The 48,458-nt window shown below is 60.6% G+C and carries 39 protein-coding genes and 1 pseudogene; 19 read left to right on the plus strand and 21 right to left on the minus strand.

Features of this window, described 5'->3' with window-relative positions; genetic code table 11:
* Positions 1-624 (plus strand): annotated as a pseudogene (locus tag NX84_RS13030) (hypothetical protein); the annotation flags it as partial.
* A gap of 214 nt (positions 625-838) precedes the next feature.
* Positions 839-1,753: a class F sortase gene (locus tag NX84_RS11705; protein ID WP_039676794.1), complete on the plus strand. Its 915-nt coding sequence runs from the start codon at positions 839-841 to the stop codon at positions 1,751-1,753.
* Between the two features lie 30 nt (positions 1,754-1,783).
* Here the strand turns inward: NX84_RS11705 and NX84_RS11710 are convergent, their stop codons facing one another.
* The gene (locus NX84_RS11710; protein ID WP_039676796.1) at positions 1,784-2,611 is read right to left on the minus strand and encodes a PRD domain-containing protein; all 828 of its coding nucleotides are present in this window, start codon (positions 2,609-2,611) and stop codon (positions 1,784-1,786) included.
* Between the two features lie 137 nt (positions 2,612-2,748).
* Entirely contained in the window at positions 2,749-4,866 is a 2,118-nt protein-coding gene (locus tag NX84_RS11715) for a glucose PTS transporter subunit IIA (protein WP_039676799.1), read from the minus strand.
* A 338-nt stretch (positions 4,867-5,204) separates the two neighbouring features.
* On the opposite strand from NX84_RS11715, the gene pta reads away from it, so the two are divergent.
* Positions 5,205-6,569 carry a phosphate acetyltransferase gene (gene pta / locus NX84_RS11720; RefSeq protein WP_039676801.1) on the plus strand — a complete coding sequence of 455 codons (1,365 nt, stop codon included), beginning with the start codon at positions 5,205-5,207 and terminating at the stop codon, positions 6,567-6,569.
* The gene (locus NX84_RS11725) at positions 6,570-7,790 is read left to right on the plus strand and encodes an acetate kinase (RefSeq protein WP_039676802.1); all 1,221 of its coding nucleotides are present in this window, start codon (positions 6,570-6,572) and stop codon (positions 7,788-7,790) included. It abuts the gene before it with no gap.
* An 89-nt stretch (positions 7,791-7,879) separates the two neighbouring features.
* Here the strand turns inward: NX84_RS11725 and NX84_RS11730 are convergent, their stop codons facing one another.
* From NX84_RS11730 to NX84_RS11740, 3 genes are read right to left on the minus strand one after another with little or no spacing between them, the layout of a single operon-like run.
* A complete protein-coding gene (locus tag NX84_RS11730; protein WP_039676803.1) occupies positions 7,880-10,516 on the minus strand; it encodes a serine/threonine protein kinase in 2,637 nt (878 codons plus the stop codon).
* Positions 10,513-11,559 (minus strand): glutamate ABC transporter substrate-binding protein, encoded by a 1,047-nt coding sequence (locus NX84_RS11735; RefSeq protein WP_039676804.1) that lies wholly within the window; start codon positions 11,557-11,559, stop codon positions 10,513-10,515. The genes NX84_RS11730 and NX84_RS11735 overlap by 4 nt, the downstream gene beginning before the upstream one ends.
* Positions 11,559-12,983: a hypothetical protein gene (locus NX84_RS11740; protein WP_039676805.1), complete on the minus strand. Its 1,425-nt coding sequence runs from the start codon at positions 12,981-12,983 to the stop codon at positions 11,559-11,561. The genes NX84_RS11735 and NX84_RS11740 overlap by 1 nt, the downstream gene beginning before the upstream one ends.
* A gap of 48 nt (positions 12,984-13,031) precedes the next feature.
* Here NX84_RS11740 and NX84_RS11745 point away from each other — a divergent pair, with 48 nt between their 5' ends.
* The 6 genes from NX84_RS11745 to NX84_RS11770 all read left to right on the plus strand — a co-directional run bounded on the left by NX84_RS11745 (position 13,032) and on the right by NX84_RS11770 (position 18,350).
* On the plus strand, positions 13,032-13,520 hold the full coding sequence (locus tag NX84_RS11745) for an NUDIX domain-containing protein (RefSeq protein ID WP_039676807.1): 489 nt from the start codon (positions 13,032-13,034) through the stop codon (positions 13,518-13,520).
* Between the two features lie 39 nt (positions 13,521-13,559).
* A complete protein-coding gene (locus NX84_RS11750) occupies positions 13,560-14,498 on the plus strand; it encodes an ABC transporter ATP-binding protein (RefSeq protein WP_039676811.1) in 939 nt (312 codons plus the stop codon).
* Positions 14,488-15,252 carry an ABC transporter permease gene (locus NX84_RS11755; RefSeq protein ID WP_039676812.1) on the plus strand — a complete coding sequence of 255 codons (765 nt, stop codon included), beginning with the start codon at positions 14,488-14,490 and terminating at the stop codon, positions 15,250-15,252. Before NX84_RS11750 ends, NX84_RS11755 begins: the two co-directional genes overlap by 11 nt.
* Complete coding sequence (locus NX84_RS11760) at positions 15,249-16,430, plus strand: multidrug effflux MFS transporter (protein WP_039676815.1); 1,182 nt, start codon at positions 15,249-15,251, stop codon at positions 16,428-16,430. The genes NX84_RS11755 and NX84_RS11760 overlap by 4 nt, the downstream gene beginning before the upstream one ends.
* Before the next feature lie 109 nt (positions 16,431-16,539).
* Complete coding sequence (locus NX84_RS11765) at positions 16,540-17,889, plus strand: AAA family ATPase (protein ID WP_039676855.1); 1,350 nt, start codon at positions 16,540-16,542, stop codon at positions 17,887-17,889.
* Positions 17,889-18,350: a hypothetical protein gene (locus tag NX84_RS11770; protein ID WP_039676816.1), complete on the plus strand. Its 462-nt coding sequence runs from the start codon at positions 17,889-17,891 to the stop codon at positions 18,348-18,350. The genes NX84_RS11765 and NX84_RS11770 overlap by 1 nt, the downstream gene beginning before the upstream one ends.
* A 35-nt stretch (positions 18,351-18,385) precedes the next feature.
* Here the strand turns inward: NX84_RS11770 and cls are convergent, their stop codons facing one another.
* Genes cls through NX84_RS11790 form a run of 4 tightly spaced genes read right to left on the minus strand, consistent with a single transcriptional unit; the run spans position 18,386 to position 22,292 of the window.
* Entirely contained in the window at positions 18,386-19,849 is a 1,464-nt protein-coding gene (gene cls / locus NX84_RS11775) for a cardiolipin synthase (protein ID WP_039676818.1), read from the minus strand.
* Positions 19,850-19,864: 15 nt separating this feature from the next.
* Positions 19,865-20,674: an exodeoxyribonuclease III gene (locus tag NX84_RS11780; RefSeq protein WP_039676820.1), complete on the minus strand. Its 810-nt coding sequence runs from the start codon at positions 20,672-20,674 to the stop codon at positions 19,865-19,867.
* Positions 20,675-20,679: 5 nt separating this feature from the next.
* The gene (locus tag NX84_RS11785) at positions 20,680-21,678 is read right to left on the minus strand and encodes an N-acetylglutamate synthase, CG3035 family (protein WP_039676823.1); all 999 of its coding nucleotides are present in this window, start codon (positions 21,676-21,678) and stop codon (positions 20,680-20,682) included.
* A complete protein-coding gene (locus NX84_RS11790; protein WP_039676856.1) occupies positions 21,678-22,292 on the minus strand; it encodes a peptide deformylase in 615 nt (204 codons plus the stop codon). The genes NX84_RS11785 and NX84_RS11790 overlap by 1 nt, the downstream gene beginning before the upstream one ends.
* A 16-nt stretch (positions 22,293-22,308) precedes the next feature.
* Between NX84_RS11790 and NX84_RS11795 the strand changes: the two genes are divergently transcribed.
* The 3 genes from NX84_RS11795 to NX84_RS11805 are packed head-to-tail and all read left to right on the plus strand — an operon-like array spanning position 22,309 to position 24,561.
* Positions 22,309-22,560, plus strand: a complete 252-nt coding sequence (locus tag NX84_RS11795; RefSeq protein WP_039676825.1) for a DUF3263 domain-containing protein — start codon at positions 22,309-22,311, stop codon at positions 22,558-22,560.
* 57 nt (positions 22,561-22,617) lie between these two features.
* Positions 22,618-23,367: a LytR C-terminal domain-containing protein gene (locus NX84_RS11800; protein WP_039676826.1), complete on the plus strand. Its 750-nt coding sequence runs from the start codon at positions 22,618-22,620 to the stop codon at positions 23,365-23,367.
* A 48-nt stretch (positions 23,368-23,415) separates the two neighbouring features.
* Positions 23,416-24,561 carry a glutamate--cysteine ligase gene (locus NX84_RS11805; RefSeq protein WP_039676828.1) on the plus strand — a complete coding sequence of 382 codons (1,146 nt, stop codon included), beginning with the start codon at positions 23,416-23,418 and terminating at the stop codon, positions 24,559-24,561.
* Between the two features lie 530 nt (positions 24,562-25,091).
* Here NX84_RS11805 and NX84_RS11810 read toward each other — a convergent pair.
* From NX84_RS11810 to NX84_RS11845, 8 genes are all read right to left on the minus strand, one after another.
* Positions 25,092-26,330: a glycosyltransferase 87 family protein gene (locus NX84_RS11810; RefSeq protein ID WP_039676829.1), complete on the minus strand. Its 1,239-nt coding sequence runs from the start codon at positions 26,328-26,330 to the stop codon at positions 25,092-25,094.
* A gap of 83 nt (positions 26,331-26,413) precedes the next feature.
* Positions 26,414-26,794, minus strand: a complete 381-nt coding sequence (locus NX84_RS11815; RefSeq protein WP_039676830.1) for a monovalent cation/H(+) antiporter subunit G — start codon at positions 26,792-26,794, stop codon at positions 26,414-26,416.
* Positions 26,791-27,063 (minus strand): monovalent cation/H+ antiporter complex subunit F, encoded by a 273-nt coding sequence (locus tag NX84_RS11820; RefSeq protein ID WP_039676832.1) that lies wholly within the window; start codon positions 27,061-27,063, stop codon positions 26,791-26,793. The genes NX84_RS11815 and NX84_RS11820 overlap by 4 nt, the downstream gene beginning before the upstream one ends.
* Positions 27,063-27,581 (minus strand): Na+/H+ antiporter subunit E, encoded by a 519-nt coding sequence (locus tag NX84_RS11825; RefSeq protein WP_039676834.1) that lies wholly within the window; start codon positions 27,579-27,581, stop codon positions 27,063-27,065. The genes NX84_RS11820 and NX84_RS11825 overlap by 1 nt, the downstream gene beginning before the upstream one ends.
* Positions 27,578-29,374 carry a Na+/H+ antiporter subunit D gene (locus tag NX84_RS11830; RefSeq protein WP_039676837.1) on the minus strand — a complete coding sequence of 599 codons (1,797 nt, stop codon included), beginning with the start codon at positions 29,372-29,374 and terminating at the stop codon, positions 27,578-27,580. The genes NX84_RS11825 and NX84_RS11830 overlap by 4 nt, the downstream gene beginning before the upstream one ends.
* Entirely contained in the window at positions 29,367-29,867 is a 501-nt protein-coding gene (locus tag NX84_RS11835; RefSeq protein WP_039676839.1) for a Na(+)/H(+) antiporter subunit C, read from the minus strand. Before NX84_RS11835 ends, NX84_RS11830 begins: the two co-directional genes overlap by 8 nt.
* Positions 29,867-32,764 carry a Na+/H+ antiporter subunit A gene (locus tag NX84_RS11840; RefSeq protein WP_039676840.1) on the minus strand — a complete coding sequence of 966 codons (2,898 nt, stop codon included), beginning with the start codon at positions 32,762-32,764 and terminating at the stop codon, positions 29,867-29,869. The genes NX84_RS11835 and NX84_RS11840 overlap by 1 nt, the downstream gene beginning before the upstream one ends.
* Positions 32,765-32,890: 126 nt before the next feature.
* Positions 32,891-34,258, minus strand: a complete 1,368-nt coding sequence (locus NX84_RS11845) for a dipeptidase (protein ID WP_039676842.1) — start codon at positions 34,256-34,258, stop codon at positions 32,891-32,893.
* Between the two features lie 96 nt (positions 34,259-34,354).
* On the opposite strand from NX84_RS11845, the gene NX84_RS11850 reads away from it, so the two are divergent.
* The 5 genes from NX84_RS11850 to NX84_RS11870 all read left to right on the plus strand — a co-directional run bounded on the left by NX84_RS11850 (position 34,355) and on the right by NX84_RS11870 (position 41,995).
* Positions 34,355-36,325 (plus strand): OPT family oligopeptide transporter, encoded by a 1,971-nt coding sequence (locus NX84_RS11850; RefSeq protein ID WP_039676844.1) that lies wholly within the window; start codon positions 34,355-34,357, stop codon positions 36,323-36,325.
* A 257-nt stretch (positions 36,326-36,582) separates the two neighbouring features.
* The gene (groL, locus tag NX84_RS11855) at positions 36,583-38,229 is read left to right on the plus strand and encodes a chaperonin GroEL (RefSeq protein ID WP_039676846.1); all 1,647 of its coding nucleotides are present in this window, start codon (positions 36,583-36,585) and stop codon (positions 38,227-38,229) included.
* Between the two features lie 494 nt (positions 38,230-38,723).
* Entirely contained in the window at positions 38,724-38,906 is a 183-nt protein-coding gene (locus NX84_RS11860) for a PorH family porin (RefSeq protein WP_039676848.1), read from the plus strand.
* Positions 38,907-39,273: 367 nt separating this feature from the next.
* Positions 39,274-40,173 (plus strand): polyphosphate kinase 2, encoded by a 900-nt coding sequence (gene ppk2, locus NX84_RS11865; protein WP_039676858.1) that lies wholly within the window; start codon positions 39,274-39,276, stop codon positions 40,171-40,173.
* A gap of 169 nt (positions 40,174-40,342) precedes the next feature.
* The gene (locus NX84_RS11870) at positions 40,343-41,995 is read left to right on the plus strand and encodes a metallophosphoesterase family protein (RefSeq protein WP_039676860.1); all 1,653 of its coding nucleotides are present in this window, start codon (positions 40,343-40,345) and stop codon (positions 41,993-41,995) included.
* Positions 41,996-42,002: 7 nt separating this feature from the next.
* On the opposite strand, the gene NX84_RS11875 is transcribed toward NX84_RS11870, so the two are convergent.
* The 4 genes from NX84_RS11875 to NX84_RS11890 all read right to left on the minus strand — a co-directional run bounded on the left by NX84_RS11875 (position 42,003) and on the right by NX84_RS11890 (position 47,427).
* Positions 42,003-45,947, minus strand: coding sequence for a Pls/PosA family non-ribosomal peptide synthetase (locus tag NX84_RS11875; RefSeq protein ID WP_039676850.1), 3,945 nt, complete (start codon positions 45,945-45,947; stop codon positions 42,003-42,005).
* On the minus strand, positions 45,948-46,424 hold the full coding sequence (locus tag NX84_RS11880; protein WP_039676851.1) for a MarR family winged helix-turn-helix transcriptional regulator: 477 nt from the start codon (positions 46,422-46,424) through the stop codon (positions 45,948-45,950).
* Positions 46,425-46,485: 61 nt separating this feature from the next.
* On the minus strand, positions 46,486-46,815 hold the full coding sequence (locus tag NX84_RS11885) for a type II toxin-antitoxin system HicB family antitoxin (protein WP_039676852.1): 330 nt from the start codon (positions 46,813-46,815) through the stop codon (positions 46,486-46,488).
* 312 nt (positions 46,816-47,127) lie between these two features.
* On the minus strand, positions 47,128-47,427 hold the full coding sequence (locus tag NX84_RS11890) for a rhodanese-like domain-containing protein (protein ID WP_039676853.1): 300 nt from the start codon (positions 47,425-47,427) through the stop codon (positions 47,128-47,130).
* A 94-nt stretch (positions 47,428-47,521) separates the two neighbouring features.
* On the opposite strand from NX84_RS11890, the gene NX84_RS11895 reads away from it, so the two are divergent.
* Positions 47,522-48,334 (plus strand): endonuclease domain-containing protein, encoded by an 813-nt coding sequence (locus NX84_RS11895; RefSeq protein ID WP_039676854.1) that lies wholly within the window; start codon positions 47,522-47,524, stop codon positions 48,332-48,334.
* The last annotated feature ends 124 nt before the right edge of the window (positions 48,335-48,458 follow it).

The raw sequence follows: 48,458 nt of genomic DNA on the forward strand, positions 1-48,458 counted from the left end.
ACTCCGAATAAGCCGGGCGAATCTACCACTCCGGGTAAGCCGGGTGAGGAGACGACCCCGAACCAGCCGGGTGAGGAGACCACTCCGAACCAGCCGGGTGAGGAGACGACCCCGAACAACCCAGGCGAGGAGACCACTCCGAACGAGCCGGGCGAGGAGACCACCCCGAATAAGCCGGGTGACGAGCCGTCTGAGTCCACGACCGAGACCCCGGATAAGGGCGACGGTAATGACAAGGACGACAACGATGGCAGCTCGAAGAAGTCTGACCTGCCGTGGTGGCTGCTGCTCATCCCGGGTCTGGGCCTCATCAAGCTCATCATCGACGGTGGCAACGGTGGCAATGGTGGCGACCACGATGGTGGCAAGGGCACCTCTGAGGTCATCGAGGACAACGGCCGTGGCGGTGACCATGGTGAGTCCACCGGCGACAACGCTGGTGAGCCGTCCGAGCAGACTGGTGAAAACACCGGTCGCGATGACCGCGAGATCACGGTCCTGGACGCTACCCCGCCGGAGGACGCTGGCATGCCGCTGCCGTCCAACGCTGAGCGTGTCGAGATCAAGCACGTACCGTCGGGTGCGACCAAGCTTGAGCCTGGCATGAAGGACTTCATCAAGTAGTCCGCCTCATCCGCCAGTCCCTAGCCCAGATGGGCTGGGATTGGTAGGGGCAGAACTTGTGTAGGGCAGTCCCCTCCAGGGTTCATAGTGAACGCTGGAGGGGATTTGTCATCTATTGTTTAATTAGAAAAATTATTACTGAAGTGTGTTAGAAGCGCGCTGTCAGCTGCTTGGTGCGGTTGACTGCAGGTGTTAATAGAGGAGTTAGGAAGTTATGGCTGATTCGGAAGAGCTAAACGGTACCCCGGAGTACCCCGCGCAGGGCTCTGGTGCGGAATCGGAAACCGCGTCGACATCGTCGTCGGCGGCGGTGCCATCTGGTGGTGCGCACAGAAAGCCGGAAGACGGTGAGAAGAAGGGCGGTAAGAAAGCACTCTGGGCCATTTTGGCGCTGATTGCTATTGTTCTGGTGATCGTCCAGTTGGTGGTGTATTTCGGCCGCAATGGTGACGATGATGCCGCTGGTGATGCGGGGGAGTCGTCGACGGTTGCCTCGGCCACCGAGGAAGCCGCGCCAACGACGAATAATGATCCCTTTGTGGATGATTCTGGCGAGCAGGACCAAGAGATTGATGCTGCCCCGGGTGAATTCCGTGATTTCGGTGCGATGTCTCTGGGCATCAACGAGGAGTTTGCAGCGGTGGATCCGATTCAGGTCACTGATACCGGAATGCTCATTCCGCCACGCGATGTGTCGAGGTTGGGTTGGTACTCGGCCTCGGCAGTACCGGGTGAGCCTGGCCCGGTGGGATCCAGTGTGATTACCGGCCACATTAACTACCAGGGCCAGGGAACTGGCTTCGCAGAGAAGTTCACCACGCTGGAGCAGGGACAGGAGTTCGCCGTGTTCATTGACGGCGAAGAGCGCAGATTCCGCGTGACGGAGGCACCATATCGTTTGCCTAAGGGCTCTGGTTTCCCGGACGTTATCAATGACACGGACGGCGAGAACCGTCTGGTGCTGATTACCTGTGGCGGAAAATTTGTTGGTGGTCAGTTGGGTTATGAGGACAACATCATTACTGTTGCAGAACCAGTAGCAGCGCCTGCCGAAGAGGGCGCTGAAGCACCGGCTGAGGCGCCGGTTGAAGCACCAGCTGAGGCACCCGCTGAAGTCCCGGCGGCTTAGCTGTCGTAGCCGTCTAAGCCGGTGAATGGCCTAGACGGAGGCCTCCTTCAAGCGCGCAATGTGCAGTGCTAAATAGGAGACCTCATCGGGGGTTAGCGTGTCGTCGAGGCGGAGCTCAATGAGGTTGGAGACAATCTGGGCGGTCTCGCCGGCATCGGGGTACCGGGCAGAAATAGCGGTGGCGACTTGGCGGTCGTCGGAATCGAGCTGCTTGTGCTCCGCCATGCGCACGAAGAGATAACGCAGGTGCGTAATGAAGCGCGCGACGGAGATATCCTCGCTATTGAGCTCAGTGCCGTTGTGGGAGCCAATGACTGCCAGGATCTGCTGGATAAGGCCCGTCATGCGGTATGTACCCGACAAGTCGCCGACGGCGAAGCCGGCGTTAACCAGATGGAGAGTAATCGCAACGGCTTCATCGTGGTCTAGTGGCTTCTGGAGGCCATCGTTAATGGCGGTAAGAAGCTGTTGGGCGAGGGTGAAGTCCTCGGCATAAAGGTGGCGGACTTCTGCCTCTAGGGGGTAGGAAACGGTATGACCGCGGGAGACTGCGCCGTGGATGTGATCTGCTAGTGCAACGACGAGCGTGAGCTTGCTGCGCAGTGCTTCCGGCATGTCGACTGAATGCATAGCGTCAATGACGAGTTGCACGTATTCGCCGGGAATACCGGCAACCATCGCGGCGAGGTGATCCGGGTCGCGACCGGAATCCGGAACAAAGACCTTGACGACCTTGTCTGGGTCCACCGGGGTGCCGGGCTGGGCTTGGAAGCCAATGCCGCGGCCGGTGACGATGACCTCCTCCTCACCACGCCGTGCGAGCACGACGTTGTTGTTGAACACGCGCAAGAGTTGCACAAGGCACCTTTCTGTAGTGTGAGGAAGGCTGAAAAAGCCTGCGACTGGTCCGTGGAATGGACTTGGTCCGGATATGACAAAGCCGGCCACGATGGTGGAACATCGAGCCAGCTTAGTCAGGGTTTGTCTGAAGTGTCCTAGCGGGTGGTGGTGATAACGGTATCGCCCGCAGTGGCGTGCTTCAGGCCAGCTGGGGTCACGGCAGCCAGAGCCTTGGTGTTGGTGACAGCCAGAACGATGGTGGTGTCGTAGCCGGCCTCACGGACCTTGTCGAAGTCAACGGTAGCCAGCAGCTCACCCTTCTTCACGGTGTCGCCCTTCTTGACAGCCGGGGTGAAACCCTCGCCCTTCATCTTCACGGTGTTGACACCGATGTGGACGAGAACCTCCACGCCGTCCTCGGTCTTGATGCCGTAGGCGTGGCCGGACTTCATAGCGCTCACCACGGTGCCGGATACGGGGGAGTAGACGTCGTTGTTCTCAGGGAGGATGCCCACGCCGTCACCGAGCGTGCCGGCGGAGAAGACGGGGTCGTCGATGTCAGACATCGGGACGACTTCACCGGCGGCCGGGGAGGCAATGTCGGTGGTGGTGCCAGCGGCTGGCTCAGCAGCCCGAGCCGAGGCGTCTGCCTTGGTGGCGGTTGCAGTGGCAGCGCCAGCACCGGCGCCAGCAGCAGCGGTGCCTGCAGTGTGTGCGGGGGCGTCGCCAAGCACGGCGTCATCCGTATTGACGGTGCCGTTGGCCTCACCGCGCTCGGCGGCCTCGCGTGCGGCCTTGGCCTCAGCGCGCTCCTCCGGGGTGCGGTAGTCGGTAAAGAAGATGAGCAGGAAGGCGACGGTGAAGGCCACGGCGATGGAGATGGCGTACTTAGCCATCGGGGTAAAGACCGGGATGGTCAGGACGGAGGTAAAGACGAAGGCATTCGTCGTGATGCCGTTCGTGCCCAGCGTCAGCAGCGCCACGGTGAGACCACCGGCGAAGCAGCCCACGAGCATGCGCGGGTAAATCCTCTTGTAGCGCAAGTGAATACCGTAGAGGGAAGGCTCAGAAATACCACCCAGCAGACCGGCCAGGAGAGCAGAAGCGGAGGTCTGGCGCATCACGGTGTCGCGATCACGGATGGACAGAGCCAGAACGCCCGCGGTGGCGCCGAAGCAGGCGAAGTTCCATGCGCCCATCGGGCCCTGGATGAAGTCGTAGCCCAAGGTCTGGATGTTGACCAGCATGAGGGCGTTGAGCGGCCAGTGCAGGCCCAGCGGGACGAGGAACGGGTAGAGCATTGGGATGGCCAGGGCGAAGACGAACGGGACGTGGTCGTTCATCCAGGACAGACCCGCGCCAATGCCGTTACCGGCCCACACACCGAATGGGCCAATGATGAAGGCGGTCAACGGGATGACGAAGAGCAGGGTCAGGAACGGGACGAAGACCATGTGGACCGCGGACGGGATGATCTTCTGGAAGCCCTTGTAGAACAATGCCGCGACGGCCGCCATGATGAGCGGGACGAAGACGTTTCCGCCGTAGTCCTGCAACTGCATGGTCATGCCGAAGATGGGGATGGAGCACTGCTCGGCACCGAGAGTGTCGTTAGTGACGCACTGGACCGCGGGGTTTTCCGAAAGGTTGAGGAACTCCGGGGTAAAGAGCGCTGCCATGACAGTGGCTGGGACCCACGGGTCGATGCGGAGCTTCTTACCGGCGTTGTAGGCCACCATGACCGGCAGGAAGAAGAAGACGGAGCGCCACATGGCGTCCACGAAGAACCAGGAAGCCGGCTTATCCGGGGAACGGAAATCCACGACTTCGAAAGCATCGAGTACCGACGCGAAGGCGATGATGAGGGAAGCACCCAGCAGCACGCCCAGAATCGGGCGGAAGGAGTCAGAGAGGTATTCGAAGAAGGCGTCCATCCACGGCAGCTTGCCCTTGGACTTGGCGCGGGCGGCGGCCTTGACGTCATCGTTGGACTGGCCGCTGGACTGGCTACGGTTCTTCATCTGAGGAAGAGCCTTGATCTGGTCATAGACCGTGGCTACGTCGCCACCAATGACTACCTGGTAATTGCGGCCGCCCTGCGGCACGGCACCCATGACCTTGGGGATGGCTTCGAGTGCTTGTTTATCTGCCTTGGAGGCATCAGCCAGCTCAAAGCGCAGGCGCGTAGCGCAGTGCGTAAGAGAGGTGATGTTCTCCGCTCCGCCGATGCCATCCAGGATGGCCTCGGCTGCCGAGCGAGTTTGGGTCGACATGAGAATCCTTTCGCAAGTTAAGGGCCTGTGAAAACCACAAAAGACCTAGGCCATAATGGTTCATAGCGAACCATCCCCACGCGGCTACGAGTGGGGAGCCTAGGTCTTGCCCGAAGTAACAATCCTGATTAGGAGACTACTCCGAGCACCTCACGGGGGACAAGTCTTTGTGTAATAGCACACTTTCTTCTAATGGGTGTGCTGTTGTGCAGGGTAGATGCGTTGAGGGTGTTGGCGGGGTGCGGCGAGGACGGTCATGTTCCCGTACTGTGAAAGTGTCACTGTGTGCCCTGTGTGTGAGCGGGGGTACACGCCTTCCCTGTAGAGAAAGGTTTCATATGCCCATCACGTCCTCACGTAAATCCGCATTCATCAGCGTCATCGGGCGCGGCTTCGATGACTTGGGCGTTGAGTCTGTGGCGCAGGAACTCGGCGCCACCTTCGCCAAAGTCGATGACTTGGGTACAGAGCTCAGCCAAGTCCTCGAAAACGCCCCGGAGGGCGACCTAGTTCTCCAGGGCACTGGCGTCATGGATTTCGACGCCAAGGCTGCTGCTGCCCTGGGCCTGCCGTTCGTGCTCATCTCCAATGCCCCTGCCCGTACCGCTGAGCTGGCACTTGATCACGCGCGCTCGGTCGGTGCCACTGTCGTGGGTGCGCTGACTGATGTCTCCTCTGTTCCCGGTGCGATTTCTTCGCTGGATGACATCGAGCCCTATATGTCTGCGGAGCTTTTCCAGAAGCAGCTTCTAGACCAGGCTCGTGAGGTTGGCGCCCACATCGTCCTGCCGGAAGGTGAGGACGACCGCATTCTTGAAGCTGCCGGTGAGCTCATCAAGGGCAAGGTGGCGAAGCTGACGATTTTGGGTGATGGGAACGTCGAGAAGCGTGCCCAGGAACTCGGGATTGACCTGTCCGGCGTGGACATCATCAACCACCTGGAGTCCCCGCTGGCAGAGGAATTCGCCGCGGACTTTGCGGAGCTGCGTAAGAAGAAGGGCGTGACGCTGGAGCAGGCGCGCGAGACCATGAAAGACGTCTCTTATTTCGCCACGATGATGGTGCACAAGGGCCTGGCTGATGGCATGGTCTCCGGTGCGGCACACACCACCGCACACACCATCAAGCCTTCCTTCCAGATCATTAAGACCAAGCCAGAGGCCTCTGTAGTTTCCTCCATCTTCCTCATGGTCATGCCGGGACGCCTGTGGGCCTTCGGTGACTGCGCCGTGAACCCGAACCCGACGCCGGAACAGCTCGGTGAGATTGCCATCGTCTCGGCTCAGACCGCCGCACAGTTCGGTCTTGATCCACGCGTGGCGCTGCTGTCCTACTCCACCGGTACTTCTGGTGCTGGCCCGGACGTCGAAAAGGTGGTGCAGGCAGTCGAGGTGGCCAAGGGTATCGATTCCTCCGTGGCCGTGGACGGTCCGTTGCAGTTTGATGCTGCCTGTGACCCAGGTGTGGCTGCCAAGAAGGCGCCGGAGTCCCCGGTGGCTGGTCAGGCTACGGTCTTTGTTTTCCCGGACCTGGAGGCAGGCAACATTGGCTACAAGACCGCACAGCGCACCGGTGGTGCCCTTGCTGTGGGCCCGATTCTGCAGGGCCTTAACAAGCCGGTCAACGACCTGTCCCGTGGTGCGACTGTTCCCGACATCATCAACACGGTAGCTATCACCGCTATTCAGGCAGGGGTGAAGTAAATGGCCTACGTACTCGTTCTGAACTCCGGTTCCTCCTCCGTCAAGTTCCAGCTGGTTGATCCGAATAGCTCGGCTACTGATACTCCGTTGGTGTCCGGCCTGGTTGAGCAGGTTGGTGAGCCGCAGGGAGCCGTCACCGTGAAGACCGGTGGCGAGGAGTACAAGGAAGAGCTGGAGATTCCTACCCACTCCTTCGGCCTCGACCGCGCTTTCAGCATCATGCACGAGCACGGCGTGGGTCCCACGGACGTGGAGGTCATCGCAGTTGGCCACCGTGTTGTCCATGGCGGCCGCCTGTTCAGTGAGCCGCAGCTCATCGTGGACCAGATCGAGTCCATGATTGAGGACCTTATCCCGCTCGCCCCGCTGCACAACCCAGCCAACTTGGACGGCATCCGTGTGGCCCGTAAGCTGCTGCCGGATATTCCGCACGTGGCGGTCTTCGATACGGCCTTCTTCAACGGCATGCCGCCGGCTGCAGCGCTCTACGCCATCAACAATGATGTGGCCTCGCAGTACGACATCCGCCGCTACGGCTTCCACGGCACCTCCCACGAGTTCGTGTCACAGCAGGTGCCGAAGCTGCTCGGCCGCGACCCGGAGCATACCCACCAGATCACGTTGCACTTGGGCAATGGTGCATCTGCCGCGGCTATTCGCAACGGCCGCCCGATTGATACCTCGATGGGTCTGACCCCGCTGGCTGGTTTGGCCATGGGCACTCGTTCCGGTGACATCGACCCGGGTATCATTTTCCACCTTTCGCGTCAGGCGGGTATGTCCATCGATGAGATTGACAACCTGCTCAACAAGCAGTCCGGTGTGAAGGGCATTGCGGGCGTTAATGACTTCCGCGTGCTGCGTGAGCGCATTAACAACGAGGACCAGGATGCGTGGCTGGCCTACAACATCTACATCCACCAGCTGCGCCGTTTCATTGGTTCCTACATGATTGCGCTCGGCCGCGTGGATGCCATCACCTTCACCGCCGGTGTGGGCGAAAACGACACCGAGGTTCGCCAGGATTCGCTGTACAACCTTGACATGTACGGCATTGACTTCGATAAGGAAGCGAACTTGGTGCGCTCCAAGGAGCCGCGCATGATTTCGACGGCTGAGTCGCAGGTCAAGGTCTTCGTTGTTCCGACGAACGAGGAACTGGCGATTGCCCAGAAGTCCGCGGGCATTGCGGCCATGGCCCGGGAGGCTGGCCTCTACTAGATCTCTATTAGTTCCCTATTCGAACAGCCTTCACTGCGGCCCGCCGTTGGCGGGCCGTTTGTGGATCTTTTGGCTGGGGTAAGGCAGGGCTAGAAGAGGGTCACTGGACGGACCTTGTTGGCGAGGTCCACCAGCGCGTAGCGGTGGCGGGAAAAGGGGGCCTGACGGGCCAGCGCGCGCAGGGTATCGGCGAGGCCATAGCGCAGGCCGCGTTGGGTAAAGGGGAACTCGAAGAGGTCGTTGGGGGAAGCTGCGGCATCGAGGTCGGCGTCACGTAGGAAGGTGAGGGCGGCCGAGATGACGGCGATCTTGATTTGTAGGAAGCGTGGCTCGTTCTGCGGAATCTCCTCCAAGCGGCGGGCGGCGCGGCGGATGCGGGACTCGGACAGGTCGTGGACGATGAGCTGCAAAATCGTGGTAAGGCGCGCCATGCGGTGGTGGCGCGAGGCGTTCGGCACTTTATCCAGTGTGGCCACGGCCAGCTCCACTTGATGTTCGGCACGCAGCTGGCGGGCCAGGCCGAAGGCAGAGGAGACCGTCGTGGGGTTGGTAGCCCACACGATGCCGTAGAGACGCATCGAGTTGAATCGCAGATGAGCAGGATCGTCGGTGACGTGGTCCCAGATACCGGGTTGGTCCTCAAAAGCCTCATTCGGGAGATCCGCCAACGAGGTGGTGAGGTTGGCGCAGGCGCGGGCCACGGAGGCATCGATAAGCGCTGCTTCTGAATATCCTAACTGTTGGAGAATCAGTTCATTGACTGCGCCAATGGCCAGCTTAGGCGCGGCTTCACCAGGCAGGATGTCGAGAACGTAGGCGAAATGGGCTTGGGCATCGCGGTACTTATCCAGGAGCAGTTCCGCCACGCCGGAGTACCAATGGAAGCGCCAATCGTTGTCGAGGCGGTCTTTGATGGAGGCCAGCCATTCGCGGGCCTGGCCGATGTAGCCGAGGTCAATCATGGCGCGCACCACGCCGAGGGGGATTTCCGCGGACTCCTCGTACTCAGGAGTTTGCATGGCCTGGCGGAGGGTTTCTAGGGCTTCCTGTGGCTCGGTGTAGGAAGAACCCTGGAGGAGGGAGGCACCGACGTCGGAACGGATGATGAGCGGGGCAGGAAGTGCGGAGACGACCTCGGGGGCGGTGATGCGGACGGTGCGGTCGATGCCGTCGATAAGCTGGTCCGTGCGGAAGACCAAGTGCTTGGTGCCGAAGGTCGTACGTTGTGGGGAAAAGACCGAGTGCTGGGCCGGGTGCTGGATGCCATCGCGGAGAGCAATGACCTCGCGCAGCACGCCGAAGAGCTGATCACGCAGCTCAGACACGGAACGGAAACGCTTGTCCGGATCCGGGTCCGTGGCGCGCAGCAACAGGCGGTAGAAGGAGAGGTAGCGGCGCAGGAGCGGCTCCTCGGTGGGGGAGGGAAGGCCCGGCTTGTACACGCCATCTTCCACCGGAAGCTTGAGCACCAAGCAGGCGAGAGTGCGGCCGATGGTGTAAATATCGCTGGCTACCGACGGGCCCTTGGTGGCAATCTCCGGGGCCTGGAAACCTTGCGTGCCGTAGATGTGGCCAAAGGCGCCGATGCCGGAGACAGCGCCCAGGTCAATGAGTTTGACCTGGTCCTCGGTGACGATGATGTTGGAGGGCTTGAGGTCGTTGTAGACCACCCCGCGGGCGTGCAGGTAATCCAAGGCAGGGAGGATCTCCAGGATGTAGGCAATCGCCGTGTCGACCGGGAAGACGTCATCCTCCTGGTGGTTGCGGCGGTTCTTGAGGGAGGGGCCGCCGACGTATTCCATGACGATGAAGCCGCCGGGCACGCGGGCATCATCGATGAAGTTAAAAATCTTGACGATATTCGGGTGGGTAATATCCGCCAGGAACTCGCGCTCCGATTCCGCCGTGGCGGTTTGCTCGGCGGAGTTCTCGGCCTGCATGCCCTTGAGCACGACGATGCGTCCGGAGACAAAGTGGTCGTTGGCCAGGTAAATCCAGCCCAGGCCGCCGTGCGCGAGGACGCCGAGGATTTCGTACTGCTCAGCCACCATGTCCCCGGGCTTCAGCTGCGGCGGTGCAATGCGTGGTGAATCTTCGGGGTCAATAAGGGCATCCTGCGGGTTGCCGGGTACCACGAAGGGCAGCGTGGCCATGCCGTCGGCTACCTCGCGGTCGGTGCGCTTGGTGGTGCGGCGCTGGCGGAAGGTGTCAATAGCGCGGCGGCGCGATGCGTGGGAGGGATCTTCGGCCTTGCGGCGGTCACGCAGCTGGCCCAGTTCCTCGATGAGGGCGGCGATGTTATCGGAATCAACGATTTCGCCGTTGCCTGGTGTGGTCTTGCCTTGTTTGGGGTCGCCTGGCTGAACGCCGCGAGATACCTGGCTGGTCGGAGTGTCGCCCGAGCCAGACTGGGAAGACGAAGGGAAAACAAGGTTGCCGTCCTCGTCCTCGTCTTCGTCGTCAGCGAAAGGATCGTAGGGCACGGCGGCGGTGGCATCGTGTGCGTCGGTGAGGTTGCTGTGGGGGCTTTGCGCGCCGTCGGTGCTGGTGAAGCCTGAGCTGTTCCCTTCGGCCTCTTCTCCGTCTTCGTCGTCGGCGAAGGGATCGAAGGGGACGGCTTCCGTCGCGTCATTGATGTCGTTGTGGGCAGCCGTGGGCTGAGGGTCCGGATCGTGGTCCTCAGGGGTGAGGTGGTCGAGCTCATCCTCGGTGAAACGGTGGCTCATGGGCGTGCCTCCTTTGCGGATGCGTCCTCGGTGGCGGGCGGAGTTTCGTTGAGGTACTTCGGCTCGGGGAGCGTGGGGCGCTCCATGTAGTCGCCCAACCAGGAGTAGAAGAGCTTCAGCCACGTGCCGTCCGAGCGGATGCGCTCCAGAGTGGAATTGACCTGCCGGATAAGTGGGCGGGAATCATAGGACGCATCGGGCTTGCGCACGGCCACGCCATAGCTCTGGGTCTCCAAGGCATCGCCGACGATTTCTGTGTAGGAGTCTTGGGCCAGCATGCCGGAGAGCAATGCATCATCGACCACGATGCCGTCGGTTTGACCAAGCTGCAAGGACATGAGGCAATCGCCCCAGGCGCGGGTCTCCAAAATATCGGCTTTCGGCGCGTGCTTGCGGATGGCATTGACCATGGTCGAGCCCTTCGCCGCGCACAGAGTGAGACCGGCGGTATCCGCCACGGAATGAATACCGGAGTTCTTGAGCACGAGCAAGCGGGCATCCGTTTTCATATAGGGGATGGAGAAGGCGACTTCGCGCTGGCGCTGCGGGCTAATCGTCATTGTGCGAATGACCATGTCCACCTGGCGGTCATTGAGGGCCTTGGCGCGGTCGGAGGCTTCCACGAAGCGGAAATCCACCTTGGAGGGATCCCCGAAAATGTCGCGGGCGATTTCGCGAGCGATGTCCACCTCAAAGCCGCGAAGTTCACTAGTGGCGGTGTCGCGGTAGCTCAGCAGGTTATTCGAACGGTCCACGCCCACGATGAGACGGCCGCGTTTGATGATCTCCGGCACGCGTTCCTTGGGCGTTTTATCGTCCGGACGGTAGGAGCCATAAGGCTCGGCCTCGCTCTCCGTGTCGGCTTCGCCCGCGCCGGCAGGCTCGATAATGGCATCTTCCGGCAGTGGTGGGCCGGGCGTGGAATGGGTATCTGCGCTCGTGGACAGTACCGGTGTGGGGGCAGTGGTGTGGGTTGATTCGCAGGCACTGAGGCTGAGGGAGAGGGTAACCAACGGGATCGTCGCAAAGCACAGGCGTTTCATTAGAGGTACTCCTGCAGACGTGGACGAATGCCCAGCCACACCGCGATGATGGCGCCGAACGTGGCCAGTGAGACACCGGTGGACACCAAGGTCATGGCGTTGAGGCCCTGCATGAGGTACTCGCGCATGGATTCGCGGGCTTCGTCGATAAGGAGCGCCAGCGAATTGTCCACGGCGTTGAAGGCACTCGCGGCGGTCGGTTCCCCATCCGGGTCGATGGCTGTGGCTTGATACACAGCGGTGTCGTAGTTACCCGTGGAGAGGCTGTCCATGAAGGCCTCGTGGGTGACGGCCCAGTCTTCCACTGCTCGCTGCGCTTGGGGGATAAGAGCGGGGTTCGAGTCCTCGCCCAGCGCTTGCTCATAATCTCGCAGCGCATGGTTGACGGAATAGACCGTGGAATTGAAGTGCACGGACATATCTTCCTGGGAGGAACGCAGGACCAGCGCGAGAGTCTCAGAGGTGCGCATCTGCTGGGCTTCGATCCGGGAGGCGGTGAGGGAATCCCAGGGGCGCGAGACTGTCTCGAATCCCTGGTGGCCCGAGGCCCACGTGGCAAAGTTCGCAGCGGAAGCCCACACGAGGGCGATGAAGAGCAGGCTCGTGGCCAGCACGAACCCGCGGTTTAGGCGGCGACGGGTGAGGCGCCACAGCCACCACTGCGCCAAGCCCAAGAAGATGAGCGCGGCCACAAGGCCGGAGAGCGGTACCCACTGCGGGCGGGTGAGGCGCTGCTGCTGATGGGTGACCTTTTCCGAGGTTAGGGTGAAGAGCTCCGCGGCGGCAGGCAGAATGCGCGTACGCATGAGTGCTGAGGCATTCGACATGTACGAGTTCGCCACGGCGTTGCCCGCGCGGTGGTTGACACGAGCTTTCTCCACGAGGGCGGTGTAGACGGGCAGCTCACGCTGGATGAAGGTGACGAGCTCGCGCACGCGTTCATCATCGGCCGAGGAGCCCACGACGGATTGGGTTGCGGCTACCGCGGCGGCGTCGATGGCCTCGTTGTAGCGCTCGCGGTTGCCTACCGGCTCCACGCCGGCTTGGACGAAGCCGGTGGTGGCCACCGTATCCGCTAGGGAAAGGTTGGTGTAGAGGTGGTGGGCCGCATTCGACATGGGCTCCGTGGAGGTCAGCAGGGCATCGAGATCATCGTGGCGCGCAGCCGACGAGGAGGACATGGAAAACCCTGCTGCGGCTAGGGCCACAGTGAGGATGAGCGTGAGGGTGAATAGTTTGCCCGGGGTCGTGGCGGCGAAGCTGTAGAGGCGCCGGACCAGGCGCGCCGGGCCGGCGAAGGAGCTCATGGCCAGCTGTGTGGGGCGGCTAAACGCGGGCGCGGCAGGTTCAGTGACATCATCGAGCCAATGATCGCCCCACGATTCGGGGGAGTGCTCGCGCAGTTCGGTGGCCGGGCCGGTCATTCCCTTAGGATAGCGCCCTTGACCTCAAAGTGGGTATAGATTGGAGGCATGTGTGCACACGTAAACCCAGAAATTTCCGGCGACGGATGGGCCGAAGGTCCGGGCGGGGTTCCCGTGTGGGGCAAATTCGGGGCAGCGGGACTTTTCCTCGTAGCGGGCAACGAGGTGCTGCTGCAGCATCGCGCCACGTGGACCAACAACGGTGGGACGTGGGGAATCCCGGGCGGAGCGCGCGATAAGCCGGAAACTGCCGAACAGGCTGCGCTGCGTGAGACCGAGGAGGAAACGGGCGTGGCTGCGGCGGACGTGGAGGTCCTCGAATCCATCGTCACCGCGGGACCCTTCGCTGGTGGGTGGACCTACACCACGGTGTTGGCGCGTACGGTGACAGGCCAGCGCTTGCACACTATTCCCAATGAAGAATCCGCCGAGCTGCGGTGGGTACCGTTCGACCAGGTAGAAGCGTTGGAGCTGATTCCGCCTTTCCGGGAGGCGCTACCACAGCTGGTGGCACGCTATGGCGAATTGAGCAGCTAAAACAGGCATGTGGCAGGAAGCTGTGGCACGCTGTAGGTCATGATTGAAGTAGCCGGACTGACAAAACAGTATAAGTCTGTTCGCGCCGTGGATGACCTCACCTTTCAAGTAGAGCCGGGCCAGGTAACCGGCTTCTTGGGGCCAAACGGTGCCGGAAAGTCAACGACCATGCGGATGATCCTGGGCCTTGACCGCCCCACAGCGGGTACGGCCTTGGTGCATGGCAAGCACTATCGTGAGCTCAAGCACCCGTTGCGGGAGGTGGGCGCGCTTCTCGACGCTAAAGCGGTCCACGCCAACCGCTCCGCCGCTAACCACTTGAAGTGGATGGCACAGTCCAACGGTATCCCGACCTCCCGCGTGGATGAGGTGCTGGGGCTCGTGGGGCTTTCCAATGTCGCCGGTAAGAAAGCCGGCGGCTTCTCCCTAGGTATGGGCCAGCGCCTTGGCTTGGCCGCGGCATTGTTGGGCGACCCAGGTGTGTTGATCCTGGATGAGCCGGTTAACGGCTTGGACCCGGAAGGTATACGCTGGGTGCGCTCCCTCGTCCGCGCGCTTGCTGCGGAAGGCCGCACGGTGCTTATTTCTTCTCACCTCCTGTCGGAGATGGCGCAAACTGCGGATCACCTTGTGGTCATTGGGCGTGGGCGGTTGATGGCGAACCAGCGCACCTATGACTTTGTCAAGGACAACTCTTCCGCCTCAGTTATTGTGCGATCGGAACACCTGCGTGAATTCGGCTTTGCGCTGAAAGAGGCCGGGGTGGCGTTCTCTACGTCTACTGATGAGGAGCAGCGCCCAACTCTGGTTATCCCGAATCAGACCACTGACTTCGTGGGCCAGCTGGCCTACTCCACTGGAGTGCCGCTGACCGAGCTCACGTTGCACCGCGCCTCCCTTGAGGAGGCCTTTATGAAGATGACCACGGATGCGGTGCAGTATCAGGCCCAGAAGGAGGTCACCACCAATGTTTCTTAATACGCTGCATGCTGAGTGGACCAAGCTGCGCACAACGAAGTCCTTCTGGTGGACCACTGGTCTGATTTTCGTCATCATCACGGGCTGGACCTTGCTCAACTCGCTTAATGCGGGTGTGGCTGTACTGGGCATTAGCCCGCTGCAGCCGAATGCGCTGGCGGCGATTCTCCTGGTGCTGATCGTGCCGATTCTCATGATTCAGGGCGCGATGGTGATTACCACTGAGTACCGTCACAAGACCCAAACCGTGACGTTCATGGCCAATCCCAACCGCTGGACGGTGGCTCTGGCCAAGCTGCTTCTGTATGGAGCTATCGCAGCGCTCATCTTGTTTTTCGGTGCGGTCTACATCTTTGTCTTGGCTGATATGACCACCAACGAATCCGCTGCAGAGGCTTTCCAGCCTTTCTCGGATGAACGCGCTCAGCGCCTGCTGTGGGCCTTGCCCGTCGCTGGCTTCGGCGCGGTCATGTTTGTCCAGGGCTTGGGATGGTTGCTACGCCATACCGCGGGTACCGTCGCGATTTCGCTCATCCTCTACATGGGCATTGAGAACACCGTGCGCTTCCTGCCGGTAGTCGGTGACAAGATGATTCACTTCATGCCTTTTACTGCCTTTACCAACTGGACCATGGACGTGGTGGAGGACTCCGCGCCCTGGGATAGCGTCGGCATGAATGCGGTCGTCTTCTTCGGCTGGGCTTTGCTCCTGTGGATCCTCGGCATTGTGGCTGTGGAGCGCCGCGACGCGTGATCCCCTTTTCCCTCCTTGCAACCTTGGCGCTGTTGTCCGCAACAGCGCCTTTTGCGACGGACATGTACCTGCCGGTCATGCCGGCGATTGTGGCTGACCTCGGCACGACCCGTTCCATGGTGCAGCTGACCATCTCAGGTTTCTTCATCGGAATGGGAGTGGGCCAGCTGCTTATGGGGCCGCTGTCTGATGCCATCGGGCGCAAACCACTGTTGTTGAGTGGTGCAGCGTTAGCCCTAGCTGCCTCGGTGCTGGCAGCCCTTGCTCCCAGCGCCATCATCCTTGTGATCGCTCGCGTGCTCCAGGGCCTCGGCGGCGGTGCCTGCGTGGTGCTCGCGCGTGCTATTGTGCCCGACCTCGTCCACGGTGCCGCCGCGGCGAAAGCCTATTCGTTGCTCATGGCTCTGCAAGGAATTGCCCCGGCGGTGGCCCCGGTCTTGGGCGGTATGCTGGCGGAGCCGCTGGGCTGGCGCGGCATCTTCTGGGTTCTTGCCGGCCTTCATGCGCTGCAGCTGATTCTGGCTTGGGCCATTGTTCCCGAGACCGTGACGGCCCGTCCGCGTTCCGGTGCTGCGCGGTCAAGCTTGGCGCGCACGGTTGCAGGCAACTACTGGGCAGTGATCACCAACGTCCGGATTTGGGCCTACCTTGTCACCATGGCCTTCGGCTTCTGCTCGATGTTCTGCTACATCTCCGCCTCGGCCTTTGTCCTCCAGGACCAGTGGGGCTTTACGCCCCTGACGTATTCGCTGATTTTCGGTGTGAATGCCGTGGGGCTCTTTGTTGCCACGCTGGTGAACTCGCGCGCAATGGATTCCGTCTCCCCGGCCTTCATGCTGCGCATTGGTGTCGGCGGCATCGTGGTGTGCGCGTTGCTGTTGCTGCTCACAGTAATGGTGGGCGCGCCGGTGTGGCTATCCCTCATCGTGCTCTTCGCCTGCATCGCGCCGACGGGTTTCATCATGGGCAACGCCACCGCCTTGGCTACCGGGCTGATGCGCTCCCGCGCCGGCAGCGTGTCCGCCATTATGGGCTTTGGCCAATCCCTGCTGGCCAGCGTGGTCAGCCCCCTTATGGGTTTGGGATCTAATCCGGCGCAGACCATGGCGCTTGGCATGGTAGCTTGCGGATTTGTGTCTCTGTTTGGGCTTTGTACTTCCTCTCGTCTAGCTGGTTGACTTCTGGCGTGGCGAGACTGATTTTGGTGGCGGAAAGTGTCCGCGCTCCGCATTACGAGAGTCACCTTGAGGACCATGATTGCCAGCGCAAATGTGTATCATGAGCGGCATGTCCACTCCCCGCCTTGCCGAGCTGCGACTGCGCAGGTTTAAATCGTTTCACGATGCCGTACTCACACTACATCCGGTGACTTTTCTTACAGGTCTAAACAGCTCCGGCAAGTCGAACGCCTTAGATGGGCTTGAGGTTTTGTCGCGGTTATCGTCGGGCTCGGAGCTCGGCGATGCTCTTGATGGACGTATGACGCACGCAGGACCAATCAGAGGAGGCTCCCGTGGCTGTGCACCACACGGCGAAGATAGTTTTGAACTGGGCTGCACTGTCGAAGCTGGAAAAGATATCTTTCGCTATGACGTAGAAATACAGGTGCTTCCGGAACTGCGAGTGCTTAAGGAAAGCCTGGTGGGGCCAGGGTACTCCGTAAAAAATGGGGTCAGAACTGAAGAAGCAGAACTTTTTAAGACCCAACCTGCGGAAGATAAGCTCGCTGGGATTTATACGGAGATTTTCAATGGAAAGCGTGGCGCAAATCCAGCAACACTTATGCGGGACTCCCGTCTAATTCTTGGGCAGGTAAAGGCAGTTCTTGCAGGGAAAAACCGTGCGGAGAATTCGGTGCTGAAGGGCGCATCGATTGTGAGTACTGCACTTCGATCTGTGTTTCACCTCGACCCGGTGCCAAGTCTTATGCGCAACTACGTTGCGAAGAAAAACGCTCAGCTCAAACGCAGCGGCGAAAACCTGTCGGCGGTACTTTGGCAATTACGAAAGGATTCGCCTGAAACCTTCCGCGATTTAGGGCAGTTGGCTGCACACGTTACCGGAGTGGACTCTACTTTGGATTTTATTGACACTCAGCTGGACGAAGTGATGCTTACTCTTGTCGAGCACTTTGCGGATGGAAGGCATGAAAGCACACCCGCACGTGAAATGAGCGATGGGCTTCTTCGTTTCCTGGCGATCGCGACAGCTTTAAAAACAGCTCCCAGGGATTTGGATATCGAGCAGCCTCTTTCGCGCGGGGATGATGTGGAAAGCGCCGTAGCGCAAATCGTCGTCGAGGAAATGGAGAACGGTCTCCACCCGTCACAGGCGCAAAGAGTTATGCACATGCTTAACGAATCAGCACACAAGCATGACTCTCAAGTTCTTGTAACAACTCATAGCCCCGCGATTTTGGATCAGATTTCTGGTGAAACTAACGGTCAGGTTGCGGTGTGTTATCGAGATGAGCAAACCGGGAATAGTGAACTTTCACCATTGGTGGAACTACCGGATTTCGTGGACTCTATTTCGAAACACAGTCTGGGAGCTGCTGTAACTGCCGGCGAATTGGTCGATGACACCGATACGAAGGCTAGCTTTGACAACCTGAATAAGCTTTTTGGGATTGGCTGATGCGCGTTTACTTCATTGACACTTCGGTTCTGGATAATCTGCTTGAGATTCCGAAAAAGAGCCAGGATCGAGAACAAGTGAAAAACGACTTTTCGAAGCGTCAGTCCGAAAACTCTAGGTTTATCTTGCCTATCACTGCTGTCATCGAAACTGGAAATCATATTGCGCAGCTTTCGGATGGTCAGGTAAGGCGCGCTATTGCGGAAAAGTTTTCGCAGATGCTCGAGTTGACCGCGCAACGGCAAGCCCCGTGGATACTGCATGACTTTCAGTGGAACAAGGAATTTATAACTGAGTTAATTTCACAACATCGAGCTGGCCAAACGATGGTGGAATTGATGATGCAGCAGGTCGGTGGTGGGGACCTTTGCATTTTGACAGAAAGGGAGCTGTACAGGCGCGCTACCGGAATAACCGCAGAAGTGTGGACGTATGACACCATGCTCGCCAGTAGTACCTAAGGCGAGTGTGTGAGCACTGGGCACGTGATCGCACGCTATTGCAGCGCCGAGGTCAGGCGCATGACGTTGTCGACGTAGCGGCGCAGCAGCCCGCGCTTGTTCCACTCCTCGAGGGTCAGCTCGTGGCAGACCTTCTTGTAGTTGGTGGCCAACTGGGTGAAGTCATCGATGAGATCGCCCTTGGCCACGAGCATGGTGGATTCATAGTTCAGGCCGAAGGAGCGCATGTCCATGTTGGAGGAGCCGAACATACACAGTGGATCGCGCCCTGGGAGGTTGGGGTCCGCCAGGATGAACTTGGAGTGCAGCACGAAAGGTTCAGGGAACTGGAAAATCCGCACGCCTGCCTCCAACAGGGCCTGGTAGTAGGAGGATTGTGCGTGGTTGACCATGAACTGGTCGGCCTTCGCTGAGACGAGGAGCTCGACCTCCACATCGCGGTAGCAGGCGGTGGTCACGGCTTCGAGGAGGGATTCATCCGGGATGAAATACGGCGAGCACAAAATCAGCTTGTCCTTGGCGTGGTGCACCACGGAGTTGAACATGCGCAGGTTGGGTTCCGTCGTGTAGCCAGGGCCCGAGGGAACAAGCTGGAGGTGGTTGGAGTCATCCGTCATGGCGTCGTCATAAGGCTGCATGTCGAGGGAGAGCTGTTCCTCAGACTCCAGATACCAGTCCACCGCAAACACTGCGGCCAGCGAGGTCACGACCGGCCCGGTGAGCTCCACCATGTAGTCGATCCATGCGCGGTTCTTGGTTTTGTACTGGCGCTTAATGATGTTCATCGAGCCCAAGAAGCCCGTGTGGCCATCGATGACCACGATCTTGCGGTGATTGCGCAGATCGGGGCGGCGGAAGCGGCCCTTGTGGAGCTGTAGCGGAAGCATGAGGCGCCAATCCACGTCAATGGCGGTGAGGCGTTTGCCCAGCGTGCGGTAGCCCTTGTACTTGTAGCTGCCAATTTGGTCCAGCAGCAGCTTGACCTCTACGCCGCGCTCGCGGGCACGTTTCAGCGACTGGAAGAAGACGTCGGTGACCTCATCCCAGGATTGGATATAAATCTCAATGAGCACGTATTTTTCCGCACGGTCGATGGCCCGGGCCATGGCCATGATGGCCTCGTCATAAGAGGCATGGAGCCCCTTATTGTGGCCGATGAGTGCCGGGTGGCCGGTGAGGTTGCGGTTGAGCTGAATGAGCGATTCGATTTCGGGGGAAAGCCTGCCCTCCGGGTGATTGGGGGTGGAGGCGGTGACGTCACTGATGAGCTCGTTAGCCTCTTGCTGGATGCGGTGGCGCCGCCGGTTGATGTACGGCGAGCCCATGAGCAAGAAGAGTGGCAGGCCTACGAGGGGCAGCACGAGAATAGCCAGCAGCCAGGCAGTGGAGCTCGATGGGCGGCGCCCTTCCGGCACGACACCGATGGCTATGATCTTGATGCCGTAGTCAAGGATCAGCAGCGCCAGTTGCCAGGCGGAGAGATCGATATTGAGGCTCATGAGTGTTGAGAGCGCCTAGCGCACTGAAGCGAAATCGGGGACGTCGAAGTCTGCGATGAGCGGCACGTGGTCTGAGGTCTTATCGCCAGCGCGCTCTACTAGGTCCACCTGGGCGCCCTGTATGAGGCGAGCGAGTGGTTCGCTGGCTAGCTGGAAGTCGATGCGCATACCTTCGTTCTTTTGGAAACGCAGTGACTTGTAATCGAAGTATGTCCAGCGCTCCTTCTCCGTAAAGCGGCGCGTAACCTCCTCCAGGCCAGCTTCCTCGAGCATCTGGAAAGCTGCGCGTTCCGGTTCGGTGACGTGCGTCTTGCCGCGGAAGAGGCTGATGTCCCACACGTCTTCATCGCGCGGAGCGATGTTGAAGTCACCGGTGAGAAGGAGCTTCGATTGCGCGCGGGTTTCCACGTATCGTGCCAGTGCGTAGAGGAATTGCAGCTTGTAGTCGTAGTGCGGGTCCGTAATCTCGCGCCCGTTGGGGATGTACAGCGACCAGATTTCCACCCCGCGGATGCGTGCGGACACCGCCCGAGCCTCACGTTTTTGTTCCTTTGCTGGGTCCTTGTGAAACCCTGGCTGCCCGGGGAAGAAGGTCTGGACCTCTTCCGGCTCGTCCTTAGACACAATGGCCACGCCGTTCCATTGGTTCAGTCCGTGGCACGTGACGTGATAGCCGGCTTCTTCGAAAGGTTCGCGCGGGAACTTCTCATCCGTCACCTTGGTCTCCTGCAAGCAGAGCACGTCAATGTCGTGCTTGGCCAGCAGGTCCACCGCGCGGTGCGCGCGGGTGCGGACGGAGTTGATGTTCCACGTAGCGATACGCATGTGATTTAGGGTACTAGAAGCTCGCGGCAGGCGTAACGGTGGCGATGCTGCTCAATAAAGCCAAGCTTCTCGTACAGCCTGATACCCGCGGTATTGTCCGAGATCACCTGCAAGTATGCCTTCTGCGCGCCGTTGTCTTTGCCCCACGCGAGCATGTGTGCGCCCAAAGCAGTGCCCAGTCCCTTGCGCCGCCAACCCTCAGCCACTTCGACGGCGGAATAGCCCAGCCACACCGTGCCATCGCCGGATTCGGTGAGCGTGCCGCGCGTAATCGCAATGGTCTCGCCCGTATCAGAGAGCAGCCGACCAAAGCCCATCGTGCCCTCAATGTGGCTGCGCAGATACTCCAGCGCGAGCGGCGGGAGCGCCTGGCCGCGGAAATGATACAGGTCAAGCCAGGCATCATCGGGCTGCTCATCGATGACAAAGTGGACGTCGGAAAGCTCCGGCAGATCCTCGAGGTTCCGGACCATGACCAGGATCTCTGGCTCCAAGCACCACCCATCCGGCTCGGCTTCAACGAGCTTCTCGGCGGACTTCCCGATGCGCTCCGGGATGGCCAAGCGCGTCGGCAGCCCGTGGCGGTCGTAGAAAGCGTCGATTTCCGCAATGGGTACAGGCAGGAAACCTGCAGACGGGCCGAGTGGCACCGCCGAGTTGGAACGGCCCGTGACGCCATCGCCCGCGCGCATGAGCCACTGCCCATCAGAGGTCCACGCATGTTCCTTGCCGGGAAAGGCAGCCGCAGTGGCGACTTCGACGGCGCGGATATCGGAGTTGCGTACCGTGCGCGGCGAGAGGCGTTTAATAATCTTCAGCTGCTCCGGCGGAATCTCCACGGCGTCGAGCGACGACGGGTAGCCGCCCACCTCCTGCGGGCGGATGATCAGCGGATCAAGGCTCAATACATGGCCAATCACGTCGCTGTGCACGTCACCGAAATCGCGCCGGGCCACCACGCGCTCGCCCACGGAGACGTCATCGGAGCGGAAGATGCGGGACATTAGTCGTCGTGTCCGAAGGGGTCCTCGTCCTCGCCCGGCAACCAGGTGAGGCCGGCTTCAGTCCAGCCGTTGCGCTTAATGGTCTTCTTGGCCTGGCGTTTGTAGCGGCCGGTGAGAACGTCGGTATAGACAAAGCCGTCGAGGTGGCCGGTCTCGTGCTGCAGCATGCGGGCGAAGAAACCGTAACCTTCGATGGAGATGTCCTCGCCCTTCTCGTTCTTGCCAGTGACGCGCGCCCAGTCCGCACGGCCGGTGGGAAAGCCCTCACCCGGAACGGAGAGGCAACCTTCGTCGTCGGAGCCGTCATCGGCGGGCATGGTCTCCGGAATCTCGGAGGTTTCCAGTACCGGGTTGATGACGCAGCCGCGGCGCATGCCGCCCTCGGGTAGTTCGGTGCCGTCAGGCCCGTCAGTGTCGGGGCAGTGGTAGACAAAGAGGCGCTTGTTCACGCCAATCTGATTGGCGGCCAGGCCCACGCCGTGCGCGGCATCCATGGTCTCGTGCATGTCCGCGATGAGCTCCTGCAGCTCGGGCGAATCGATGGCTTCGGTCACCGGCTCGGTCGGGTTGTGAAGGACCGGGTCGCCGTGGATAACGATGGGACGAATAGTCATGACATACAGTTTAAGCATGCAGTCCCTGTCAGACCTAGACGCCGCCATTTTGGAGTTCGAGTCCCACGCCCCGCGCGATATCGGCGCCAAGGAGGAGGCTATCCGCACACAGCTGGACATCTCGCCGGTGCGTTATCACCAACGTCTCAACGTGCTTCTCGACGTCCCCGCGGCCCACTCTTCCTACCCCCTCCTCGTTACCCGCCTGCGCCGGCTTCGCGACGCCCGCGAGGACGTCCGCCGCGCTGCCCGCGCTACTGGCGACTAGGCACGCCACGCGTGGCAATGCGCCGCACCAGCACAACTGGCTACTAGAGTTTCCTGTGTGACTAATGTGAATCCGGAAAACTCTGCTTCGCCCGCTTCCTCCGCTGCGCCTGCGCCCAAGCTGCCCGTGCGTGGCCTCGCGATGGTGCTCATCGCCGTGGCTGTCATGCTCGGCATGTGGGGGCTCTACGCCATGACCTCTGATAAGTCCGAGAATGTCGCCTCCGAGGGTGCCAACGACGCCGCAGTCACCGGCCCCGCCAACGGCGGTGCCGAAGGCGAGAACCAAGGCGGCGCGGCCAGTGGTCAGAAGAATGCTGCCGAGAGCGGCAACACCGCTGACGGTGCTGATACCGCCGACGGTGCGAACCGTGCTGAGGGCGCGGACCGCGCAGAAGGCGCAGATAAGGCTGCCGATGATGCCAAGGCAGGCGAGGATGCTGAAGCCGGTAACCGCGCGGAGGGAGGTGCTGCCCCTGACCGTCAGCAGGCAGATATCCCGGTCAACGTCTATAACAACTCCGGCCGCGCCAACTACGCCGCCGACGAGGCTGAGCGCCTTAAGTCCGAGAAGTTCAACGTCTCTGAAGTGGGCAACCTGAGCGGTGACGTTCTCGTCGCACCGCAGACCGCCATTTACTTCCCGGAGGGCGACGCCGCAGCAGAGAACCTAGCCAAGGAACTGGCAGCCCAGTACTACGGTGGCAACGTTCCGGGCGGTGCCATCGCGCCGTACCCGGCCGAGCTGACCGGCGACTACACCAAGGGTGACGCTGTCGTCGTGGTCCTCGCTGTTCCGCAGGCCTAAGGAATAAAAACTTATTAGATTCATCCACCTGACAGATACGATAGACAGGTGAATATTCCGGAAGAGAAGTTCGCCCGCTCCTCTGAGCCCACGCTCGGGGTCGAGTGGGAGGTAGCACTCGTTGACCCAGTGACCTGGGATCTCGTACCGCGTGGTGCCGAGCTTATTGATGCCGTCCGTGCCTCCCACCCCGACATCCACTTGGAGAAGGAATTCCTCCAGAACACCGTGGAGCTCGTCACCGGGGTATGCGCAACGGTTCCGGAGGCGATGAGGGACTTGGAGGCGTCGCTAAGCGCAGTGCGTGACGCGGCCGACGCCATGGACGTCCGCCTCTGGGCCTCCGGCGGGCACCCCTTTACGGACTTCCGGAAGAACCCGGTGTCCGATAAGCCCGCCTATTCCGAAATCATCAACCGTACCCAGTATTGGGGGCAGCAGATGCTGCTGTGGGGCACGCACGTGCACGTGGGTATTCGCCACGAGGACCGCGTGTGGCCCATCATCAACGCCTTGATGACGAAGTACCCGCACTTGTTGGCGATTTCTGCCTGCTCCCCGGCATGGGAGGGGCTCGACACTGGCTACGCCTCCAACCGCACTATGTTGTACCAGCAGCTGCCCACCGCGGGCATGCCCTACCAATTTGAAGACTGGGCGCAGTGGCAGTCCTACATGCGGGACCAGGCCATTTCGGGAGTCATTAACCACACGGGCTCGATGCATTTCGATATCCGTCCGGCCTCGAAGTGGGGCACGGTGGAGGTGCGCATTTCCGACGCCACCTCCAACCTCCGCGAGCTCTCCGCCATCGTGGCGCTCACGCACTGCCTCGTCATCTACTACGACCGTCTGCTCGATGCCGGTGAGCAGCTTCCCACCCTCCAGCCGTGGCACGTGGCGGAGAACAAGTGGCGAGGCGCGCGCTATGGCATGGACGCGTTGGTCATCACCTCACGTGCGACGGATGAGCGCTGGGTCAAAGACGAGCTAGCGGATCTGCTGGTGGAGCTGGCCCCGCTTTCTGAAGAGCTCGGCTGCGCCAAGGAGCTGCAGCTGGTGCAGGAAATCATCGACAGCGGGGCGGGCTATGAGCGCCAGCGCCGCCTGTATCAGGAGACCGGAAGCTGGCAGAAGGTGGTTAAGGCCACCGCGGACGAGATGGAGCAGCTGCTGCCGCTGGCTGAGGACTAAGCCTTCGACGCCGGAACCGCCGACCTGACTTAGGTCTTGGGTGGGTGAGCAACGTGACTCTTGACACTGCTACCTGGTGGTTTTCGGCGATGGGGTGGGATTGTTCCGCACTAAATTGACCTAAGGCGGGAGGGCGTTTTGTAAAAGGCATCTGGCAAAGGGCATCTTTGGGTCTAAAAACGCCATCTGCAATGAGTAAATGGCGTTTTCAGCCGTGAAAACGCCTTATGACTGATGCCTTTTGTCAGACGCCTTTTGTAAGATGCTTCCAGCATGTCGATGAAGGGATGCAGACGTTGCGCATTGCGAGGGGAGCGAAGAGGTAATCCGTTTGGGAAGAGACGTGCAGTGCTCTACGGAAACGGTCATTGTGGCCTGACTTAGGTCTTGGGTGGGTGAGCAACGTGACTCTTGACACTGCTACCTGGTGGTTTTCGGCGATGGGGTGGGATTGTTCCGCACTAAATTGGCCTAAGTCCGGTTAAGGCGACCGCGGACGAGATGGAGCAGCTGCTGCCGCTGGCTGAGGACTAAGCCTTCGACGCCGGAACTGCCGTGCCGGCCTTCGGGCGCGGGGCGATGAAGCCCCACAGGGCGTAGCCGGCAATGAAGAGGATGCAGGACAGCGTCCACAGGGACGTGGCCCACGGCTGGAAGGACGTCATCGAGTCGAGGTTGGCTGAGGACATGGAGAACCACACCGGCACCGACATGAAGGGCAAGGACACCACGAAGAGCGCAGCCAGCGCCGCAAGGGCGGCGAGCTGCTCGCCGAACTTACCGCTAACGCGCTTGCCCACCGCTTGGTTGACGGCCACGAAAACCATAATCACAAACGGGATGGTCCACACGAAGTGGTGGTACCACGAGAAGGGCGAGACCAAGCAGGTGCTAATACCCGTCAGCGCGAAGGCGGCAGTACGGTTGCCGCGCTTGTATGCAGTGCGCAGTGCCAGGCACGTGAGCACGAAGATGACCAAGACTGCTAGCAGCCACAGGATTCCGCCGTCGATGCCCCACAAGCGGAACATGAGCGAGCGCAGCGACTTTGCGCCAGGGTTGGCATGTTCGCCGACGCGCGAGGAATTGAACATGGCGTCGGTCCAGAAATTCATGGCATCCGGCACAAAGATGAAGCCGAGAACCACGGTGACCAGGAAGGTCACGACGGAGCCCACAGCGGCCCACCAGCGCTTCTCAAAGAGCAATGCCAGCCCCATGTAGGCCGGCGTGAGCTTGATACCCGCTGCCAGACCGATACCGATGCCGGGCAGACGGCGCTTCAGCGGCAAGAAATCTAGGGCCACGAGGAACATCAGGAAGACATTGACCTGGCCGTAGTACAGGGAGCCATGCATCGTTTCATTCGCCGGCGTCAGCGCAGTGAGCAACACCGCGACAAGAATGGCCGCAGGCGTGAGCTTTACGCCGCGTTCGCGGAAAATCATCACCACGATGGCTAGGACTGCCAGGAACATCAAGGTCGGCCAGAGGATGGTCAGAGCATCTTTGCTGAAGAACGGCAGGACCTGGAAAAGAATGCCCGCAAACGGCGGGTAGGTGAAGGGGAACTCGTAGATATAAGGGGCGTCGTATAGCAGCCCGCCCGCGTTGAGGTCCTCGCCCGCCATGCGGTAAATAGCCAGGTCGAAGGGGAGGATGAACGTGAATGCCTTGTGGCCGTCGAACTGGATAATACGGTAGACCATCACCGCAATCCCCAGCGCGAGGACAGCGCAGATCGTCGGGATGCCCTGCAGCTTCTTCACGGAAATTCTCCTCAGACGATGAAATGTGTCTCTAGGAGGATATATGAGCAGTGCATCCTTAAAGGTGAGCGAACCACCGTTAACTACTTTCGACGCATAGAACGCGTCGCCGGATGCTCGTTACGCGTCATCGAATCCGCCGTGCCGTAAAGGCCTTCACGTCGAGCAATGCGAGTGGTTCGCTGCGCGGTGACCGGGCTGGTAATCATGGCAAAAAGCACGAGCAGGATGAGAACACCTAGGTCTCCGCGCTCCGCCACGCTGAAATCCTCTGAGCCGGTCACCTTGATGAGCGCGCCCAGAATGGTGAAGATAAGCCCGGTGGTTTGCGGCTTGGAAATGGCATGCACGCGCGCCATGGTGTCACTAAACCGCGCGACGCCAATGGCGGCGGCCAGAATAAGGATGGAGCCGACCAGGATGAGGATGATCGAGAGGACATCGGAAATCAGTGCGTAACTCATGAATCCCTCTTCCTAAAGCGGGTAACAGACACCGTAGAGATAAAGCCCAGCAGTGCGACGACGAGCATGGCGTTGGATACCGTCGTGTCCAGTGTCCAGCAAATATAGGTGGCCATGGCGCATTGGAACATGGCCACGAACCCGTCCATAGCAACCAGCCGGTCCAGCGAATTAGGGCCGACGACGATGCGCCACGTTGTGATGAGGAAGGCCACCACGAGGAAGCCGGCAGCCACCGTGAGCAGGATTTCATAAAGACCCGTATCCATCAGGCGTGGCTCCTTTCAAAGATGGCAATCATGTCCGCCTCCAACTTGCGCACCGCGGCGATCTCGCGTTCAAGGTGGGCTTCGGAGTCGGCGTTGAGCAGATGGATGGTGAGCATGCGGTTAGCAATATCGATATCGGACACCGTCCCGCCCGGCTGCAGGTTGTAGAGGCTTACAGCCAGCGAGAGCACAAACTCATTCTCCACGCGCATGGGCAGTTTCACAATGGCGGTCTTGGGCACGGGCTGCGGGCGCACGGCCAGCCAGCCCACCTTGATGGAGGCCTCGAGCAGATCGACGAACCAGCCGGCGGCAAAGACAATGAGCTTGCCCCAGCTCACGGAAATTCCCTCGACGGGCATGGCCGGCAGCGGCAGCGCCAGCACGATGAACAGGCCCACCAGTAGCCCACCGACGAGGTTCGCTACGGTCACCTCGCCCATAAGTAGGCACCACATGACTACAATCCACACCACGAACCAGGGCCGGAAGCGGTGCTTGAAACCCGAGAGCCTCATCGTGCGACCTCCTCTTCAGCAGCGCCTACGGAGGTAGGCAGGGGAGCCGTCGCGCTTGCCGACGTCTCCCGTGTCGGCCCCGCCGGCATTCGCTCCGGCAGGGGCTCGCTGCGATTCTTCAACGAGTCTGCGCCGCTGTCGTAGCGGTCCTTTGGATCGAGGTGGCGGGTGGGGTTCTCAAAAGAATCACCTAGTACCGCATAGCGGTAGATGGAATCATCCTGCGCCGACGTGGCGGCACGCGTGGTCACGCCCGAAATTGGGCCCGCCAGGAAGGTCATGGACACCGAGGCGATAACCAGCAGGCAGGTGGAGGCCAGCATGCCGAAAGGCACGCGGCCAACGTCATCGCGTTCCTTGAGGTCGACGTACTCGGTGACCTCGCTCAGTGGGGAGGGGCGAACCATCGCCAGGTGGCCTTCCGGAGCATCAGCGCGGTCACGCAGGAAGCCCTTGGCCCAGACCAGCACCATGACATAGAGGGTCAGCAGTGACGTCACAATTGCGCCGCCAATAAGCACCCAGGACAGCCAGGAGCCCTCGTTCGCGCCGGCTTCTAACAGCATGATCTTGCCCAGGAAGCCGGAGAACGGCGGAATACCGCCGAGGTTGATCGCCGGAATGAAGTACAAAATGGCGATGAGCGGTGCGCTGTAGATGAGTGAGCCTAGTCGGCGCAGCGAGGAGGTTCCGGCCTGGCGCTCGATGAGGCCGACGACGAGGAAGAGCGTGGTTTGCACCAGAATGTGGTGCACGGCGTAGAAGATGGCGCCGGACAGGCCCTGCGCGGTGCCAAGGGCCACGCCGAAGACCATGTAGCCGATGTGGCTGACCAAGGTAAAGGACAGCAAACGCTTGATATCGGATTGGGCAATGGCACCCAAGATACCAACGAGCATCGTGGCCAGCGCGACCCACATGAGCAGGGTATCGAGCCCACCACCGGTAAAGATGGAGGTACGCGCACGGATAATGGAGTAAACACCGACCTTGGTGAGCAGGCCCGCAAACACTGCGGTGACCAGCGACGGTGCGGTGGGGTAGGAGTCCGGCAGCCACGCATCCAGCGGAAAGATGGCCGCCTTAATGCCAAAGGCGATGAGCAGTACGGAGAATACCGCGGTGCGCGTTCCCTCAGGGATGTCTTCCATGCGGATGCCGATCTGCGCCATGTTCATCGTTCCCACCGTGGCGTAGACATAGGCTAAGGCCAGCACAAAGATGAGCGAGGAAGCCATGGACACCATGACGTAGCCCACGCCTGCGCGCACACGGGCCGCGGAAGCTCCCAGTGTGAGCAGCACATAGGAGGCCACGAGGAAAATCTCGAAGCCCACGTAGAGGTTGAACAAGTCGCCTGCCAGGAAAGACACGTTCACGCCCATGGTGAGCAGCATGTAGGTCGGCAGGAAGACCGCCACCGGCTCGTCCTTCGTGCCATCGCGCACACCCTGTGAAATGGCGTACCACATCACGGAGAAGAGCACGACGGAGGAGGTAAACAACATGACCGTGGACAAACGGTCTGCCACCAGCGTGATGCCTACCGGGGCATCCCAACCGCCCACCTGCAAAGTCTGGATACCGGTCGTGTCCGCGATGAAAATCAACACGGCATTGACGGCAGCCAAGGTGAGGAGGGAGAAGAATGCGACGCGGCGTTGAGCGTTAACGCTACGGGAGCACAAGATGGCAAGGACGGCCGCGAAGGCCGGGATGATAATCGGCAGCGGAATGAGGTAGCTGACATACGGCAGTAGCGCGTGCACAGCGGAAGCGATGGACTCAGTCATCATTCGCCTCCTTTACCGGTTCCTCAAAGACCTGCGGGCCAAATTTATCGCCTTCCTTGGTGGCGCGGCCCGTGGCTGGGTCATTGGAGGCGTCATGGTCCGGCGCTGCGGACGCATTGCCCGGGCGCGAAGCCATGGCCGCAATAGCGGTGTCCTCAGCGTCATCCTCAATAACGTCCGCACTGCGGTAACGGTATTGGCGGTACGCCAAGGTGAGGATGAAACCGGTAAGTGCCATGGAAATGACGATGGCGGTGAGGATCATGCCTTGCGCCAGGGGGTCGGCGATCTGCTCGCCGTAGGGGCGGGAAGTGCGGCCGTCGATAGGCGGCGAGCCTGCCTGGCCACCGGCCATGAGCATGAAGAGGTTGGCGCCGTTGCCCAGCAGCAAGATGCCAAGCAGCATCTTGGTCATCGCGCGGTCTAACAAGAGGTAGACCCCGGCCCCGCAGAGCACGCCTGCGGCCAGCAGAAGCATCAGATTGGCATCCATCAGGCGTGTCCTTTCTCTTTCTCCTTCGTGCGGCGGGCCAGGGACCGAGCGCGGTCGCGGGCTCGCTGCTTACGCATCTCTTCTTCCTCATCGAGCTTCGCGCCCAGCGACGTCAGTGTGCACAGCGCGAGGCCCACGACGATGAGGTAGACGCCGGCGTCGAAAATCAGCGCCGAGGGCAGCGACACATCCCCAATAAGCGGGATGGGCAGTTTCGTGTAGGCCGTGGTCAGCGGCGGATGGCCGAGGAACATCGGGGTCACCACCGCGCCGAGGGAAAGCAGCAGACCTACTGCCATGGTGCGGCCGCCATCGAGCGGCAGCGCTTCCTCGAGCTCTGCACGGCCGCCCGCCAAGTAGCGCAGGATCAGCGCCAGGGCTGCGACGAGGCCGCCAGCAAATCCACCGCCAGGCGCGTTGTGGCCGCTGAAGAAGAAGTAGAGAGACAGCACCATCATGGACGGGAAGAGCAGGCGAGTGCTGACATCCACCATGAGGGAACGGTTCAGAGCCTTCTCCGATTCCACGCCCGCGGCCAGCCAGCGGCGGCCCGTGACTCGGAGGGTCGGGCGGCGGGAAGCACGCGCAAAGCTTTGGGTTCGGAAGACCAGCGAGGAAATACCCGTCGTGGCGATGATGAGCACGGTGATTTCGCCAAAGGTATCCCACGCACGCAAGTCTACGAGCAACACGTTGACGGTATTAGCGCCGTGGCCAATCTCCTTGGCCAGCTCCGGCATGTATTGCGAGATGGGTTCTTCGCGGCGCGCGTTGACAGCGAACATGCCCACGACGGTCACCGTGAGGCCCACGCCTACGGCGAGCCAGGCGCGCAGGCGACCAATCTTGGGGTCCTGCTTCCATTCGGTATTGGAGGGCATGCGGCGCAGCACCAGCATGAAGAGCACCATGATGATGGTCTCCACCAGCAGCTGGGTGAGAGCCAGGTCCGGTGCGCCATGGAGGGCAAAAATGAAGGACAGCGCGTAGCCGGTCACGCCCACAACAATGACACCCGAGAGGCGGTTATCCAGCACCGTTGCGCCCACCGCGGCGATGATAATGATGGCCGCGGCGATAGCCTGCCAGGGGTTTTCCGCCACGATCATGTGGACGTTGGTGAGGTCACCACGGATTAACATAATGATGGGCAGCACCATGAGGGTGGCAAAGATGACCGTCAGGTTGAACTGCAGCGAACCGCGCTGCGTCGAGGCAGTGGTGCGCAGCGAGAGCTGGCGCAGGGAGTTGATGACGGTGTCATAAGCCTTGTCCGCCGAGCCCAGCGCCGGGTAGGTGAACTGCGCCTTGGCCAGCGCTCGGCGCTGCCAGTGCAGCACCACACCGGCAACGATGATGACCGCAGACAGCAGCAACGTGATAGTCCAGCCATGCCAGAGTGCGAGGTGGGAGGCTTCCTCCGCGCCATAGGTGTTGTCGAGGTGCTGCGTAATGCCGTGGGAAAGCGGCGTGGGGAGTAGACCAAAGAAGATGGTGAGCAACGTCAGCGCGGCCGGTGGAATCCACAGGAAAGGACCCACCGGGTGCATGGCGGCAACGGCCTCAGAAGGTTCCTCTTGCCCCTTGGAGGCGAAAGCACCCCAGAGGAAGCGCAGCGCATAGGCCATGGTTAGTGCAGAACCCGCGACGACGGCCACGAGGAGCATATTGCGTGGCATGCCGACGAGCAGGTCCTCGCCCATAATCGCTTCGAGCGTGGCCTCCTTGGACACGAAGCCCAGCAGGGGTGGGACACCCGCCATGGACATAGCGGGGATGATGGCGAGGATGTACAGGAATGGTTTCTTCTTGCCCAGCCCTGCAAGCTTGTCGATGTCCCTCGTTCCCGACGCATGGTCAATCGCACCGACGATCATGAAGAGCGCGGCCTTAAACAGAGAGTGCGCAAAGGTCAGCGCAAGGCCTGCCTGCATGGCTTCGCGGGAGCCGATGGCAATGATGGTGGTGATAAAGCCCAGCTGGGAGACCGTTCCATAGGCCAAGATGAGCTTGAGGTCGCGCTGCTTGAGCGCCATCCAGCCGCCGAGCAGCATGGTGAAAGCACCCAAGGGCAGCACCACGAGGTGCCACGTGGAAATGTCGTGCACCGAAGGGGCCAAGCGCGCCACGAGGTAGATGCCGGCCTTGACCATGGCAGCGGAGTGCAGGTAGGCCGAGACCGGAGTCGGAGCGGCCATTGCGCCCGGCAGCCAGAAGTGCGCCGGGGCGATAGCGGATTTCGACAGCGCGCCGCACAGAATTAGCACGATGGCCACCGTGAGGTACGGCGTGTTTGCCAGCTGTTCGGTGGACGCAATGGCGGTGAAGGACCAGGCACCGGTCTGCCGGCCCAGCAGAATAATACCCACGAGCATGGTGAGGCCGCCGAGGGCAGTGACCATGAGGGCCTGCTGCGCAGCACGGCGCGAGGAGGCGCGCTCGCCGTAGTAGCTCACCAGGAGGAAGGAGAGCAGGGAGGTGATTTCCCAGAAGACGTAAAGCAGAAGGAAGTTATCAGAAATCACCAGGCCGTACATGGCCGTGGCAAAACCCACCATCTGCCCACCAAAGAGCGCAAGCCGCCGACGCGAATGGTCGAAATACCCCCAGCAATAGATGAGTACTAAGGCGCCCACGCCAAGGACGATAAGGCTGAACAGCGCAGAGAGCGCGTCCATGCGGAAGCTGACATCGAGGTGCGCGGCGGGCATCCACTCAGCATCGAAGGCGAGCTGATGGCCGTCTCGCAACGTACCTTCGGTGAGTTGGTGCAGCACCCAAAAGAACCCGGCTGCGGGCACAATTGCGAGAAGGCCGAAGGCCCGCCGGCCGAGATAAAGGATGAGAAAAGGAGCAGCGATGGTGGTGAGAACCAGGGCGCTAAAGAGAGTGAGCACGACTGTTGCGGGGGCGTCCTTTCCAGGTTGGGGACGGGGCTAAACCCACCGCAATGGCAGGCATTGACTAGTGCTCACCCTACAGAGTGGGGCTTAGATTTTCACACTTTTCTTTTCACACAGTGCCTAGGCGAAGCGCTGGAGGAACAGTGCTTCGGCGATGGCAATCTTCTCAATCTCCGTCGGGTCAACCGACTCGTTGGCGGAGTGGATGGTGCACTGTGGCTCCTCGACGCCAAAGAGAGCAATCTCCGCATCCGGGTGCTTCTCCTGCAGTTCCACGGTCAGTGGGATGGAGCCACCCATGCCCTGGGTAATGGTCTCCGCGCCATAGGCTTCGCCGAGGCACTCGCCGAGCAGCGCGACGGCGGGCTTGGCCGGGTCGGTTTCAAAGCCTAGGTTGGCCTCGAGAATGGTGACCTCAATGTGTGCGCCCCAGGGCACGTGCTTCTTCAGGTGCTCGGCCACGGCTTCCGCGGTGGCGCGGGGATCCATGGTGGCTGGGGTGCGCAGGTTGATGTTGGCCTCCGCGGTGGCCGGCACGGCGTTGACGGCCTCAGCAACCGGGGTAGAGGTAAAGCCGGTGATGGTCACTGCTGGGCGTGCCCAAATCATGTCCGCGATGGCGGTGGCGCCTGCCGGATCCTTCGCGCCCATGACCTCGGTACCGTCGAGCATCTGGGCATCAGCGCGGAAGTTTTCCTCGCTGTAGGCGGTGTCCTGGCCCTCGGCCAGCGGCCAGGTGCCCTCACAATCGATGCCGTCGATAGTCGTGCGGCCATACTCATCCGTGAGCGAATCCAGCGTGCGCATAAGCGCCTTGACGGCGTCCGGAGCAGCACCGCCGAACTGGCCGGAGTGCACAGCGGAGTGGAGGGTGGAGACCTTAACGTTGATCTGGGAACCGCCGCGCAGGGAGGTCGTCAGGGTCGGCACGCCAACCTTGGCATTGCCGGCGTCAGCGATGAGGATAGCGTCGGCAGCAAAGAGCTCTGGGCGCTCCTCGATGAGCGCAGACAGGCCCTCGCCGCCGCGCTCCTCCGAGCCCTCGATGAGGACGGTGAGGTTGAGGTCCGTCCCACCGGAAGCATCCAGCGCGCGCAGGGCTGCCAGATGCATGGCAACGTTGCCCTTGCAGTCCGCAGCACCACGGCCATACCAGCGGCCATCGCGCTCAGTCAGGGCGAAAGGATCGGAGTCCCACGCCTCCGGATTTCCCGCCGGCACTACGTCATAGTGCGAGTACAGCAGGACGGTCTTCGCGCCTTCCGCGCCCTTGCGGTTGGCGACGATCGCCGTGGAACCATCTGCAGTAGTGATGGATTCGGTGGTGAAGGAGGCGTCGGCAAGCGCAGCAGAAACCCACTCCGCCGCCTTCGCGGTCTGATCCTCCAGACCTGGTTCGTTGTGAACGGAATTAAAGGAGACGAGCTCGCTGAGCTGACGGAAGATGGTATCGCGGTCAGTGGTCACAAAATCAGAAATCGTGGTCATGCTCTACAACCTACTCGCATCCCGGAATCGGTCTATCGACAAGTAGGGAGTACTATATTCAAGGTTCTAGTAACTATTCCTTAGAAAGGACCTGACATGGCGACGACCACCGCCGAAGGTTCCCAGTCCACGCTCCGCGAGCTGACACTTCGCGGCATCGTTATCGGTGGACTCATCACTCTGATCTTTACTGCCGCCAACGTGTACCTCGGCCTCAAGGTGGGCCTGACGTTTGCCACGTCGATTCCTGCGGCCGTGATTTCTATGGCGGTTCTGCGCCGCTTTGCCGGGCATAACGTCAAAGAGAACAACATCGTGCAGACCATCGCTTCGGCGGCCGGTACGCTCTCTGCCATCATCTTCGTTCTGCCTGGCCTAGTCATGGTGGGCTATTGGCAGGGTTTCTCCTTCGTCGATACCGCGGCAGTCTGTGCCATCGGCGGTGTCCTCGGCGTCATGTACTCCATTCCGCTGCGCCGCGCGCTAGTGACCGGATCTGACCTACCGTATCCGGAAGGCGTGGCCGCGGCTGAGGTCCTCAAGGTAGGCGATAGTAGCGGTGCCGAAGGTGAGGCCGCGCACGAGGAAAACACCAAGGGTCTGCACGTCATCCTCTTCGGCGGCATTCTGTCCGCCGTCATGGCGCTCCTTGCCGCGATGAAGGCCGCGGCCTCTGAGGTGGCTGCCTACTTCAAGCTGGGCTCCGGTGCCACAACGCTTGGTTCCTCCCTATCCCTCGCACTCATTGGTGTGGGCCACCTCGTGGGCCTTGCCGTGGGTATCGCCATGCTCGTCGGTGTGGTGATCTCCTACATCTTCCTGCTGCCCATCTTCACCGGTGGGGAGGCCCTGGGTGACCCGGCTACCCTCATGGAGACCGTCGATACCGTCTTCTCCGGCAAGATTCGCTTCGTTGGTGTGGGCACCATGGCCATTGCCGCCATCTGGACGCTCATCAAGATTGCCGGGCCGATTGCTAAAGGTATGGCCGAGTCTTTCGCTTCCTCCCGCAACCGCAAGGAGGGCCAGCAGGTGGCCGTGGAAGAGCAAGACATTCCGGCTCCGTATGTCATCGGCACCATTCTTGTGCTCATGGTTCCGATTGGCCTGCTGCTGTGGAACTTCGTTCGTGGTACCGATATTCACGACCACATGGGCGTTCTCATCACGGTCTCGGTTCTTTTCACCCTGCTCGTGGGTCTCATCATTGCCTCGGTCTGTGGCTACATGGCGGGTCTTATCGGTGCGTCGAACTCGCCGATTTCCTCCATCGGCATCATCGCGGTGATCGTCGCCGCCCTCATCATTGCGGCCGTGACCCGCGGAACGGATGCTCAGCCGCTCTCGCTCGTGGCCTACACGTTGTTCACCGCGGCCATTGTCTTCGGTATCGCCACCATTTCGAATGACAACCTCCAGGACCTCAAGACCGGTCAGCTCGTCGGCGCTACTCCGTGGAAGCAGCAGGTAGCGCTCATTATCGGTGTTCTCTTTGGTTCCTTGGTGATTCCGCCGATTCTGCAGATCATGCTCACCGGCTTTGGCTTCCAGGGCATGGAAGGTGCTGGCGAAGACGCCCTGGCTGCCCCGCAGGCAGCGCTCATGTCCTCGGTAGCCTCCGGTATCTTCGATAACTCCTTGCCGTGGAATCTCATCGGGTTGGGCGCCGCTATTGGTGCGGTCCTCATCGTTATTGATGAGTGCCTGCGCCACTTCACCGACAAGTACTCGCTATCCCCGCTGGCCGTGGGCATGGGCATGTACTTGCCGGCCGCCATTACTGTCGTGGTTCCGATTGGCGCTTTCCTGGGCTTCTTCTACAACCGCTGGGCCGCGCGTCAGTCCAGCCCGGACTTTGCCAAGCGCATGGGAACCCTTCTGGCTACCGGCCTGATTGTCGGCGAGTCCCTGTTCGGTGTGGTTAACGCAGGCCTCATTGCGGCGTCGGCAGGTAATTCCCCGCTTGAGATCTTCTCCGGCGGCACGGCCGCCAAGATCATCGGCGTCATCCTCTTCATTGGTGCCATTTCGGCGGCATATAAGTGGACAGCGAAGAAGGCTTCTTAATCTAACGGGCGATTCGGAACATCACGGGCGGTGCGACAGCACCGCCCGTTCGCTTATAGCGTTCGTGTTGAACCTTGCAGTCGGTGGGGGAGAGTGCCAGAATGGTCGCTAGCACTTCCACTTCGCAAGTGCCAGAAATAAACCGAGTCATCTATGTGGTTGGGGCTGGAGAACACTCGCCAGCCGTGCCGTCGCGGGCGTCCGTCATAGATCAGACGTGAGTGTCGTCCTCAACAAAGCTTAAGGAGCACAAACACATGGCAAAGATCATTGCCTTCGATGAAGAGGCACGTCGCGGCCTCGAGCGTGGTCTTAACACGCTTGCCGACGCCGTCAAGGTCACCCTCGGCCCCAAGGGCCGCAACGTCGTCCTGGAGAAGTCCTGGGGCGCCCCGACCATTACTAACGACGGTGTCTCCATCGCGCGCGAGATCGAACTCGAGGACCCGTACGAGAAGATCGGCGCTGAGCTGGTCAAGGAAGTAGCCAAGAAGACTGATGACGTGGCCGGTGACGGTACCACCACCGCTACCGTTCTGGCCCAGGCACTCGTCCGCGAGGGCCTGCGCAACGTGGCCGCTGGCTCCAACCCGATGGGCATCAAGCGCGGCATCGAGACCGCCACCAAGAAGGTTGTGGACTCCCTGCTGGCTTCCGCCAAGGAAGTAGAGACCCAGGAAGAGATCGCTACCACCGCTGGCATCTCCGCCGCTGACCCGGCTATCGGCGAGAAGATTGCTGAGGCCATGTACACCGTGGGCAACGGTTCCGTGAACAAGGATTCCGTTATCACCGTTGAGGAGTCCAACACCTTCGGCGTTGACCTTGAAGTCACCGAAGGTATGCGCTTCGACAAGGGCTACATCTCCGGCTACTTCGCTACCGATATGGAGCGCCAGGAGGCAGTCCTGGAGGATCCGTACATCTTGCTGGTCTCCTCCAAGATCTCCAACATCAAGGACCTCGTTCCGCTGCTGGAGAAGGTTATGCAGACCGGCAAGCCGCTGCTCATCATCGCCGAAGATGTTGAGGGCGAGGCTCTGTCCACCCTCGTGGTCAACAAGATTCGTGGCACCTTCAAGTCCGTTGCCGTGAAGGCTCCGGGCTTCGGTGACCGCCGTAAGGCCACCCTGCAGGACATGGCCATCCTCACCGGCGGCCAGGTCATCTCCGAAGAGGTTGGCCTCTCCCTCGAGACCGCCGAGATTGAGTACCTGGGCCAGGCACGCAAGGTCGTTGTGACCAAGGATGAAACCACCATCGTTCAGGGCGCTGGCTCCCAGGAACAGATCGACGGCCGCATCAAGCAGATCCGCGCCGAGATCGAGAACTCCGACTCCGACTACGACCGTGAGAAGCTGCAGGAGCGCCTGGCCAAGCTGGCCGGCGGCGTGGCAGTTCTCAAGGTTGGCGCTGCTACCGAGGTGGAGCTCAAGGAGCGCAAGCACCGCATCGAGGATGCTGTGCGCAACGCTAAGGCTGCTGTGGAGGAGGGCATCGTTGCCGGCGGTGGCGTGGCTCTGCTGCAGGCAGCCGAGGTTCTGGATTCCCTCTCTGACCTCACCGGTGACGAGGCTACCGGCGTCAAGATTGTCCGCGAGGCACTGTCTGCTCCGCTGAAGCAGATTGCTCAGAACGCTGGTCTGGAGCCGGGCGTTGTCGCCGACAAGGTTGCGTCTCTGCCGGCTGGTCAGGGTCTCAACGCTGCTACTGGCGAGTACGTGGACCTTATGGCCGCTGGCATCAATGACCCGGTCAAGGTCACCCGCTCTGCCCTGCAGAACGCTGCGTCCATCGCTGCTCTGTTCCTGACCACCGAGGCGGTTGTGGCTGATAAGCCGGAGCCGGCTGGTGCAGGCGCTGGCATGCCGGACGCTGACGCCATGGGCGGCATGGGCTTCTAGTCCCTCACGCCCTAGGGCGAGGCGCCTTACGGCCTCACCCCATAACAAAAAGAACGCTCCCCACACTTCTGCGTGGGGAGCGTTCTCTGCGTTGAGACCGTATCGTGCCCTAATCTAACCCCGTTTAGGGGTAAATTAGCTTTGGCTCCTAAAAAATTTTCCGATCATTCTCGAGCCCTTTGGCACCTATGAATCGCTCCCTGAGCGCTCCGTGTTACGTGTCTGAGAAAACTTTTACTTCTCCGAGCTTTCGGGAGCGGCGTTTTCCCAGCTGGTAGGGTTTGCGCAGGTAAAGTGAACAAAAGGTTAATTAATAACATTTGGCGAATGCTCGTTTGAGTCATCGGTTCAGTGAGGAAAGTAACGACGCCATCCATTTGCATTGCGGGGGAGGTGTGCCAAAATAGTTTCCTGTGACGCCCGCTGAGGGTGTCTGCAAACCGCAAACCCCTCCGGGCACATTCTCTACCCGGACTTCACAATAGGAGACCAAAATGGATCTTTCTTTCATTGGCGACCAGCTCGGTAACTTCGCTGATTTCGCTGAGGGTGTCAAGAAGCTCTTCGGCGGCTTCGCTAAGGCTTTCGACATCATCGCTGGCGCTGCTACCGCTGACTCTTTCGAGGTAGCTCCGGACACCTCCGGCCTCGAGGGTCTGTCCTCCACCGCTGAGTAAGACTCTCGCGCCTTAGTGCGCACTGAACACACACACTTTCAATCTAAGGAGATTCACAATGGAACTGCTTTCCTCCACCGGCATCCTCGGCACCATCCTGTCCGTTCTGTACAACCTGGGTGACGCTGCCAAGGGCGCTTCCAAGCTGATCGGCCTGCTCTAAGCAGCACGCTGTTCACACAGAACTAAGCGTTAAACCCCGCTCCCCACGATGGGCGAGCGGGGTTTCTCATGTTTTAGGCCTGTTGGCGGGATACGCCGGTGTGGCGAAGCAAACGGGGCTGTTCTTCCGAAAGTGGGGGTAAATGGGGCGGCTACAGAAAGATTTACTCAGCCAGATGTCTGGTTCATAGATAGAATTATGGGCATGGCTGACATTAAAGACGACGAACTCCCCGAGATCGACCTCGCCCAGACCGACGGCTACGTCGTTGACGACTCTGATGAAGACGATCCTGCGCTGATCATGCCGGATGGCTCGCCCGTCGAGACCTGGCGTGAGAACTACCCGTACGAGGAGCGCATGACGCGCGACGAGTATGAGACGATTAAGCGCGCCCTGCAGATCGAGCTGCTGAAATGGCAGAACTGGACCAAGGAAACTGGTCAGCGCCACATCATTATCTTTGAGGGTCGCGACGCTGCCGGTAAGGGCGGCACCATCAAGCGCTTCAATGAGCACCTTAACCCGCGTGGTGCCCGCACCGTAGCGCTGGAGAAGCCCTCCCCGCGTGAGTCCACCTCGTGGTACTTCCAGCGCTACATTCAGCACTTCCCGTCGGGCGGCGAAATCGTCTTCTTCGACCGCTCCTGGTACAACCGCTCCGGTGTTGAGCGCGTCATGGGTTTCTGCACCGAGTCCCAGCACGCAGAGTTCCTCCGCGAGGTTCCCATGCTGGAGAACATGCTTCTGGGTTCCGGTATCTCCTTGACCAAGCTGTGGTTCTCCGTGACCCGGAAGGAGCAGCGCACTCGTTTCGCTATCCGTCAGATTGACCCGGTTCGTCAATGGAAGCTGTCCCCGATGGACCTAGCTTCCCTGGATAAGTGGGATGACTACACCCGCGCGAAGGAAGAGCAGTTCCGCTACACGGACACTGATGAGTCCCCGTGGATTACCATCAAGTCGAATGACAAGAAGCGCGCCCGCATCAACGCTATGCGCTACGTGCTCTCCAAGTTCGAGTACACCAACAAGGATCACGAGCTGGTGGGCCAGGTCGATGACAAGATCGTGAAGCGCGGTCGCGAGCAGATTGGTGACTAGTCACTGCGCCTAGACCGCACGTTAGCGAGTCAGGCATTAAAGAAGAGGCGGCAGGAATCCCTGCCGCCTCTTTGCGTATCTCCGCAGAGAAATGACGTGCAGTGAGATTAGGTGAAAAATTCATGTCAGCGTTACCGTGCCGTTGCTCAGGCAAGATATGCATTTCATTATGAAAAATCATCTTCTTGCGCCTGCTGCCCTCGCTGTTGTGGGGCTGTGCACTGTATCGCCGGTAGCGTCCGCCCAGTCGTCCTTCAGCTCTTTGTCCTCCTCGTCCAGCTCATCGTCTTCACTGTTCAAGTGGAATCTTTCCAGTAGCTCCAAGAAGTCCGAAGATGGTGCTCCGGAAGATTCAGAGGAGACTCCGTTGACACCGACGGATAACCGAGTCATCTGGCAGGAGAGCTTTGATGAGGTGGAGAATCCCGCTCGCTTTACGCACCGTATGCCGGAGGGGTGGACGTCCTCCGTCGATGGCGTGAACTCTGGTGAAGCTCGGTGGAAGGGCTGGACTACGTCAACGATCCGTGACTGGACGTGGGCTGCTGAGACGGACATGCGTCATTGGTTTACTCAAGCCCACGACAATCTGGTCATCATCGATAGCAAGCAACAGCGCCTCAATGACACCGATGCCATGACCGCACAGTTGACTTCCCCCGACATTCCTGTGGCGGGCCAAGGTGACATCAACCTCGAGTTTGATCATCACTACCGCCAAGGAAAAGAGGGGCAAAACGCTATGGTGCAGGTCTCCTTCGATGGAGCTGCACCGCAGACTATCGCATCGTTTGACCACGATGTCTTTTCCAAACATGAGTCGCTGCCTATTGAGATCCCTGCAGGCGCGCAGTCCATGCAGGTCACGTTCACCTATGCCAACGGCAACGATGACTGGTGGTGGGCGGTGGATAACGTGGGCGTCGTCAAGCGCTTGCCTGAAGTTACCGGCAAGCCGCAGGCCATCATCGATGTGTTATCCGATGTTCAAGGCGACCCCGAAGACTATAAGGAAGCAATTGGGTTGCTCAACGCTATGGAAGATAAAGCCGGTGCGTTGGTCCTCAATGGTGACCTTGTGGATGACGGTTCCCAAGAACAGTGGGACACATTCTTGCAAGCACAGAAGGAAGCGCCGCATGCAGCGGGAACGCAGCTGTGGACTATCGGCAACCACGAGATGTACGGTCCGGAAGGCTCAGACACGTATCTGAAGCGCTTCCTTACCTACGCAGGCCAGGACAAGCCGTGGAACGAGATTGTGGTCGACGGCGTTCCACTCATCTCTGTTAACACGGAATACTATTCCGACGTTGACCGTGGCGGAAAAGAACCGTTCCAGAGGCTGAGTGAGGAACAGTTGGAGTGGCTCGATGAACGTTTGAACTATTGGGATGAGAAGGGGACTCCGGCGCTGGTATTTAGCCACCCTCTGCTGCCGCAGACCGTGTCCATGTCCCATTCGGCCTGGTATCAGAATGACTTTGAGGACCTTGAGGCCCTGTCCAATGTGGTGAATAAGTACACCAACATCGTGTGGTTTAGTGGCCACAGCCATTCCTCCCTTCGGCAGAATAACTGGTGGGGTGTGCGCCGCTACGACGGCACTGGCGAGGCTGGGCGCACCGGATTCCCCGTGGTAAACACCGGCGCAATCCTCAATGAGTACCTGCCGGATGGCGATCACGACGAAAAGGTTGTCAAGGAAAAGGAAGAGGCCTCCAGCGGACTGCGGGTCAAGGTTTTCTCTGACCGCGTCCGCGTGGAGGCCTGGGATTTCAAAGCCAATGAGATTATTGATGTTGTTGACTTTGCCCGTTAACTAATCCCTACTTCTTCCACGGTTCAATCGGGTTGCCCTGCCACTCGGAATTGCGAGGAACTTGGTCGCCGCGCATAACGAGGGAGCCAGGGCCGACCGTTGCGACGCTGCCGATGACAGAGGCGGGCAGCGCCACCGAATGCGAGCCCAACGTTGCGCCGTCGCTGATGGTCACGGTGTCGAGGCTCATGACGCGGTCCTGGAACAGGTGCGTCTGCACCACGGTGCCAGGACCCACGGAGGCGCCGGTGCCGACGGAGCACAGGTCGGTCTCCGGGAACCAGTAGGAATCAATCCATGCGCCGTGGCCAATCTTGACGCCCAGAGCGCGCAGGCCCTGATTGATTTCGCCCGCACCATAGGTGTGGACAAAGAACCACGGAGCAGCGACTGCCTCCACGAAGGTGTCCTGTAGCTCGTTGAGCCACACAAACGCCGACCATAGTGGGTGGTCGCCCGGGGTCTGCGTGCCCACGCAGATCCACTTCACGGCCACGGTAATCGTCATCGCGATGGCACCGGCCACCATGAGGACTAGTCCGCTAACTGCCCAAGCGACGGGCAGGCCGAAGGCGTCGATCAGCGCGTAGAGCGCGGCCAGCGTGCCGGCCAGCAGCATGGCTGAGGTCATCGGCGCCAGCAGGCGCATCGTCTCAATCGCACCACGGGCGGCCTTGACACCAAAGCCCGGGTTGTAGGTGAGGGACTCGCCCTCCACACCGTCCACGTGGGCCTCCACGCGGCGCATACGCTCCGGCGGGGAACCCCACCAGTTGGCACCAGACTTGGTCTTCTTCGGTGTCGAGGAGAGCACCGCAACCAGCGAGTTCTTCGACAGCTTGCGGCCCGGGCCCGTAATACCAGAGTTGCCCACGAAGGAGCGCTTGCCCACCTTGGTCTCACCCGTAAGCATCCAGCCGCCACCAAGCTCGTAGCCACCAATCATGGTGTCATCCGCCAAGAACGCGCCGTCCTTGACCTCAGTGAGCTTAGGCACCATAACGGCCGTGGAAATCTCCACGTTCTTGCCAATCGTGGCGCCCAGGGAGCGTAGCCAGGCCGGGGTGAGCTGGGAAGCATAAATGGGGAAGAGCTGCGTGCGAGCTTCATCCATGAGACGCTCGATGGCCCACAAACGCCAGCCCGTGAAGGAACGCACTGGTGCCACACCTGGCTTGAGACCAAGCGAGAGCACGCGCACACCGAGCCAAGTCTGGAGCATGAAAGTAGCGAACGCCGCCAGGGCGCCGAGCGGTGCGAAGAAGAGGGAACCGATGAAGGGGGAGCCGTCGGTAAGCGCAATGAGGCCAACGACGACCGCCGCACCTACGGCCAGCGCCACAATGGGCTGAAGGGCCAGCAGGATGGAGGTCGCGCCATAGATGGCGACCCACCACGGGCGGCGCTTCGGGGCATGGGACGGGAAGCGGTGCTTGGTTCGCCCCACCTTCTTGGCAGGCGAACCAGACCAGCGCTGGCCGTCCTTGATCTTCTTGCGTCCCGTCACGGTGGAGCCAGCCTCGACGTGGGCGTCCTTGCCCACGACGGTGCCCGGAAGCAACGTCGAGCGCGCACCCACACGAGCGCCTTCCTTCACCTCAATCGCCCCGACGCGCAGGATATCGCCGTCGAGCCAATATCCAGTAAGGTCCACCTCCGGCTCGATGGCAGCATGCTTACCCAAGGTGAGCAGGCCCGTAACCGGCGGCAGGGAGTGCAAGTCCACGCCGCGACCAATCTTGACGCCCAGTGCGCGGGCATAGTTGTTGACCCAGGTCGCGCCCGCGATGGAACGCGAGCCGGAAGCGTTTGCCCATCGCTCCGCAGCCCAAATGCGCAGGTGCGTCGAGCCGCCGCGCGGATACTCGCCGGGCTTAATACCGGCGGTGATAAGGCGTGCACCAAAGCCACCGATGGGGATGCGGCCTACCGGGGTTACAAAGACCACGAGGAGTACGGCAACCAGCCACCATGGCGTGGTCATGGCCCACTCCACGCCGAGCAGGTTCGCCACGTTGGAACCCAACAGCAGCCAGGCTAGCCACGTTGTGGCAGCCAGTGTCATGACGGGGATCTGGATGAGCGTCTGTGCAATGCGCGTACCAGCGCCGACGGGCTTGACCTCGCGGGCAGGCCCGGCGTCTTCGACGGATTCGGCACCAGCCAGCTGCTCTGCGAGCGAGCCCAGACGCGGGTGGTCGTAGAGGTCGCGCACGGCGACGGTGGGGAAGCGCTCGCGGATGCGGCCGACCAAGGTGGCGGCGGCCAGCGAGGTACCACCCAGGGAGAAGAAGTCAGCGTTGACGTCGTCCACAGAAACACCGAGGGTGTCCACCCACAGCTCCGCCAGCCACTGTTCGGTCGGGTTAAGGCCATCTGCCTCAACACCTACTCCTGGCAGCGGCCATGGCAGCGCCTTCTTGTCCACCTTGCCGGAGGTGCGAATCGGCAGCTCATCCATGACGCAGATGCGCGGGACGAGGGCTGCCGGCATGGATTCTGCCAGGCGGGCATGGGCTGCCTCGTGGTCGAAACCGGTGTCCGGGTCATCCAGAGAGACATAGCCAACGAGTACGGACTCGCCGCCCGGCGTCTTCTGCACGGCCACCGCGGAGTTATATACGTTCGGCAAGGCGGCGACGTTAGCCTCGACCTCACCAAGCTCGATGCGGCGGCCACCAATCTTGACCTGGTCATCGACGCGTCCGACAAAGTACAGGCCGTCCTCTTCCAGGCGCACGTGGTCACCGGTGCGGTAGGCACGCTCCCAACCCATAGACTCCAGCGGCGCGTACTTCTCCGCGTCCTTCACCGGGTCCAGGTAGGCAGCCAGGCCCACGCCACCAATGACGAGTTCGCCCACCTCACCGACGTTGACGGGTTCGCCCTGCTTATCGACGACCACCAGGTCCCAACCATTCAGTGGCAAACCAATCGATACCGGTTTGCCCGGCTGCATGTGCTGCGCGCAGGCCACGACGGTGGCCTCGGTAGGGCCGTAGGTATTCCACATCTCGCGCTCTTCGGTGGCCAGGCGGTCCGTGAGCTCCTGGGAGCAGGCTTCGCCGCCGACGATGAGGAGACGGATATTATCCAGGGCCTCGGCGGGCCACAGGCCAGCCAAGGTCGGCACGGTAGACACCACCGTGATGTCGCGGCGAATGAGCCAGGGGCCCAAGTCCATACCGGAGCGCACGAGGGAACGCGGCGCCGGGACTAGGCAGGCGCCATGTCCCCAGGCCAGCCACATTTCCTCACAGGAGGCGTCGAAGGCCACGGACAGGCCCGCCAGCACGCGGTCATCCGGGCCGAGCGGGCCCTGCGGACTATCGGCTAGGAAGAGGGCAGCCTCAGCATCAACGAAGGCGGCCGCGGAGCGGTGGCTGACGGCGACGCCCTTGGGCTTGCCCGTCGAACCAGAAGTGAAGATGATCCACGCGGTGTCCTCCGGGCGCGGCTCCTCGAAGGGCGCGGCGTCCCCATTGAACGTGGGGCGCGCCATCGGCGCCCCACCCTCCCGCAGCATGCGGAAGCCCTCGTCGGTGAACACACCGTCGATGTCGGCCTCGCCGAAGACCATCTCGGCGCGTTCGTCGGGATCGTCGGCGTCGACAGGCACATAAGCAGCACCGGCGGCCAAGGTGGCAAGAATGGCGAGGTAGAGCTCGCGCTTGCCGGAGGTCATACGGATGCCGATGCGGTCGCCGCGGCGCACGCCGTTAGCGTGGAGCTCGGAGGCCCATGCGGAGACGTCGGCAAGCAGCTCGGCGTAGGTGAGGATCTCACCATCGTCGAGGGCCGCAGCATCCGGGTATTGCTCCGCAGTGGTGCGCACGATGTCCCACAAGGTGCGCTCAGGCGGGGCTAGGGAGCCCAAGAGGTACTGTGCAGGGACGTTTACAGTGTCGGTCGCGAGTGCGTGGCGACCATGGCTATTTTCAGAGTCTGCCATTTAAGCATCACCACCTTCGGCGTCGTTGGACGCATCCGCAGCAATGATGGCCGTGGCCAGCTTGCGCAGGTGCTTGAGCTGCTTGTTGGTGGATTCGTCCAAGGCGGCGTCCTCCGCCTCCGCAACAAGCACGGCAAGCTCTTTGTGGGCCTTCGCGCCCTTCTTGGTGGAGGCAATGATCTGGCGGCGGCGGTCCTTGGCGTCGCGTTCGCGCTTGACCCAATTGCGTGACTCCAGGGAATCCAGCAGGCGCACCATATCGGAGGCATCAATAGCCAGGGTTTCTGACAGCGCGGACTGGGAAGAAGCGGCCTCTTCCACGAGGCAAGTAAGAACCCAGTACTCGCGCAGGGTGGTCTGCTGGGTCTGCAGTGCAGCCTCGACGCCTTCGCGGGTGCGGCGGCGGAGGCGCTCCAGCTGGAAGGAGGGGGACTCCAGCAGCGCGGTAGGAATTGCAACAGAATTTGGTGAAGTCATGCCGATGATTCTAGATCGCCTACCGTCGCAAACCTAAATCATGGGTCGCGTCCCACTAGTTTTATGTGGAAGCCAACTTTTGCACAATGAGAGTGTTGAGGGACACCCCTTCGCGCTCCGCTTCGATGGTCAGGTCTCGGTGAAGTGACTGAGGTATGCGAAGATTGAACTTCCCTGAGAAGTTGCGCTGTCCAAATGGTTCGGGGATGCGTTCGTTGTTGCGTTGCATGTCTTCGAGAGCTTCCTTGACGACGCTGCGCAACTCGGCTTCTGCGGTGGCTGCAGTGGTATCCAGCCATGACAGGGAAGGAAACTCTAGGACTGTGGCAACGAATTCTCCATCCTCTTCAGACCAGGCGGTTTGATAGGTGTATTTGTCGGCGAGGTTCATGATTTACTCCTAAGTAAGGCGATCGATGGCGTCCAAAACCTGACGAACCTGGAATGGTTTAGCTTTCCCGTCGCGCCCTTCTTGAATGTTGACTCGGGGGTCTCCTTGCCAAGGTGTTTTGTAAAAGATATGTGAAGTGCCTCTGCGTCTCCGTCCGGCGCCTTCTTGGCGTTCGAAGTAGAAGTCACACACGAGCTGCAGCTCGGAGAATCGGACATCGTTTCGCGAGGTTCGCATTTTCGCTAAGACTTTATCGATTTTGGAAACCACGAGTGGATGGTATCACATATGGTACCAAATCGAAAGGGGGCGTTAATTCGGGTAAACCATCAGGCAACCCTGAGCTTTCCACGCGTCCGTGCCGCCATCGACATTGATGACGTCCCAGCCCTTCGCATGTTCGAGGTATTGGCAGACCTGCATGCTGCGCCCGCCTGCATGGCAGATGACGTAGATATCGCGGTCCGGGTCAATCTCGTCGAGTCGTTCCACGAGCTCGCCCATGGGGATGTGGGTCGCGCCTTGAGCGTGCTCGGTGTTCCACTCAAAGTCCTCGCGGACGTCGATAAGCTGGGCGTTGTCGGGTACTTCGGTAGGTTGTACGTTCTGCATGCGCCCCAGCTTACGTGGGTGCGGTTGCAGGGCTGGTGGGGGCACTTTACTGTGAGCAGTATGGGGGGTGGGGCTTTCAATCGGAGGGGGTTATATGGAGGAGATTGTCGGCCGTGCTGGCTCGGCGGCAGCGGCAAAAGGTGAGGCGATCAAAATTACGCGGGGGCTGTATCTGCCACGTGAACCAACGGCATACGAGCTAGCGCAAGTGCTCAGCCGGCATTGGCCAGACAGTGCGTTGGACGGATATTCCGCGGCGATGGTGCTTCTTGAGCGGAAACCTGGGTTTCCGCTGCAGCTCATACGCGAAAAAGGCCTAGAAGACACCCGCTTTTATGTCTGTCGCCGCGCCCGCCCCAAGGGCGTATTCCCCTATGACGGGATCAACGTCTGCAATCCACTGCAGGCGGTGGAAGCCATGGAAGAACGACATGCGGTGATGTTCCTCGAAAAGTTCCTTGCGGGCAGGGACGCCGAAGGGCGGTTGAAGTTGCTCTCTATGGATTTTCGGCGGTTCTCGCAGCACACTCGGCGCGTGTTGGAGAAGGCGGTGATCGGTGCGGATAGCGTGCCTGAGCGGGCGCTTACCCGTGCTTTGGAGCCCTTCTTTAGGGTGCGCAACAACGCCAAAATTGGGCCCTATCGGTGGGATCTCCTTTTAGAGGAGTACAAGATTGCCATCGAAGTCGACGGCTACGCCTACCACCGAGGGGAGAACCGCCGCCAATTCGAGCTTGACCGTCAGAAGCTGAATGACGCCGTACATCGCGGTTACACGCCGCTCCACTTCACCGCGACCACAATTGAGCATCACCTCGACAAGGTGGTGGAGCAGGTGCGCGGGGTGGCACAAGGGACAAAGCGGTATCTGGACCCGCCGTGGATGTGGCACCGGTTCTTTGTCTGAGGTATCTTGTGGCAGTTTGATGTCGTTCACGGTAGATAAGGGCGAAAAATTGCGGGCGGTTTCAAGTGGTGGATGCATCACTTGAATAGTTCTTGGATTTTCTCTTCTGGTGTGTACCAGTTGA

This window comes from Corynebacterium minutissimum, from assembly GCF_000805675.1.
In the GTDB taxonomy this organism is placed as follows: domain Bacteria; phylum Actinomycetota; class Actinomycetes; order Mycobacteriales; family Mycobacteriaceae; genus Corynebacterium; species Corynebacterium minutissimum.

What these genes read in the sequence shown, in the direction of transcription:
- NX84_RS11705 (WP_039676794.1), top strand. Translation starts at nt 839, where the DNA reads ATGGCTGATTCGGAAGAGCTAAACGGTACCCCGGAGTACCCCGCGCAG.
- NX84_RS11815 (WP_039676830.1), bottom strand. Translation starts at nt 26,794, where the DNA reads ATGAGTTACGCACTGATTTCCGATGTCCTCTCGATCATCCTCATCCTG.
- ppk2 (WP_039676858.1), top strand. Translation starts at nt 39,274, where the DNA reads ATGGCTGACATTAAAGACGACGAACTCCCCGAGATCGACCTCGCCCAG.
- pta (WP_039676801.1), top strand. Translation starts at nt 5,205, where the DNA reads ATGCCCATCACGTCCTCACGTAAATCCGCATTCATCAGCGTCATCGGG.
- NX84_RS11725 (WP_039676802.1), top strand. Translation starts at nt 6,570, where the DNA reads ATGGCCTACGTACTCGTTCTGAACTCCGGTTCCTCCTCCGTCAAGTTC.
- NX84_RS11895 (WP_039676854.1), top strand. Translation starts at nt 47,522, where the DNA reads ATGGAGGAGATTGTCGGCCGTGCTGGCTCGGCGGCAGCGGCAAAAGGT.
- NX84_RS11835 (WP_039676839.1), bottom strand. Translation starts at nt 29,867, where the DNA reads ATGGATGCCAATCTGATGCTTCTGCTGGCCGCAGGCGTGCTCTGCGGG.
- cls (WP_039676818.1), bottom strand. Translation starts at nt 19,849, where the DNA reads ATGAGCCTCAATATCGATCTCTCCGCCTGGCAACTGGCGCTGCTGATC.
- NX84_RS11780 (WP_039676820.1), bottom strand. Translation starts at nt 20,674, where the DNA reads ATGCGTATCGCTACGTGGAACATCAACTCCGTCCGCACCCGCGCGCAC.
- NX84_RS11820 (WP_039676832.1), bottom strand. Translation starts at nt 27,063, where the DNA reads ATGGATACGGGTCTTTATGAAATCCTGCTCACGGTGGCTGCCGGCTTC.
- NX84_RS11755 (WP_039676812.1), top strand. Translation starts at nt 14,488, where the DNA reads ATGTTTCTTAATACGCTGCATGCTGAGTGGACCAAGCTGCGCACAACG.
- NX84_RS11845 (WP_039676842.1), bottom strand. Translation starts at nt 34,258, where the DNA reads ATGACCACGATTTCTGATTTTGTGACCACTGACCGCGATACCATCTTC.
- NX84_RS11765 (WP_039676855.1), top strand. Translation starts at nt 16,540, where the DNA reads ATGTCCACTCCCCGCCTTGCCGAGCTGCGACTGCGCAGGTTTAAATCG.
- NX84_RS11785 (WP_039676823.1), bottom strand. Translation starts at nt 21,678, where the DNA reads ATGTCCCGCATCTTCCGCTCCGATGACGTCTCCGTGGGCGAGCGCGTG.
- NX84_RS11740 (WP_039676805.1), bottom strand. Translation starts at nt 12,983, where the DNA reads ATGACCGGCCCGGCCACCGAACTGCGCGAGCACTCCCCCGAATCGTGG.
- NX84_RS11795 (WP_039676825.1), top strand. Translation starts at nt 22,309, where the DNA reads ATGCAGTCCCTGTCAGACCTAGACGCCGCCATTTTGGAGTTCGAGTCC.
- NX84_RS11830 (WP_039676837.1), bottom strand. Translation starts at nt 29,374, where the DNA reads ATGACTGAGTCCATCGCTTCCGCTGTGCACGCGCTACTGCCGTATGTC.
- NX84_RS11745 (WP_039676807.1), top strand. Translation starts at nt 13,032, where the DNA reads ATGTGTGCACACGTAAACCCAGAAATTTCCGGCGACGGATGGGCCGAA.
- NX84_RS11770 (WP_039676816.1), top strand. Translation starts at nt 17,889, where the DNA reads ATGCGCGTTTACTTCATTGACACTTCGGTTCTGGATAATCTGCTTGAG.
- NX84_RS11890 (WP_039676853.1), bottom strand. Translation starts at nt 47,427, where the DNA reads ATGCAGAACGTACAACCTACCGAAGTACCCGACAACGCCCAGCTTATC.
- NX84_RS11885 (WP_039676852.1), bottom strand. Translation starts at nt 46,815, where the DNA reads ATGAACCTCGCCGACAAATACACCTATCAAACCGCCTGGTCTGAAGAG.
- NX84_RS11730 (WP_039676803.1), bottom strand. Translation starts at nt 10,516, where the DNA reads ATGAGCCACCGTTTCACCGAGGATGAGCTCGACCACCTCACCCCTGAG.
- NX84_RS11850 (WP_039676844.1), top strand. Translation starts at nt 34,355, where the DNA reads ATGGCGACGACCACCGCCGAAGGTTCCCAGTCCACGCTCCGCGAGCTG.
- NX84_RS11715 (WP_039676799.1), bottom strand. Translation starts at nt 4,866, where the DNA reads ATGTCGACCCAAACTCGCTCGGCAGCCGAGGCCATCCTGGATGGCATC.
- NX84_RS11875 (WP_039676850.1), bottom strand. Translation starts at nt 45,947, where the DNA reads ATGGCAGACTCTGAAAATAGCCATGGTCGCCACGCACTCGCGACCGAC.
- NX84_RS11870 (WP_039676860.1), top strand. Translation starts at nt 40,343, where the DNA reads ATGAAAAATCATCTTCTTGCGCCTGCTGCCCTCGCTGTTGTGGGGCTG.
- groL (WP_039676846.1), top strand. Translation starts at nt 36,583, where the DNA reads ATGGCAAAGATCATTGCCTTCGATGAAGAGGCACGTCGCGGCCTCGAG.
- NX84_RS11825 (WP_039676834.1), bottom strand. Translation starts at nt 27,581, where the DNA reads ATGAGGCTCTCGGGTTTCAAGCACCGCTTCCGGCCCTGGTTCGTGGTG.
- NX84_RS11880 (WP_039676851.1), bottom strand. Translation starts at nt 46,424, where the DNA reads ATGACTTCACCAAATTCTGTTGCAATTCCTACCGCGCTGCTGGAGTCC.
- NX84_RS11860 (WP_039676848.1), top strand. Translation starts at nt 38,724, where the DNA reads ATGGATCTTTCTTTCATTGGCGACCAGCTCGGTAACTTCGCTGATTTC.
- NX84_RS11790 (WP_039676856.1), bottom strand. Translation starts at nt 22,292, where the DNA reads ATGACTATTCGTCCCATCGTTATCCACGGCGACCCGGTCCTTCACAAC.
- NX84_RS11750 (WP_039676811.1), top strand. Translation starts at nt 13,560, where the DNA reads ATGATTGAAGTAGCCGGACTGACAAAACAGTATAAGTCTGTTCGCGCC.
- NX84_RS11735 (WP_039676804.1), bottom strand. Translation starts at nt 11,559, where the DNA reads ATGAAACGCCTGTGCTTTGCGACGATCCCGTTGGTTACCCTCTCCCTC.